44 protein-coding genes and 3 pseudogenes (1 of these 47 only partly in view) are annotated in these 48,299 nt (G+C 57.1%); 25 read left to right on the plus strand and 22 right to left on the minus strand.

Going from position 1 to position 48,299, the window contains the following annotated elements; all coding sequences use genetic code 11:
• From repC to EKM04_RS11560, 3 genes are all read left to right on the plus strand, one after another.
• Positions 1-709: the 3' portion of a plasmid replication protein RepC gene (repC, locus tag EKM04_RS11550; protein ID WP_183897570.1), read on the plus strand. The gene continues 560 nt to the left of window position 1, outside the view; the window shows 709 of its 1,269 coding nt (coding positions 561-1,269); its start codon lies beyond the left edge, outside the window; the stop codon is at positions 707-709.
• Positions 710-806: 97 nt separating this feature from the next.
• Positions 807-1,424, plus strand: coding sequence for a biliverdin-producing heme oxygenase (locus EKM04_RS11555; RefSeq protein ID WP_183897569.1), 618 nt, complete (start codon positions 807-809; stop codon positions 1,422-1,424).
• A 112-nt stretch (positions 1,425-1,536) separates the two neighbouring features.
• Complete coding sequence (locus EKM04_RS11560) at positions 1,537-2,526, plus strand: Bug family tripartite tricarboxylate transporter substrate binding protein (RefSeq protein WP_183897568.1); 990 nt, start codon at positions 1,537-1,539, stop codon at positions 2,524-2,526.
• Positions 2,527-2,557: 31 nt separating this feature from the next.
• Here the strand turns inward: EKM04_RS11560 and EKM04_RS11565 are convergent, their stop codons facing one another.
• Both EKM04_RS11565 and EKM04_RS11570 read right to left on the minus strand, forming a co-directional pair.
• Entirely contained in the window at positions 2,558-3,223 is a 666-nt protein-coding gene (locus tag EKM04_RS11565; protein WP_183897567.1) for a GntR family transcriptional regulator, read from the minus strand.
• 291 nt (positions 3,224-3,514) lie between these two features.
• Positions 3,515-4,849, minus strand: coding sequence for an SLC13 family permease (locus tag EKM04_RS11570; protein ID WP_183897566.1), 1,335 nt, complete (start codon positions 4,847-4,849; stop codon positions 3,515-3,517).
• Between the two features lie 191 nt (positions 4,850-5,040).
• Here EKM04_RS11570 and mdcA point away from each other — a divergent pair, with 191 nt between their 5' ends.
• Genes mdcA through EKM04_RS11605 form a run of 7 tightly spaced genes read left to right on the plus strand, consistent with a single transcriptional unit; the run spans position 5,041 to position 11,013 of the window.
• Positions 5,041-6,672, plus strand: coding sequence for a malonate decarboxylase subunit alpha (gene mdcA / locus EKM04_RS11575; RefSeq protein ID WP_183897565.1), 1,632 nt, complete (start codon positions 5,041-5,043; stop codon positions 6,670-6,672).
• Positions 6,673-6,681: 9 nt separating this feature from the next.
• Positions 6,682-7,011, plus strand: a complete 330-nt coding sequence (mdcC, locus tag EKM04_RS11580) for a malonate decarboxylase acyl carrier protein (protein WP_183897564.1) — start codon at positions 6,682-6,684, stop codon at positions 7,009-7,011.
• Positions 7,008-7,889, plus strand: a complete 882-nt coding sequence (locus tag EKM04_RS11585) for a biotin-independent malonate decarboxylase subunit beta (protein WP_183897563.1) — start codon at positions 7,008-7,010, stop codon at positions 7,887-7,889. The genes mdcC and EKM04_RS11585 overlap by 4 nt, the downstream gene beginning before the upstream one ends.
• Positions 7,886-8,599, plus strand: a complete 714-nt coding sequence (locus EKM04_RS11590) for a biotin-independent malonate decarboxylase subunit gamma (protein ID WP_183897562.1) — start codon at positions 7,886-7,888, stop codon at positions 8,597-8,599. The genes EKM04_RS11585 and EKM04_RS11590 overlap by 4 nt, the downstream gene beginning before the upstream one ends.
• The gene (mdcG, locus tag EKM04_RS11595; protein WP_183897561.1) at positions 8,586-9,233 is read left to right on the plus strand and encodes a malonate decarboxylase holo-[acyl-carrier-protein] synthase; all 648 of its coding nucleotides are present in this window, start codon (positions 8,586-8,588) and stop codon (positions 9,231-9,233) included. Before EKM04_RS11590 ends, mdcG begins: the two co-directional genes overlap by 14 nt.
• Positions 9,230-10,096 (plus strand): triphosphoribosyl-dephospho-CoA synthase MdcB, encoded by an 867-nt coding sequence (mdcB, locus tag EKM04_RS11600; protein ID WP_183897560.1) that lies wholly within the window; start codon positions 9,230-9,232, stop codon positions 10,094-10,096. The genes mdcG and mdcB overlap by 4 nt, the downstream gene beginning before the upstream one ends.
• Positions 10,093-11,013 (plus strand): ACP S-malonyltransferase, encoded by a 921-nt coding sequence (locus tag EKM04_RS11605; RefSeq protein WP_183897559.1) that lies wholly within the window; start codon positions 10,093-10,095, stop codon positions 11,011-11,013. Before mdcB ends, EKM04_RS11605 begins: the two co-directional genes overlap by 4 nt.
• A gap of 136 nt (positions 11,014-11,149) precedes the next feature.
• On the opposite strand, the gene EKM04_RS11610 is transcribed toward EKM04_RS11605, so the two are convergent.
• The 5 genes from EKM04_RS11610 to EKM04_RS11630 all read right to left on the minus strand — a co-directional run bounded on the left by EKM04_RS11610 (position 11,150) and on the right by EKM04_RS11630 (position 17,575).
• Positions 11,150-13,096 (minus strand): ABC transporter ATP-binding protein/permease, encoded by a 1,947-nt coding sequence (locus tag EKM04_RS11610; RefSeq protein ID WP_183897558.1) that lies wholly within the window; start codon positions 13,094-13,096, stop codon positions 11,150-11,152.
• Between the two features lie 334 nt (positions 13,097-13,430).
• The gene (locus EKM04_RS11615) at positions 13,431-13,841 is read right to left on the minus strand and encodes a cyclophilin-like fold protein (protein ID WP_183897557.1); all 411 of its coding nucleotides are present in this window, start codon (positions 13,839-13,841) and stop codon (positions 13,431-13,433) included.
• 73 nt (positions 13,842-13,914) lie between these two features.
• A complete protein-coding gene (locus EKM04_RS11620) occupies positions 13,915-15,105 on the minus strand; it encodes a (R)-mandelonitrile lyase (RefSeq protein WP_183897556.1) in 1,191 nt (396 codons plus the stop codon).
• Positions 15,106-15,219: 114 nt separating this feature from the next.
• The gene (locus EKM04_RS11625; protein WP_210290185.1) at positions 15,220-16,323 is read right to left on the minus strand and encodes an alpha/beta hydrolase; all 1,104 of its coding nucleotides are present in this window, start codon (positions 16,321-16,323) and stop codon (positions 15,220-15,222) included.
• A gap of 73 nt (positions 16,324-16,396) precedes the next feature.
• A complete protein-coding gene (locus tag EKM04_RS11630) occupies positions 16,397-17,575 on the minus strand; it encodes an MFS transporter (RefSeq protein ID WP_234911042.1) in 1,179 nt (392 codons plus the stop codon).
• A 152-nt stretch (positions 17,576-17,727) separates the two neighbouring features.
• Here EKM04_RS11630 and EKM04_RS11635 point away from each other — a divergent pair, with 152 nt between their 5' ends.
• A complete protein-coding gene (locus tag EKM04_RS11635) occupies positions 17,728-18,615 on the plus strand; it encodes a LysR family transcriptional regulator (protein ID WP_183897555.1) in 888 nt (295 codons plus the stop codon).
• A gap of 43 nt (positions 18,616-18,658) precedes the next feature.
• On the opposite strand, the gene EKM04_RS11640 is transcribed toward EKM04_RS11635, so the two are convergent.
• On the minus strand, positions 18,659-20,083 hold the full coding sequence (locus EKM04_RS11640) for an adenylate/guanylate cyclase domain-containing protein (RefSeq protein WP_234911041.1): 1,425 nt from the start codon (positions 20,081-20,083) through the stop codon (positions 18,659-18,661).
• Positions 20,084-20,296: 213 nt separating this feature from the next.
• Between EKM04_RS11640 and paoA the strand changes: the two genes are divergently transcribed.
• Genes paoA through paoC form a run of 3 tightly spaced genes read left to right on the plus strand, consistent with a single transcriptional unit; the run spans position 20,297 to position 24,077 of the window.
• Positions 20,297-20,932 (plus strand): aldehyde dehydrogenase iron-sulfur subunit PaoA, encoded by a 636-nt coding sequence (paoA, locus tag EKM04_RS11645; protein ID WP_183897554.1) that lies wholly within the window; start codon positions 20,297-20,299, stop codon positions 20,930-20,932.
• A complete protein-coding gene (locus EKM04_RS11650; RefSeq protein WP_183897553.1) occupies positions 20,929-21,879 on the plus strand; it encodes an FAD binding domain-containing protein in 951 nt (316 codons plus the stop codon). Before paoA ends, EKM04_RS11650 begins: the two co-directional genes overlap by 4 nt.
• A 2-nt stretch (positions 21,880-21,881) precedes the next feature.
• Positions 21,882-24,077 carry an aldehyde oxidoreductase molybdenum-binding subunit PaoC gene (paoC, locus tag EKM04_RS11655; RefSeq protein ID WP_183897552.1) on the plus strand — a complete coding sequence of 732 codons (2,196 nt, stop codon included), beginning with the start codon at positions 21,882-21,884 and terminating at the stop codon, positions 24,075-24,077.
• A 209-nt stretch (positions 24,078-24,286) separates the two neighbouring features.
• On the opposite strand, the pseudogene EKM04_RS11660 reads toward paoC, so the two are convergent.
• A pseudogene (locus EKM04_RS11660) lies at positions 24,287-24,592 on the minus strand (transposase); the annotation flags it as partial.
• Positions 24,593-24,678: 86 nt separating this feature from the next.
• Between EKM04_RS11660 and EKM04_RS11665 the strand changes: the two are divergent.
• From EKM04_RS11665 to EKM04_RS11675, 3 genes are all read left to right on the plus strand, one after another.
• Positions 24,679-25,572 (plus strand): AraC family transcriptional regulator, encoded by an 894-nt coding sequence (locus EKM04_RS11665; RefSeq protein WP_183897551.1) that lies wholly within the window; start codon positions 24,679-24,681, stop codon positions 25,570-25,572.
• 226 nt (positions 25,573-25,798) lie between these two features.
• Entirely contained in the window at positions 25,799-26,551 is a 753-nt protein-coding gene (locus EKM04_RS11670; protein WP_183897550.1) for an SDR family oxidoreductase, read from the plus strand.
• A 125-nt stretch (positions 26,552-26,676) separates the two neighbouring features.
• On the plus strand, positions 26,677-26,967 hold the full coding sequence (locus EKM04_RS11675; RefSeq protein ID WP_183897549.1) for an alpha/beta fold hydrolase: 291 nt from the start codon (positions 26,677-26,679) through the stop codon (positions 26,965-26,967).
• A 237-nt stretch (positions 26,968-27,204) separates the two neighbouring features.
• On the opposite strand, the gene EKM04_RS11680 is transcribed toward EKM04_RS11675, so the two are convergent.
• From EKM04_RS11680 to EKM04_RS11690, 3 genes are all read right to left on the minus strand, one after another.
• Entirely contained in the window at positions 27,205-28,704 is a 1,500-nt protein-coding gene (locus EKM04_RS11680; RefSeq protein ID WP_174155687.1) for a tripartite tricarboxylate transporter permease, read from the minus strand.
• A gap of 39 nt (positions 28,705-28,743) precedes the next feature.
• Entirely contained in the window at positions 28,744-29,223 is a 480-nt protein-coding gene (locus EKM04_RS11685; RefSeq protein WP_174155688.1) for a tripartite tricarboxylate transporter TctB family protein, read from the minus strand.
• 63 nt (positions 29,224-29,286) lie between these two features.
• Positions 29,287-30,267, minus strand: coding sequence for a Bug family tripartite tricarboxylate transporter substrate binding protein (locus tag EKM04_RS11690; RefSeq protein ID WP_174155689.1), 981 nt, complete (start codon positions 30,265-30,267; stop codon positions 29,287-29,289).
• Between the two features lie 239 nt (positions 30,268-30,506).
• Here EKM04_RS11690 and EKM04_RS11695 point away from each other — a divergent pair, with 239 nt between their 5' ends.
• Positions 30,507-31,532, plus strand: coding sequence for a LacI family DNA-binding transcriptional regulator (locus EKM04_RS11695; protein WP_183897548.1), 1,026 nt, complete (start codon positions 30,507-30,509; stop codon positions 31,530-31,532).
• A 12-nt stretch (positions 31,533-31,544) separates the two neighbouring features.
• Here the strand turns inward: EKM04_RS11695 and EKM04_RS11700 are convergent, their stop codons facing one another.
• Positions 31,545-32,717 carry an L-talarate/galactarate dehydratase gene (locus tag EKM04_RS11700; RefSeq protein WP_286089341.1) on the minus strand — a complete coding sequence of 391 codons (1,173 nt, stop codon included), beginning with the start codon at positions 32,715-32,717 and terminating at the stop codon, positions 31,545-31,547.
• 46 nt (positions 32,718-32,763) lie between these two features.
• Between EKM04_RS11700 and EKM04_RS11705 the strand changes: the two genes are divergently transcribed.
• On the plus strand, positions 32,764-33,735 hold the full coding sequence (locus tag EKM04_RS11705) for a LysR family transcriptional regulator (protein WP_234911040.1): 972 nt from the start codon (positions 32,764-32,766) through the stop codon (positions 33,733-33,735).
• Between the two features lie 243 nt (positions 33,736-33,978).
• Here EKM04_RS11705 and EKM04_RS11710 read toward each other — a convergent pair.
• The 7 genes and pseudogenes from EKM04_RS11710 to EKM04_RS11740 form a co-directional block, all read right to left on the minus strand.
• Positions 33,979-34,661 (minus strand): annotated as a pseudogene (locus tag EKM04_RS11710) (IS6 family transposase).
• 429 nt (positions 34,662-35,090) lie between these two features.
• Entirely contained in the window at positions 35,091-35,231 is a 141-nt protein-coding gene (locus EKM04_RS11715; protein WP_183897547.1) for a hypothetical protein, read from the minus strand.
• 19 nt (positions 35,232-35,250) lie between these two features.
• Positions 35,251-36,303, minus strand: coding sequence for a cupin domain-containing protein (locus EKM04_RS11720; protein WP_234911039.1), 1,053 nt, complete (start codon positions 36,301-36,303; stop codon positions 35,251-35,253).
• Between the two features lie 23 nt (positions 36,304-36,326).
• On the minus strand, positions 36,327-37,316 hold the full coding sequence (locus tag EKM04_RS11725) for a PDR/VanB family oxidoreductase (protein WP_183897545.1): 990 nt from the start codon (positions 37,314-37,316) through the stop codon (positions 36,327-36,329).
• 61 nt (positions 37,317-37,377) lie between these two features.
• Positions 37,378-38,427, minus strand: coding sequence for an aromatic ring-hydroxylating dioxygenase subunit alpha (locus EKM04_RS11730; protein WP_183897544.1), 1,050 nt, complete (start codon positions 38,425-38,427; stop codon positions 37,378-37,380).
• Between the two features lie 169 nt (positions 38,428-38,596).
• Positions 38,597-39,829 (minus strand): 3-hydroxybenzoate 6-monooxygenase, encoded by a 1,233-nt coding sequence (locus EKM04_RS11735; protein ID WP_183897543.1) that lies wholly within the window; start codon positions 39,827-39,829, stop codon positions 38,597-38,599.
• A gap of 13 nt (positions 39,830-39,842) precedes the next feature.
• Positions 39,843-40,484, minus strand: coding sequence for a fumarylacetoacetate hydrolase family protein (locus EKM04_RS11740; RefSeq protein WP_183897614.1), 642 nt, complete (start codon positions 40,482-40,484; stop codon positions 39,843-39,845).
• Between EKM04_RS11740 and EKM04_RS11745 the strand changes: the two are divergent.
• Together EKM04_RS11745 and EKM04_RS11750 are read left to right on the plus strand one after the other, a co-directional pair.
• Positions 40,479-41,379, plus strand: a pseudogene (locus EKM04_RS11745) (IS5 family transposase). The gene EKM04_RS11740 and the pseudogene EKM04_RS11745 overlap by 6 nt on opposite strands.
• 135 nt (positions 41,380-41,514) lie before the next feature.
• Positions 41,515-42,195, plus strand: coding sequence for a permease (locus tag EKM04_RS11750; protein WP_234911038.1), 681 nt, complete (start codon positions 41,515-41,517; stop codon positions 42,193-42,195).
• 265 nt (positions 42,196-42,460) lie between these two features.
• Here EKM04_RS11750 and EKM04_RS11755 read toward each other — a convergent pair whose 3' ends face one another.
• Positions 42,461-42,655 (minus strand): hypothetical protein, encoded by a 195-nt coding sequence (locus tag EKM04_RS11755; protein WP_183897541.1) that lies wholly within the window; start codon positions 42,653-42,655, stop codon positions 42,461-42,463.
• Between the two features lie 55 nt (positions 42,656-42,710).
• Here EKM04_RS11755 and EKM04_RS11760 point away from each other — a divergent pair, with 55 nt between their 5' ends.
• The 4 genes from EKM04_RS11760 to EKM04_RS11775 all read left to right on the plus strand — a co-directional run bounded on the left by EKM04_RS11760 (position 42,711) and on the right by EKM04_RS11775 (position 47,940).
• Positions 42,711-42,947: a hypothetical protein gene (locus EKM04_RS11760; RefSeq protein ID WP_183897540.1), complete on the plus strand. Its 237-nt coding sequence runs from the start codon at positions 42,711-42,713 to the stop codon at positions 42,945-42,947.
• A 240-nt stretch (positions 42,948-43,187) separates the two neighbouring features.
• Entirely contained in the window at positions 43,188-44,507 is a 1,320-nt protein-coding gene (locus tag EKM04_RS11765) for a hypothetical protein (RefSeq protein WP_183897539.1), read from the plus strand.
• On the plus strand, positions 44,504-45,292 hold the full coding sequence (locus EKM04_RS11770) for a COG3904 family protein (RefSeq protein ID WP_183897538.1): 789 nt from the start codon (positions 44,504-44,506) through the stop codon (positions 45,290-45,292). Before EKM04_RS11765 ends, EKM04_RS11770 begins: the two co-directional genes overlap by 4 nt.
• Positions 45,293-45,747: 455 nt before the next feature.
• Positions 45,748-47,940 (plus strand): putative bifunctional diguanylate cyclase/phosphodiesterase, encoded by a 2,193-nt coding sequence (locus tag EKM04_RS11775; RefSeq protein WP_183897537.1) that lies wholly within the window; start codon positions 45,748-45,750, stop codon positions 47,938-47,940.
• 144 nt (positions 47,941-48,084) lie between these two features.
• Here EKM04_RS11775 and EKM04_RS11780 read toward each other — a convergent pair.
• Positions 48,085-48,299: hypothetical protein (locus EKM04_RS11780; RefSeq protein ID WP_252094063.1), on the minus strand; the 215-nt coding region annotated here is incomplete at its 5' end.

The following is a 48,299-nucleotide window of genomic DNA, read 5'->3' on the forward strand; positions in this document are numbered from 1 at the left end:
GACAGAAGGGATTGATGGGCAGTGGGACCTCTATGAACGACGCTATCTCACGATCACATCCTCGCTTGATCGCAAATCAAGAGCTCCCCATCTGGCCCTCGTGCTGGACGACATGGCCAATCTGCGCGGTGATATGGCTAAGAGATTGGAAAAACACATAGAAAATCAAAATTTGAGCGCCAATGCCTATCAAAATGAGCGGCATATACAGAGTTCAGAATCCGAATCCCTATTTGAAAAACAAGACGTGGATAACGAACCAAAAGCGGGAGATGTTGAAAGCCTGGTTAGGGTCGCAGCAGAGAATAATCTGAAAAGGAAGCCAGCGATCAGCCGTGCCAACTCACCGAAAACCGAGAATTTCGATCTCCAGACAGTGCTTCATGCCTGCCCCGATATATCGCTCTACGGCCCAAACGGCGCTGTGAGAGACTGGAGTGACCTGAAACAGGCTGCCAATGTCGTACGTTCAATGCTATCTATCAGCCAATCTGCATATGATGAAGCCGAAAGAGCAATGGGAACACGCAAAGTCAATGCAATCATAGCGTGTATCTTGGAAAAAGCTCAAGTCATCCACTCCGCCGGTGGATACCTGCGAAGCCTCACCGAAAGAGCCAACGACCACCAATTTTCGATCCAACCCATGCTCAATGCACTGCTGCGGAGACGGCTGACAAACCAACGAAGCGCTCAGAGCGAGCAATGAAGACTTCGAGATCCTGAGGCAATCAAGAGGAAATGGGTTTGACTCAGAAAGGAAAGATTTTTATCTGCCGTTCTGGGATATTAAAAGGGACTGGTACATGGCAGCAGACATCGAACCGAGCATTGCGACACCGGCGACGGAAACCAGCCGTACAAAACGCCTGAAGGCCGCGACAAGCGACGCGCACGACGCCTTAGACACGTTTATCACCGCCGCCAAACCTTTCGAAAACCTGAGCAATTTCGCAAAGTTCGTTCAAAGCCAATATCTGTTTCACCACGACGTGGATGCTTTCTACCAAAACGAAAGGCTCCATGATCTGCTACCCGATCTGAAAGGGCGCAGACGGCTGGGACTGATCGAACAAGACCTCGCAGACTTGGAAACATCGGTACCCATGTCCAGCGAAGCCCGCTTTCATCAAGAGGACGCCACCTTTGACCTCGCTCAGGCCATGGGCTGGCTCTACGTGGTAGAAGGATCCAACCTGGGTGCGGCATTTCTGCTGAAGGATGCAGCAAAGCTTGGCCTGGATGAGACCTTTGGTGCCCGCCATCTTGCAGGTGCTCCGGAAGGACGAGGGCTTCACTGGCGCACCTTCGTCGCAGCGCTCGATGCGATCGCTTTGAGTGAGGATGAAGAATACCGTGTTATCGCAGGCGCTGAAGCGGCGTTCCATGCCGTCCACAAGCACGCCGTGCAGATGATGGCTTGAAACGCACAGCCGCACTGAACCCTCCGAAACGAGGATGCGACCTTTGTTGCCCTTGCCCAAGATTAAGCTACAGTGAACCGCGTGGCGAGGAGGCCACAACACAGGAGGTTCAATGAGACATCAACTTTTCAAGCGGCGTGCCGCGATCGCACTGGCTGCATCTGTCGTATCGGCTTTCGTCTTAGGCGGCGCAGCACAGGCCCAAACCTATCCTGCAAGAGCCATCACGCTTGTTGTTCCCTTTGCGGCAGGCGGTTCCACTGATGTGGTCGCGCGTGTCATTGCTCAGAAGATGAGCGAGGATTTGGGCCAACAGGTCATCGTCGAGAACATTGCCGGTGCCGGTGGTAATCTCGGCGCGGACCGGGTGGCACGCGCTGAACCGGATGGCTACACAATTCTCATGGGTACGGTGGCAACACATGCGCTCAACCCTCTCATTCTCAAGACCAAACCCTATGATCCTGAAAAGGATTTCGCCCCTATTTCACTACTTGTAGTGGTTCCCAATGTCCTCGTGGTCAATCCGCAACTGCCGGTAAAGAACGTCGCGGAACTGATAGCGCTCTTGAAGGCGCAGCCCGATAAATACGCTTACGCTTCGTCGGGCAACGGCACGCCGCTCCATCTATCCGGGGAACTGTTCAAAAGCATGACGGGCGTAAGCATGCAGCATGTTCCCTATAAGGGTTCTGGCCCGGCCTTGAATGATCTGCTCGGAAACCAGGTTTCGATCATGTTCGACAACCTGCCGTCTTCTTCCGGTCATATCAAATCCGGCACATTGCGGGCGCTGGGCGTAACGACCGCTGAACGGGCATCATCCTTTCCCGATGTTCCGACAATTGCCGAGACGGTACCGGGTTATGAAACCTATACCTGGAATGCGTTGTTTGGACCCAAAGGCACACCAAAGGAAGCCGTAGACAGGCTGAATGCCGCTGCGAAAAAAGCTCTGGCAGACCCTGCCGTTGCTGCAAGGATGGCAGATTTCAGCGCCAAGATTGTCGGCTCTACACCGGACGAGTTGAAAACCCATGTTGCGACGGAAATCGCCAAATGGGAACCTGTCGTTAAAAATGCGAATGTGCAGATGGATTGAGGCGTTCTGTCGCCTCGATCCGTTTATCCATCTACTCTTGCTCGTTTTCGTCAGATGTCTGCATGAAGCGAGCAAGGGCGACACTCGCATTCAACATATGTTCGCGCATCGTCAAGCCGGCCTGCGTGGCGTCACCTCGCATGATCGCTTTGATGATACTTTCATGCTCCTGATTCGATGAACTTAGACGTTCGGGGTAGCGGAGTTGCGTCCGGCGAAATGGCAACAGTCGGGCGCGCAGACGCATCAGTTCTTCAAACAGAAAATCGTTGTGAGCGCTACGATAGAGCAATTCGTGGAAGGTGAGATTGAGCTCGTCATATTGATCGAAATCTGCGTTTTTTGCCGCTTCTGAGGCTTTCTGGTGGATCTGAAAAAGCTTGGCACGCTCAACACCCGTCATGCGATGCGTTGCAAGACCAACGCACATGGCCTCCATTTCGGCGGTGACCTCAAACATCTGCATGAGGCGTGGCAAGGTCAGGGGCAGAACGAAAGCACCCTTGCGAGGGCGTATTTCCACGAGGCCGCTTGCCTCCAATTGTCGTAGAGCTTCTCTGACGGGCGTGCGTGACGCGGAAAAACGCGCTCCTAGCAATCCTTCCTCGAGGACGGAACCGGGTTTGATGACGCCGGTCGAAATCTCGTCCGACAGCACAACGCGAATATGTTCACTGATCGAGCTGGCGGTTGTCATCAGCCTTTTTCTCCCTTGTCGAATGTTCGTGCATGACGGCTTTAACCGAGGTCCCTAACATTCTTCCTGGAACGACAACAGTTTTTATAAATCCTTTCCCTTACGCGGCCGCCACCTGATTTTACCTGTTTTCGATGAGGGCATCGACGCCCTCGTCTTACCATTTCAAGTAACGGGCCTTGTCGATCAGCGTCGTCGTCTTGGCGGCTTTTAAAACCGGGTCGATTTCCTGGGACACTGTGACCTCAAGCTTCAAAACAACAATGGACTGGGGATGGGGAAGGGGCCTTATCAGATCCAGCCTGGCGCCACGAAGACGAGCCATGCAAGCAGCGGACCCAGCGCCACGACCAGCGTGCTGTAAAACAGCAGAATGCGGAAGAAGGCCGTCTGATCGATGTTCTGGGCATTTGCGACGACAAGCGCACCATTTGTCGAAAAAGGTGAGACATCAACGATGGTCGCGGAAATCGCAAGTGCCGCAATCATGCCCGGCGTGCTGAGGTCACCCTGCATCAGCATGGGGACCGCAAGCGGGATCATCGCCCCCATGACACCGACAGACGAGGCGAATGCCGAGACGATGCCACCAATGTAACACAGCAGCAATGCGGCAAGTAGCGGCATGGCAAGGCTGGACACGCCGTTGCCGACAAAGGCGATGGCGCCGGACTTTTCGAGCACGCCGATATACGTGATGACGCCTGCGATCAGCAGCACGGTGGACCACGCGATCTTGTCCACAGCACCTTTTTGACCGCGCGGGCAGACCAGAGCCAAAACCACGGCCACGCACATGGCGACCAGACCGACATTGAGGCTGAAGACCAGGGAAAGCGTGGCTAGCGCGGCAAGGCCCGCCAGCGTCAACGCCTGCTCGAGGTCCAGCTTGCCCGTGGTCGTGACTTCGGTCAGTTCAGTTTCACGCTGACGTGGATCAACCGCCATGTGTCCACCGCTGCCGCGCACATCCACCGACACGCCGGGCATGAAGACATTGCCACTGCCAAGGCTACCCGCCGCCGCCTTCGATTTTCGACCGAGAACGAAGAAAGCACAAACGGCAATCAACAGGTTGAAGCCGAGACTTGCGAGGAAGAGAACGGTCTCATCCCCCGGAAGACCTGCACGCGCCACAACCTGGTTGGTGATGCCACCGTAAATGCTGATCGGCGAGAAACCCCCGCCTTGTGCGCCATGGATGACCATGATGCCCATGAGCAGCGGATTGATACCGTATTTGGCCGAGAAACGCAGGGCAATCGGCGCGATGATGGCAACGGCGGCCGGGCTGACAGCGCCGATCGCCGTCAAAAGTGCCGAAACGAAAAACATCACCCACGGAATGGCCGATATACGACCCCGTACGGCACGAACGCAGGCCTGCACCAGCCAGTCCACCGTGCCATTGTTCTGCGCGATGGCGAAGAGATAGGTGATACCGACAAGCGTGACGAAAAGATCGCCCGGAAAACCTTCGAAAATCTGCTTGACGCTCATACCGACGACGAGCGTGCCGATGATGAACGAGAGCGCGAAACCCAGCGCTCCCATATTGATTGGCAACGCGGTCGCCACGATGAACATGACGGCGAGCCCAAGTATTGTAATGACTTCTGATGACATGACAGCTCCTCCCAAAGCCAGGTGTCAGTGGAAGCGGCACCCTCCTGCCGTTTTCCATCCTGTGCGGTTTCCCGCACAACCCATGCGCTTATGTATGCGCAAAAAATCAAAATACGCAATAATGAGTTTATAAGTTGATATAATTTTGTCTTGAGAATACATATACACGTAAATGCAGTGGAGGCGCATTCATGTGGAATAGACTCGCGACGAACCGCGCAACCCGACTGGAGCGAGCCGCACAGCTTGTCAGCGGCAAGGTGGTCAAAGCAGATGCCATTACCGCGCTGTTGGAAGCGGTGATCGAGCCGGGTGACCGGCTCTGCATTGAAGGAAATAATCAGAAACAAGCTAATTTTCTGGCGAAGGCTCTGGCGAACGTGAACCCGCAGGTGGTTCATGACCTGCATATCGTGCAATCCGTACTGGCGCTGCCGGACCATCTCGATGTGTTCGAAAAGGGCGTAGCGTCCAAGCTGGACTTTTCCTTTTCAGGGCCGCAGGCGGCACGTCTCGCCCGTTTGTTGAGCGCCGGTCAGTTGCGCATTGGCGCGATCCATACATATCTTGAACTCTTCGGCCGCTACTTCACCGATCTGACGCCGCGTGTGAGCCTGATATGCGCGCAAATGGCCGACCGTGCAGGCAATCTCTATACGGGCGGCAATACCGAAGACACGCCTGTCATCGTAGAGGCAACGGCGTTTCGGCAGGGGATCGTTATCGCTCAGGTCAACGAGATCGTGGACGTCTTGCCGCGCGTCGATATTCCGACCGACTGGGTGGATTTCGTCGTTCAAAGTCCGAAGCCGCATTATATCGAGCCGCTCTTCACCCGCGATCCGGCGCAGATTTCCGAAATTCAGGTGCTGATGGCGATGATGGCCATCAAGGGTATCTATGCCGAATATGGCGTGACACGGTTGAACCATGGCATCGGCTTCGATACTGCGGCCATCGAGCTCATCCTGCCGACCTATGCCGAAAGTTTGGGGCTGAAGGGCAAGATTGCCACCCATTGGGCGCTTAACCCCCACCCGGCGTTGATCCCGGCCATCGAGGCGGGTTTTGTCGAAAGCGTGCATTCCTTTGGTTCGGAACTGGGGATGGAAGACTATATTCGTGCCCGGTCCGATGTGTTCTTCACCGGACGCGATGGTTCGATGCGCTCAAACCGGGCAATGAGCCAGACCGCGGGCCTTTATGCCTGCGACATGTTCATCGGATCGACACTTCAGATCGATCTGGAGGGCAACAGCTCCACCGCCACGCTTGGCCGTATCGCCGGTTTTGGTGGTGCACCCAATATGGGCTCGGATGCGCGGGGCCGCAGGCATGGCTCCAGAGCCTGGCTGAAGGCAGGCAAAGAGGCATCCACAGGCGGCATACCGCGTGGTCGCAAGCTCGTTGTGCAGATGGTGGAAACGTTTCGCGAGCATATGGCGCCTGCCTTCGTCGAAAAGCTGGATGCATGGCAATTGGCCGAATCCGCGGGTCTCGATCTGCCGCCAGTGATGATCTACGGCGACGATGTCACGCATGTTTTGACCGAAGAAGGAATTGCAAATCTGCTTTTGTGCCGCACGCCGGAAGAGCGCGAGCAGGCCATTCGCGGCGTAGCCGGCTATACGACGGTCGGTCTTGGTCGTGACAAGCGGATGGTGGAAAATCTGCGTGACCGCGGGATCATAAAGCGGCCAGCCGATCTCGGTGTCGATGTTTCACTGGCAAGTCGCGACCTGCTGGCCGCCAAATCGATGAAAGATCTCGTGCATGCGTCAGGTGGTCTTTATCGCCCGCCTGCGCGTTTCAGGAACTGGTGAGGTTCTAAAATGGAAAAACTGGAATATGAATTCGAGGGCGGCACCGTTCTGGCGGCACGCAACAAGCCCATCCTGTCAGGCGTTCTCGGCTCCGGAAATCTGGAGGTTCTCGTTGAGGCCTGCGACCTCTGCGGCAAATGCCGGGTAGAAGTCGAGACGGCAGCGGTCGGTTTCGGCACAATCTGGCAGGCGGTGCTGTCGGATGTGTTCGATCGGTGGAAGATCGGTGACGTGAAGGTGTCCATCAACGACGCTGGCGCGACACCTGCCGTTGTCGCGCTGCGGCTGGATCAGGCGCTTCACGCATACTTAGGCAGAAGCAGCGAGGCGATCTCATGAGCAAGAGCTGGTATGAGGCAACCGCGCGTGACCGGATCGAAGGTTTGATCGACCCGGGCAGTTTTTTCGAATTTCTTCCGCCAGAGGACCGGGTGACCAGTCCCCATCTGCGTGTCTTGGGTTCTCCTGCCGCTTTTGATGATGGTGTGGCCGTGGGCAAGGCCACGTTGGACGGCAAGGCGGTACTGCTCGCCGCCCAGGAAGGTGCCTTCATGGGTGGTGCTGTGGGTGAGGTTCATGGCGCCAAGATCACCGGCCTCTTGGAGCGCGGACTGGATGAAAAACCAAACGCCGTGCTGCTGTTGCTGGAGTCCGGCGGCGTGCGCCTGCATGAGGCCAATGCAGGACTGATCGCTGTTTCCGAAATCATGCGCGCAATCCTCAATCTGCGCGCGGCAGGCATTCCGGTGATCGTGCTGGATGGCGGGCGCTACGGCGTCTTTGGCGGCATGGGCATTGCCTCCCGGCTTTGCTCGTCCATCATCATGTCGGAAGAAGGCCGACTTGGTCTTTCCGGGCCTGAAGTGATTGAGACGACAATGGGTGTCGAGGAGTTCGATGCATCCGACAAGGCTCTGGTCTGGCGCACGGTGGGTGGCAAGCATCGCTATATCCTGGGTGAAACCGCAGAGCTGGTGCCAGATGACATGAATGCATTTCGCAACGCGGCGATTGCGCTTCTTGTCCAGGAGAAAACCCTCGATCTCGACGCCATCGAGGCGGAGCATGAAGCTCTTGCCGCGCGCCTGAGGCGTTTTGGCAAGGTGCAAGATGCGAACGACATCTGGTCGGCACTTCAGATTGCCGATTCAGAGCGAATTCCGTTGATGACGACAGAGGAATTTCACCAAGCCGTCGATGGGAGGAGAAGCGCATGATCACGCCCGAAGCACTGTTCGACAGGCTGTTTCCGCAGGGACACGATATTGCCTCCGAAGGCCTCTTTTTCGCCGGCGTGGCAAAGGCCGGTTACGACCTCGTATCGGTTATCGGCACGCGTGAAAAGGCGCACATCGGTATCGATCTTGCCATGCGCATGGCAGCGGACGTCATCCGCGTGATGAAGGAACGTCCGGGAAGCCCGATCCTGCTTTTGGTGGATACCGCCGGGCAGAAGATGGCCCGACGTGATGAGTTGCTCGGCCTCAATGGCTATATCGCCCATCTGGCCAAAACCATCGATGTGGCGCGCAGGCGTGGACACCGCATCATCGGGCTCGTCTATGGTGAAGCGGTCAGCGCCGGTTTCCTGTCCTCCAGCCTTCTGGCGGATGTGTGTTACGCCCTTCCGGAAGCAGAGGTCCGCGTCATGAACCTTCCCGCCATGTCGCGTGTCACGAAAATTCCTGTCGAGCGGTTGGAGGAACTGTCGAAAGACAGCGCGGTCTTTGCACCCGGCGTTGCCAATTATGTCGCCATGGGCGCGGTGCGCGCGATCTGGGATGGCGATCTCGCGGCAGCCCTTGTGAATGCGCTGGAAGAAAAGCAGGACCCCAACAGCGATGCCCGCCGCGACTATGGCGAACAGCGCAAAGGGCGCACACTTGCCCGCGCCGTGTCTCAACGGGTGCGGCATGACGCGGCCTGACAGGCATCGCTTCGTCACGTTAAAGCGTTCATGGCGCGACGGTGCGGATATCTCTGCCTGCGGCATGGCGGGTGGTGATAGGCTCTTCGACTGGATTGATGCGGGCCGCCCGCTGGTCGTGGCCTCCTCTGCGGCTGGCGATGAGGTAAAAACGGTGCGCCTTGGCTTGTCCACACCCCAAAAGCAACGTTTCGGACTTCGCGTGCAGACGAATGCCATCGATGACATTTTGCCTGCGGTTCGGCTCAATGATGCCGCTGCCAGTGCGCCACCGTCCTGGAAGCCAACGATCGACGCGATCTTGAAGGTGGTGGAACAGCATGAGCTGGACCTGTCCGTCTTCGGATCTCTGGCATGGTCGCATCTGTCGGGTGAAGACCATTTGCGACCGACCTCGGACCTGGATATTCTGGTTTCGACGCCTGTTCAGGTGGATGCACGTGTTGTCATTCAAGCACTTCTGGCTATTGAAAGCATGCCGCGACTTGACGGCGAGTTGGTGCTGACGAGCGGCGCGGGCGTCAATCTGCGCGAATATGCCGGGCAACCGGAGCATATTCTGGTCAAGCAGCACGGCGGCCCGCAACTCGTGCCACTCGCCGCTCTGGAGAGTGTCGCAGAGAGGGCCACATGAACACGATATCACAGCCTCTTGCAGACCAACAAAGCTTCGGTCCGCGCGATATCAGCCGCACCATCGGCAGGTTGGCCGTTCGTGCGCTTTACACGGAACTCGCGCTTTATCCCAAGCCCGGCCTGGTCAGTCCCATCGACAATGGTGCCCATGACGACATGACCATGGCAACCTTCATGCGCAGCCTGTTTTCTCTGAGATGCTATTTCCCGCAGATAGCGTCGGCTGGCGGTGCATCGAGCGAATTCTCAGAGCTTCGGAGACTTGGACGCGGTGCCGAGCATCGAATGATGGTGGCGACAAGCGGGGTCAATACGCATCGCGGAGCGATCTTCAATCTTGGCCTGCTGTCTGCGGCTGCTGGCTATCACGTTTCAAACAGGCTGCTGCTTGATGCCAATGCTGTCTGCATGAACGTAGCCAACCTGTGGGGCAGAGACATTTTAATGGATGAGCCTGTCGATTCCCATGGGTCTCGCGCGCTTGCCCGGCATGGCGGTGGTGGTGCGCGCCAGCAGGCTGCCTCAGGCTACGCGGTTCTTCGTGACGTCGCGCTGCCCGCCTTCCAGGACGCGTTGATCAAAGGAGCCACCCGCAACTGTGCGGCGCTTCAAACGTTCTTCGCGATCATGGCTGTGCTGAATGACACCAACATATTGCACAGAGCCGGTCGTGACGGCCTGGATTATGCGCAGGGGCAGGCGCGGGCTTTTCTTTCGATCGGCGGCGTGTTCGCGCCGGACCATCTGGCGAGAGCAACCGACCTGCACCGTATTTTCTGCACGCGCCGGATTTCACCCGGCGGAGCGGCCGATCTCCTCTCCTGCACTCTTTTCCTGCATGATCTGGAGGCTATGTCGTGACGCTCGGCATCCTCTGCCCCGGTCAGAGCGCCCAGGCACCCGATGTGATCGACCGCTTGCGAGCCGCACCCGAAGCGGCCGTCGTGTTTGATGCCTTTTATCAGATCATGGGGTCAACGGTCGATGCCGTCCTGAGCGAGGGCAGGCTGCATGACAACGCCATCGCGCAGCCGTTGATCTGCGCCGTGGAGCTCGCTGCCTTCAATGCGATTAAACCCTCCATACCAGAGCCCTCTTATTTCGCCGGCTACAGCATTGGTGAACTCGCGGCCTATGGCTGCGCCGGTTCGATCAGCGCGGCAGACACCATTCGACTGGCGAGCCTCAGGGCCAGGCTGATGGATGCCGTCTGTGCCGAACCGAGCGGGATGATTGCCATCCGTGGCTTGCGCGAAACGACGCTGGCACCAATCTGCGAAAGCAACGCAGTCTACATCGCCATACGCAATGGCGACGACCGCTTCGTGTTAGCGGGTCCTCTTCGAAACATGGGATCCACAACGGCGGACGCTGAACGGCGTGGTGCCCATGTCACGCCTCTTCCCGTAAAGATCGCGTCGCATACGCCACTGATGCATCCCGCTGTCGCGGCTTTTGCAAAGGCTTTGGGGAACACAGAGTTCAAGAGCCCGACCGCAGCGGTTCTGGCAGGTATCGATGGCACATCAGTTCGCTCTCGCGACATGGCGGTGCAGCGGCTTTCGGCGCAGTTGGAAACGCGTATCGACTGGCAGGGGTGCATGGAAAGTTTGAAGGAGGCCGGATGCACGACATTGCTGGAACTCCTTCCTGGCGGCGATCTCTCCTCGATGGCGAAAGACCGCCTGCTCTCGGTGTCATCACGATCAATGATCGAGTTCAAATCGGTGGATGCCGCTGCCGCCTGGGTTTCGCGCAAGGAAGCGCTCTCGCTGTGAGCTTTCAGGAGGTTCGGTGCTCCCGAGCCAGACCATGATCAGATCGGCGCCTCTATCTTGTGGGACCTGCGATCGCAATCGAGCTGATCTGGACAAACATTCCCTTGCCGGATTCGCAGGTTACCGGCGTGCGAAATTACCTCCGCTTCACCATCCGCCGAAGCATCGATCTTTTCCTCGATTTTCTTGGTATAAGCTCGATATCACTCACCAGCTTTGCGCCACCGTCCCGGCGCTCCAGTGTAATCTTGCGGCTGTGAAAGGCTTCCAGCTCGGCACGATGGGCCACGCTAATAATTGTGGCGTCGGGTAGCTCATCGATAACAGTCTGCATCATCTTGTCTTGACTTTTTTCGTCCAGCGCTGCGGTCGCCTCGTCCATCACGATGATATCGGGGGCGTTGAGCAGCAGACGTGCAAAGGTAAGCCGCTGCTTTTCACCGCCTGACAATGTCTGGTCCCAAGGTGCATCGTCCTCGATCTTGTCCTTGAGTTGGGCGAGGCCGACCTTGTCCAGAGCGGCGCCGATCTCTTCCGCCGTCCAGCTGTCCGCCGGTTGCGGATAAGACACCGCGCGGCGAAGCGTCCCGGATGGAATGTATGGTCGTTGCGGCAGCATGAACAATTGGCTGCCTGCCCGGAAATTCACGCTGCCGCCGCCCCAGGGCCAGAGGCCGGAAATGGCTCGAACCAACGTGCTTTTGCCAGAGCCGGATTCCCCTGACACCAAAACTCTCTCTCCCGCGCCGATTTCGACATCCGTCTCTTTTACCACGGCGGTTCCATCTCCCAGCGACACGGACACGTCCTTGAGGCTGAGCATGGTCTCACCTTCGGTCTCGCCGCGCACGATGCGGCCGAACGTGTCGCTTTTTTCAGCCCGTTCAAGGCCATCAAGTGACATCATCAGGGAAGCAACGCGTCTTGCGCAGGCGTTCCAATCGGCCAGGCGCGGATAGTTGTCGACCAGCCAGCCAAACGCGGACTGGACGATAGTGAATGCGGACGCTGCCTGCATGACTTCGCCGAGCGACATGCTGCCATCGAGAAACTTCGGTGCACACAGCAAAAGCGGCACGACTGGGGCGATCAGCATTGAACCGTTGGAGACGACCGTGGTGCGCATATATTGCTGCGCCATGAGGCGCCACTGCCGCCGGACATTGCCAAACCTTTTTTCGAGATCGCTGCGCTCCTCCTCTTCGCCGCCAAGCAGGGCAATGCTCTCGCCATTTTCCCTGACGCGTGTCAGCGTGTAGCGGAATTCCGCTTCAACCTGGTTCTTGACTTCGGAAACCTTGACGAAGTTTCGGGCAATAAAGGCGATGGAGGTGGACGTAATTGCCGCGTAAATGACCGCCGCTATGACCAGGAAGCCGGGAATGGTCACCCAGACACCGCCGATAGAGAGCGTTAGCGCCCCACCAATCGTCCACAGGACGACGATGAAGGTTGAGGCGGACAGGAATGCGGCGATGACACCGGACACGAAATCGACCGGCGCCTCGGTGGCGATGCGCATATCGTCCGAGAGCCTTGCCTCGGGATTTTGGTGATCGCCATCAATCAAATTGAGCTGGTAGTAGCGGCCGTTTGCAATCCATCTGCCAACCAGCACATTGGTCAGCCAGGAGCGCCAGCGCCGCTGAATGCGCATTCTGACATAGACCTGCGAGGTGACGATAAAAACACTTCCGAGAACAAGAAACGGGAATATGGAGGCGAGGGAATAAACAGTCGACGCATCGCGTTTTTCGATCGCATCGAATATGCCTCGGTTCCAGATGTTGATCCCGTATTGGAAGCCGACATTGATCCCGATCATAGCCAGCAGTCCCAGCGTAAAAAGCCATGACAGCTTATCGCCACGCCGGCTCCAGAAACCGCGGGCACTGATCCAGAACCGTTTCAGAAGGTACTTTCGACGGGCCTCCTCAGCCTCTGCTGGCGTCAAGCCCGCGGGTTCCGCTTCCTCTGGAGGAAGTTCGTCACCATTGTCATGATCTATTGGCGGGGAGGCGGCCTCGGTACCAGTTTCGTCGGCACCATGGACCGGTTTCAGTTCTACTTCATTGTTTTTCATGGGCGCTGAACGATCAACGCGCAGAAAGGTTTCACGACTTCGTGAAGGTACGTGAAATATTCGCTGGAACGGTGTCGTGGACCGAAGAAAGGTCGGTGGCGACAGTTAGCGTGCGTCCAACACCGAAAAAATTCGCTCAGGAGCAAACGCCGCAGCAAGCGTAAAGGCACCGTAAACTTAACTGACACCGATCAACAATCTTGCTTGTCGGTTTCTGCGCATGCGGCCTATAGGCGTGCGATTTCCTTCCAGATTTGAAGGACTGCGGCTCTCAGTTCGCAGTGCACGGCCCTGATCGGCAGACGCTTCGAACGAAGCCAATGCCGGAGATATCTTACTGTGCCTTTTCCAAGGTTACGGTGACAGATCCTGGGCGGTCGAAGATGGAAACGTCCCCCGTTACCTGCCCGAGGATGATAATGCCCGGAGAGGGAACGCGGCCGCTGCGATAATAGATCACGAAATGATCGGCACTCCACAGGCCAAGCGTACCGACCGAGAAATCTCGCTGCCGCGTAAGCTCCGGCAGGGCGGAGGGCAGGTTTCCCGTTTTTTCTTGGCGGAGATGGTCGGACATCTCGATCGTCAATGGCAGCATGCGCGCCAGCGATCTGGCTGCTTCGTTATCGGCGAGAGTGGCGGTGACGTCGCCCCACGCTGCGGAAATCCGGATGCTTTCTTGAGCCATGGCAGGTCCCGTCAATCCCAGTACGACGATAGCTGAGGCCAATATTGTCTTGGGCACGTGATCGTCTCCGTTTCGGTTTGCATTGAAGGCGTGGAGTGGTCACCCACCCCTGCAGCCCATAGTCTTGCTTTTACTCTGCGGCACCCTTGCCGTAGTCCTCGTCGGATACCTTCTCCATCCAGGTGACAGCGCTTCCGTCGAGCGCTTCGGCTACGGCGAAATGGCTCATCGGTTCACTCGCTGAGGCGCCATGCCAATGCCGGATCAGCGGTGGGATCCAGACGACGTCTCCAGGCCCGACCTGCTGAACTGGCTCACCTTCCTTCTGCACCCAGCCGCGCCCGCTGACGATGAACAGGGTTTGCCCGAGAGGATGTGTGTGCCAAGCAGTGCGAGCACCAGCCGAGAAGGAAACCGTGGCCCCGCCGATGCGCGCGGGAGCTTCGGCTTGATAACGGCCCGAGATACGGACGCTGCCCGTGAAATACTCAGCAGGAGCTGGCGCGGCACCGGCGCCTGCGGGAGTGATCGAGATGTTTGCCTGTGGAGCGCTCACTTGAATTCCTTTTCTGTTTTCAAAAACCTGTTTGAGGACAGGTACTGCGGACATGGCTCTCGGCCAGCCAGAGTAGAATGCAACATGTGTCAGGACTTCGGAAGCTTCCGGCCGCGTCAAGCCGTTATCCATCGCGCGATTGGCATGGAACGGTAATTGCTCCGGCTGGCCAACAGCGATCAGAGCGGCCATCGTCACGAGGCTCCGGTCTCGGGCTGAAAGATCTGGCCGCTGCCACAAGTCTCCGAACAGCACACGGTTGGTCAGGTCAGCTAGTGCCGCCGCTGTCGGCGCAACGGCGGCATCGACCGTCGCTTTTCGAGTGGCCTCGGCTGCGGCTTCCAATTCAATGCGTGTCGCTTCGCTGTTGTTCAAAGGTGCGATCTGGCGCTCGTTGAAAACCTTCTTTATTTCTGTGACGGCTGAGATTGCATTCGGCCATCCCGAGTAGAACGCGAGATGCGTGATGAGCTCACCGATCTCGCCGGGCTTCACGTCGTTATCCAGGGCGCGGCTCACATGTGCAGCGATCTGCTCGTTTTTCCCGGTAGACACAATTGCCGAGAGGGTGACGAGGCTACGGTCGCGAGGCGCGAGGTCGGTTCGTACCCAAACTTCACCGAACAGGACGTCATCCGTGAAATGGCCAAGCCCCGGTGCGACCGTATAGACGGCTGGAGGAGCAACCCTTTTGCGCTCTTCCTGGGCTTCCACTCCTGTTGTGGCAAGAGCCGAGATGGCAATGCTTGCGGCAATGTTCTTCATCTGGGTATCCTTTAATTATTGTCATGGAGTATGGGGCCGTCGTGAACGTAGCCCCTACGGCGCAGTGGCAGCGCAAACCCCGCTGCAACTAGCCACCTCACGCGATGGCTTGGCCTACGCCAGATGCTGTCCGAAGAATTGGGCAATCCGATCGAACGGGATAAGATCGACGCGGTCGTAGAGATCGACGTGACCGGCGCCCTTGACCCAAACCAGTTCCTTCGGCTCGGCGGCCCGGTTGTAGGCGTCCTGGCTGAATTCCTTCGAATGGGCCTTGTCACCCGAGATGAACAGCATCGGGCGCGCGATCGTCTCGATATCGTTGAACGGATAGAAGTTCATGAATTTGACAGCGCTGCTGAGCGTCGGCTTCGTCGTTGTTTCTCTGGCGACGCCCGCAGGCGTGAACTCACCGCGAGGCGTGCGGTAGAAGTCATAGAACTCGCGCTGGATCGGGTCGGTATCGGCGGTCAGTTCGAGTGTGGTGCCTCCGATGTACTGGATATCTGCGCCGTCAGCCTCTGCCCAGCGCTGTTCGGCCGCCGTTGCGATAAACTGCTTGCGCTGCTCGACGGTCTGGGACTTGTTCAGTGCATTGCGGAAGGCCGCGCCCATATCGTACATGCTGACGGTCGCGATGGCCTTGATCCGCGGATCGATCTTGGCGGCGCTGATGACGAAGCTGCCGCTGCCGCACACACCGATGGCGCCGATATTGGCGCGGTCGACGAAGGGATGCGAGCCGAGGAAATCGACGCCGGCGCTGAAGGCCTCGGCATAGGCTTCAGGCGAAACCAGATTGCGCGATTGTCCTTCGCTTTCGCCCCAGAAGGGCAGATCGATGGACATCGCGACAAAACCCTGTTCGGCCATCTTGGTGGCGTAGAGATTGGCGCTCTGTTCCTTGACCGCACCCATTGGGTGGCCAACGATGATCGTCGGGTTCTTCGACGCCTGGTCGAGGGTCTTGGGTAGGAAAAGATTGCCAGCGACATTTGTCTGATACTGGGTTTTGAATGTGACCTTCTGCAGTGTCACCTTGTCGCTGGTGTAGAAATTGGAGGCGCCGTTGGACATGTCTTGAGCCTTTGCAAGTGTTGCGTCGAAAATGGACATCGCCCCGAGCGCAGCGACGCCAGCGCCTGTCATCTTGAGCAGGCTGCGGCGGTGGATGGCGGTATTTTGCGTTATTGTGTCGTCTTGATCTTGGTTGATCATCTGCATGTTTCCTTGACTGGCGATGAGCTGGATTTCACTTGGGTGCATGGCATGGAAAGAACGCCGTGACGGTTCATGGGCGTGTCGAGAAACGCGATGCGGCGATGGAGAGCAGGAACGAGCCGACAAGCAGCGCTGCCGCGAAGAGGAAAGCGATCCACCATCCATAGCCATCAAACAGCACGCCTCCGATCGAAGCGCCCAGCGTAATCGCAAGCTGGATGGTTGCGACTTGTAGCCCGCCGCCTGCCTCCGCATCCTCAGGCATCGTGCGGCTGAGCCAGGTGCCCCAGCCGACGGGAGCGGCCGTGCTGAACAGGCCCCAGCCAATGAGAAGTGCGGCCGTTATGATTGGGGACGATCCGAACACGATCAGTCCCACGGCAAGGATCGCCATGATGAGAGGGATCGTGCCCAGAATGAGGAAGAGGTGTTTGTGCAGCAGGTGGCTGACGATTGTGGTTCCGGCGACGCCTGCCAGACCCATCAACAGAAGCAGGAGCGAGAGTGTCGATATCGAGACCGAGGTGACGGTCTCCAGGAATGGGCGCAGATATGTAAACAGGGCGAATTGACCCATGAAGAGCAGCATGATTGCGACCATGCCGATCGCAACCTGAGGCCGGGAGAGTAGCCTGAAGACATTTGACGAGCCCTCGTGGCGCCGGGGAGGAAGCGATGGCAGGCTGATCCACTGCCAGACAAGGGCGACAAGTGCCAGAGGGACGACGGCAAAGAATGCGCCGCGCCAGCCGATATAGCTGCCGAGCAGGCTTCCCAGCGGTGCTGAGATGGTGGCTGCAATGGCATTGCCGGCGTTGAGCATGGCAAGGCCCTTGGGAACGGACTCTTCCGGTACCAGCTGCATGACAATCGAGGTCGACATGGACCAGAAGCCGCCAATGGCGATACCGAGCATGGCGCGCCCGACCATCAACACGAGATAGTTCGGAGCGAAGGTGACGATCGTTCCCGAGAGAACCAGCATCAACGAGAACGCGGCAAGAACCAGACGCCTGTCCAAACGACGCACCAGGCCCGCGACGAAAATGCTGGTCAGGACAGCAAAAACGCCGGAGATCGAGATCGCCTGGCCGGCACGACCTTCCGTCACGCCCAGCTCGGTAGCAATCGGTGACAGGAGGCTCACCGGCATGAACTCGGAAGCAATCAAGACGGCCACGCACAAGGCCATTGAAAAGACAGCGCCCCATGCGGCCTTGTGCCCATGCGTGGTCTGCGCCACCGGCATCGCAACGTCTTGGTCAATGTCGTTGCATTCGAATGATCTGAAAGCTTGATGTGTCATGGCGGCAATATATGCCGCGACCAGTTCGAAGATTAGTCGTTGCAATTCACTTGGACTTATCGACTTATGACATTAATCAAAGGACAGAGGCGACCATGAAGCGGGAAGATCTCAATGACATGCTGTGGTTCCTGGCGGTCGCGGAGGAGCGAAGCTTCACAAAGGCGGCAGCGAAACTCGGTACGTCGCAGTCCACGATCAGCCACACGATCAAAAAACTTGAAGCGCGGATGGGCCTCCGTCTTTTGACCCGAACGACCCGCAGTGTGGTTCCAACGGAGGCAGGTGAGCGATTGATCCGATCACTGGCCCCGCGCATCGAGGAAATCGAAACCGAGATCGATGCGCTGATGGAGATCCGGGACAAACCGTCTGGTTCGGTCAGGATAACACTTTCCGACCATGCACTTGAGAGCGTCGTGTGGCCTAAACTGCGATCCGTGCTGCACGAGTTTCCCGACATCAAGGTCGAGCTGAACAGCGACAACGGTTTTCGCAATATCGTTGAAGAAAAGTTCGATGCGGGCGTTCGCCTGGGTGAGAGCCTGGACAAGGACATGATCGCCGTTCGCATCAGTCCAGACTGGCGGTTGGTCGCGGTCGCCTCTCCCCGGTATCTGGAGGCCCGGACAACGCCCTCGACGCCACAAGAACTGGTCGGTCACGATTGCATCAATCACCGACAATCGCGATCGGGCGGTCTTTATGCCTGGGAGTTCGAAAAGGACGGCAGAGAAGTCCGCGTGCGCGTCGAGGGACAACTGACGTTCAATTCGTCATACACGATGATTAATGCCGCAGTTGCCGGATATGGAATCGCCTATGTGCCGGAAAGCCTCGTTGAAAAAGAGCGAGCATCGGGGCAATTGATACAGATCCTGGATGACTGGTCTCCCATGTTTACAGGCTACTATCTGTTCTACCCCAGCAGGCGGCAAAACTCGCCCGCGTTCAGGGTGGTGGTCGATGCTTTAAGGGCTTGAACGGTCCCGCGGGCGTCGAGCACGGTTCATAGACCCGAGCGTGTCACTTCAAGGAGGCATCTGAGAACGTGAAGACTTCGACCGGTGAACGCAGATTGCGGATCGGATGAGCCCCAAGGCTCAACAGGGCGCGATGATGTCCAGCCTGGCGTGCGGTCGCTTCACAGATCAGGCAGTCTGTCTTTGTCTGTTTGTTCAACTCCTGAAGCCTCTGCGCCAGATTGACCGCGTCTCCGTATACCGTGTAAGTCTGGCGATCATCAGCACCCATCGTCCCTGCGGCGACCAGCCCGGTGGCAACTCCGATCCTTATGCTGATATAAATCCCATCGAACTGTTGATCCTGCGTTGCTTTCAAGATGTCCCGAGATGCGGCGAGGGCGCGCTCGGCATGGTCTGAAGCCGGAAGTGGCGCATTGAACGATATCAGCACGGCGTCGCCGATATAGGTCACGACGACACCGCCATGTTGGTCGGCGATATCCGTGACGGCGCTGAAGAAGGCGTTCAGAAAACGAACCAGTCTCAAGGGCGGCAATCCCGCGGAAAGGCTGGTAAATCCCTTGATGTCGACAAACAAAAGCGTCGCCAGCCTTGTCTGGGGAACCAGGTGCCCTTCATCGAGGAGCTCGCGAAGCACGGGGGCCGGAACGTAGCGGCCAAAGATCTTTTGAACGCGCCGCTCACTCGCTCTGGCCTCGGCGTGTTCGCTCACAACCAGTCTTGCTCTGTGAACCGCCAGCGCCGCAATGGCGGTAACCAGAAGGATCATCAGTGTCTCCTGAACCCTTGACGCAAGACCAAGAAAGTCAGGGTTGAGCACGGTGTTGAGATAGACATCCCGCGTTGGAGAAATGGGAAGGTTGGCGTAGGTCACAACCTGCGCCATTCCGGATATGATCCACCATGTTGCGAAGAGAAGTCCGCCCGCTGCCCACGCTCCCGTCCACAGAACGAGCGGAGGTGAAAGTGTTAGAACGGCGGCTGCAACGATCAGATAGTAATGCTGCACCGAGCTTGTCAGGAAGACGAGGTTCTGGGGTATGTCTCCGCCGCTGCTCAAGGGCACGAATGCAAGCAAGACCGTCACGGCTGAAGCATCGAAGGTGAACAGTGCAAATCTGGCAGGTTTCTCATAGCGTGTGGCGACCGCCGCAAGCGACGTCAGCCCACCGAGAGCGATAAGCGTGGTTATGCCGAAAATTCCCAGATTGATGGGGTAATAGTAACTGAGCAAGAAGCTGATCGCGAGCGCCATAACGGCCACGGTGCGGCCCAATACGGCGAACCGGAAGCCTGCACGCTCGGCCTTGCGCAGCGCAATGGCGGTCGTTTCGGCAACGTCGAATTCGGGGCGTTTTTCAACCATCTTGTTCCAGCCGTCCGTTCCTTTCGCAAACCAGCGCGGGCGAACAAGCTTTGACAGAACGGAATTGGTTTTCAGGCTTGTCGAACCATCGTGCACCATATGTCAATCGGTTATCCGGGATTAGCCCGAGTATGCTGCATGGACTTATGGATTTCCAACATCAATGGATCCCACTCTACGGCGAACATTTATGTCGGGGAGCGATAAGTCCAAGCGGATAACACCACCTAATCATTTTCGCAGGCGCCATTACTTTGTAGTATGGCGTGGTTCCTCCGCGCCCGACAAACCGAAAGCGAAGCGGAGCCGCATATGCAAAGCCCCATTCAACTTGAGATATCGCGTCGAAACCTGCTCATATCCTCAGCCGCAACAGTTGCGATGACGGGTGTGGCCGGGGACGCCATCGCGCAGTCGCCACCTGAGGGTGAAAAACTCACATCGAAGGTTTCCATGACCATCAATGGCGAGAGCAGGACCCTCGACGTCGACAACCGAACGACGTTACTCGATGCGCTGCGCGAGCACCTTCATCTTACGGGAACGAAGAAAGGATGCGACCACGGGCAATGCGGTGCCTGTACCGTGATGGTTGACGGTCGGCGTATTAACGCCTGCCTCACGCTGACGGTGATGCATGAAGGTGACAACGTGGTCACGATCGAGGGACTTGGAAAGCCGGGCGAGCTGCATCCCATGCAGGCCACCTTCGTCAAGCACGACGGTTTCCAGTGCGGGTACTGCACCCCCGGCCAAATCTGTTCCTCCGTAGCCTTGCTGGAGGAGTTCAAGGCTAATATTCCAAGCCACGTCACGAGCGATTTGACCGCACAGGTGAGCATTACGCCCGAAGAAATTCGCGAGCGCATGAGCGGCAACATCTGTCGGTGCGGCGCCTATTCCAACATTATTGATGCTATCGTCGAAGCTGCGGGGACAAAAGCATGAAGGCCTTTACATACGAGCGCGCCGCATCCGTCGACATCGCCGTCAAGGCCGCAGCTTCTAATCCACAGGCCCGGTTCATTGCTGGTGGTACGAACCTGCTCGACCTGATGAAGCTTGAAATCGAGGTCCCCACGCATCTTATCGACGTGAACAACCTCGGTCTGGACAAGATCGAATCGACCCCAGAGGGCGGCCTGCGCATCGGAGCGCTGGTGCGCAACACAGAACTGGCGGCTCACGAAACAGTCCGTCGCGACTATGGGGTTCTGTCGCGTGCTCTTCTGGCCGGGGCATCGGGACAGTTGCGCAACAAGGCAACCACTGCCGGCAACCTGCTGCAACGGACGCGCTGTCCGTATTTTTACGATACCAACCAGCCATGCAACAAGCGCCAGCCCGGCAGTGGCTGTTCAGCCATCGGCGGTTTCAGCCGCCTCCATGCGGTCGTTGGCACCAGTGATGCCTGCATCGCGACCCATCCAAGCGACATGGCAATCGCCATGCGGGTTCTCGATGCCGTCGTGGAAACCGTCAAGCCGGATGGCAGACGAAACGTCATACCTATCGCTGAACTTCACCGCCTGCCAGGCGAAACGCCACATATCGAGACCAGTCTGGAGCGTGGCGAATTTGTCACCGCTGTCGTCCTTCCCAAGCCGCTGGGTGGACAGCATATCTACCGCAAGGTCCGCGATCGGGCATCCTACGCCTTTGCCATCGTTTCGGTAGGCGCCGTTATCCAGCCAGACGGTACCGGGCGCGTCGCGGTTGGGGGCGTTGCCCACAAGCCATGGCGCATCGACGAAGCAGATGCTGAGCTGCAAAGGGGAGCTGCGCCAACATCGGCTGTGCTGTTTGCGGATGCAAAGCCGACCGAACATAATCGCTTCAAGGTCAAACTGGTCGAACGCGCCCTGAGTGCGGTCATAGCCCAAGCAAGGAGCTAACCATGCAGTTCGATAAACCAGCAGGCACCAATCCAATCGACCGGTTGAAGGTTGTCGGCCAGCCAATTCTTCGCATCGACGGCCAGCTCAAGACGACCGGCCAAGCAATGTACGCCTACGAGTGGCATGATCCCAAAACGCGCTATGCCTACGGCTACCCTGTCGGTTCGGCGATAGCGAAGGGGTCTATCAAGTCCATCGATACGAGCATGGCCAGAAAGGCGCCGGGCGTTCTGGCCGTGGTCACTGCCCTCGATGTCGGGGAGCGAGCTAAGGGTAAGTTCAACACGGTCAGGCTCTTCGGCGGGCGTCAGATTCAGCATTATCATCAGGCGATAGCAGTCGTCGTCGCCGAGACGTTCGAGCAGGCGCGCGCCGCAGCGGCTCTTGTCCAGGTTGATTATAGCGAGGAGCAGGGGAGCTTTGCGCTGGGCAAGGCCATGGATACGGCGACCAAACCCGAAACGGGCGATCCCGATTCCAGTGCCGGCGACTTCGACGCCGCCTTCAAGGCGGCCCCCGTTACCTGCGAAGAAACCTACACCACGCCCGACCAGTCCCACGCCATGATGGAGCCGCACGCATCCATCGCTGCCTGGGATGGTGACGATCTGTCCCTTTGGACATCGAGCCAGATGATCGACTGGTTGCGCTCCGACCTTGCGACAACGCTCGATATCAACAAGGAAAAAATCCATCTGATGTCGCCGTTCATCGGTGGCGGTTTCGGCGGCAAGCTGTTCCTGCGCGCTGATGCTGTTCTTGCCGCCTTTGGTGCAAAGGCTGCCAAACGGCCTGTTAAAGTCGCTCTACCGCGACCGTTTGTCATCAACAATACGACCCATCGGCCAGCGACAATCCAGCGCGTGCGCATTGGTGCACAGAGCGATGGCAGAATTACTGCCATCGGGCACGAAAGCTGGTCGGGTGACCAGGCGGGCGGGCAGTTGGAGGCGGCTGTGCTGCAAACCCGGCTGCTTTATGCCGGCGAAAACCGCATGACCGCGATGCGGTTGGCAACGCTCGATCTGCCCGAAGGCAATGCCATGCGGGCACCGGGCGAAGCGCCGGGTCTCATGGCTCTCGAAGTCGCAATGGATGAGATGGCGGAAAAGCTCGGCATCGATCCGATCGCGTTCAGGATCATCAATGATACGCAGGTCGATCCCGAAAACCCCGAGCGGCCCTTTTCCCATCGTGACCTTGTCGGTTGTCTGAAGCTTGGCGCCGAGCGCTTCGGTTGGGGCAAACGCGGCGCGCCCGGATCGCGGCGCGAAGGCAACTGGCTGATTGGCATGGGTGTCGCCGCTGCCTTCCGCAACAATATGGTACTGCCATCCGGTGCACGGGTCCGGCTTGACGATCAGGGCATCGTCACGGTCGAGACCGACATGACAGATATTGGAACAGGCAGTTACACCATCATTGCGCAGACGGCGGCGGAAATGATGGGCGTCACCATCGACAAGGTGGGTGTGCAACTGGGCGATTCCCGCTTTCCGGTCTCGGCTGGTTCTGGTGGACAGTTTGGCGCCAATTCTTCGACGTCCGGGGTCTACGCCGCCTGTGTGAAGCTGCGCGACGCCATCGCGCAGAAGCTTGGCTTCAATTCCGAGGACGTGGTCTTCGAGAACGGTCAGGTTCTGTCCGGCAACCGCTCCGTATCGCTTGCCGAGGCCGCAGGTCCCGAAGGCCTTTTGGCCGAGGACACGATGCAGTGGGGTAACCTGACAGAAACGCATCAGCAATCCACATTCGGCGCGCATTTCGTCGAAGTCGGCGTGGATGTCGCAACGGGCGAGACCAGGATCCGCCGGATGCTGGCGGTCTGTGCTGCGGGCCGTATCCTCAACCCGGTCACGGCGCGCAGCCAGGTCATCGGTGCGATGACCATGGGCGTGGGCGGTGCACTGTCGGAAGAGCTTGCTGTCGATACGCGCCGCGGCTTCTTCGTCAACCATGATCTAGCCGGTTATGAAGTCGCTGTTCACGCCGATGTGCCTCACCAGGAGGTAATCTTCATGGACGAGACCGATCCGATGTCCTCGCCGATGAAGGCAAAGGGTATCGGCGAACTCGGCTTGTGCGGTGTCTCGGCAGCGATAGCCAATGCTATCCATAACGCAAGCGGTGTTAGGGTTCGCCATTATCCTATCACGCTCGAGAAGCTGCTCGATGGCCTTCCCGATGTGGCGTAATGCATCTGACGGCAGGCCTTGAGAGTCTGCCGTCTTCACTGAAAGGGATATCTCAGGTGATCGACGTATCGGCCGGTAAAATTCTGCCAACGCCCGTAAAGGTGATGTCCAGCGACGACCCATCAGAGCTTTTTCGGTTTGCCGTCACAGCATACCGGAAGGGTCTCATTGCGCTGCCACACCCGTTGACATCCGAGGGCGATGGCTTCCGTTGCTCGATAATCCCGCATTCTTGCATTGAGGATTATGATCATCCTGCGCATGACCGCGACGAGAGCAACCTTTCCGGGTTTGCCTTTGACTTTCAGTTGGTCAAACACGGCTTTCATGTTTGGATCGAACCGTATTGCCGGTAGTGCTGCCATGTAAAGCGCATCCCTTACCGGTTTTCTCCCGCCTACGATCATCCGTTTTCCGCGCATCAGTCCGCTGTCGCGATTCATCGGTGCGACGCCGACGAGCTTTGCGATTTGCCCTTTGTCCAACAGTCCGAGTTCAGGAAGCCCGACGATCAGGACGCCCGCCCGCCCAATGCTCTCAATCTCTTGCCCGATTGTCTCAGGGACTTTTCTTACTGTGAAATCGGTGACATACAGAGGTCATGACCGAGCATCTTCAACCTCACATCGATATTGCCCTGCGGCATGCGCGACCTGGTATAACGACCACTTTGATCCCACGCCTGGAGATCGGGGTCGGACAAGTGACCTCCGGCACATCGCCATGTCTCTACCGATCCATGATCTGCTTCATCCTGCAGGGATCGAAGGATGTGGCGATCCAGGACAACTTGCTGCGCTACGACTCGGCGCAATACCTCGTCAGCGCCCTGGATCTTCCTTTAAGCGGCCAGATCCACAACGCCGATGACGGGCGTCCCTATATCTCGGCGTCACTGGTCCTGGACCCGGCGCTCTTGTCACAAATAGCTGCCGACATGCCGCCGATCCGCGATGCCGAAGCGCCGGGCATCGGGATCGCCATCAATTCGATGACACCACCACTCCGCGACACGCTGCTGCGCCTGCTTTCTTTGCTCGATACCCCGAGCGACATACCTGTCCTGGCATCAATGGCGGAGCGCGAATTGCTCTATCGTCTCCTCCAGGGACCGCAGGGACGACTCCTTCGCCATATCGCGCAGCCTGAAGGCGCGCTTGGTCGGATTCGCCGTGCCGTGGAATGGATCCGCGACCATCAGAACAAGCGGTTACGAATTGAGGCGTTGTGTGAGGTCAGCGGTATGAGCCGCGCCAGCCTGCACAGGCATTTCGTGGCACTGACGAGCCTCAGCCCGGTCCAGTACCAGAAGCAGCTCCGGCTGCAACAGGCACGCCAGCTATTGCTCGCGGGCGATCACAGCGCATCTGACGTGGCCTTCGCAGTTGGTTATGAGAGTGCCTCTCAGTTCAGCCGAGAGTATCTGAGACAATTCGGTGCGCCCCCCGTTCGCGACATGCGTCAGCTTCGGCATTCGATGAGCAGCCCAGCTTAGTTCTCGTTGCAGATTACGGGAAGCTTCGCTGAAGCAGGAGCGGGCTGCTGATAGTCCCAAGAGTTCAGCTTGACGGAATGCTGAGATAATTGGGCAATACTTTGAGCTTATTGGGCGGGGCTAAAGCCCCGCATCCCGTCTATTGAGACAGTCATCGACACGGAAGGCGACTGAGAAAATATGCCGCCGTAGGTCGAGATTGGAATCTCAAAAACGGGCATCTTTTATGACACGTCTTAATGGAAAGCGTACCTTGATCACCGGCGGCACTTCAGGCATTGGCCTCAAAACCGCAAAGCAGTTTCTCAACGAAGGCGCCCGCGTCATCGTGACCGGCAACAACCCGGAATCCATCGAAAAAGCAAAGTCAGCACTCGGCTCAGAGGTTCTTGTCCTGAGGGCCGACAGCGCAAGTGTCGAGGCGCAACGCGAACTCGCGCTTGCGGTAAAGGAACATTATGGACAGTTGGACGTCGCCTTCCTCAATGCCGGCGTCTCGGTCTGGCAGCCAATCGAATCCTGGACCGAGGAAGCCTTCAATCAGTCGTTCGCTATCAACGTTCGTGGCCCCTACTTTCTGATTCAGGCTTTGCTGCCAGTCTTCGCCCAACCCGCCTCGGTGGTACTCAATACCTCGGTCAACGCGCATATCGGCGCCGTCAACTCCTCCGTTTACGGCGCAACCAAAGCGGCCTTCCTCAACCTGTCGAAGACGCTCTCGTCCGAACTCCTGCCGCGTGGCATCCGCATCAATGCAGTCAGCCCCGGCCCAGTGGAAACGCCGCTCTACGATAAGCTTGGCATTCCAGACGCCTACAGAGAACAGGTAAACACCGAGATCGCCGCTACGATCCCTGCTGGACGCTTCGGTACCGCGTCCGAGGTCGCCAAAGCTGTCGTCTATCTGGCATCCGATGAATCCGCATGGACGATCGGAACAGAAATCGTGGTCGATGGCGGGCGCACGCTGAATCGATAAAACCGAGAGCGGACCCGGTGATGCGGGTCCGCCTTTGATATGGAACACACACATACAATATCTCCGAGGTGCTTGAAGCAGAAAGGCCTCCTCAGTGGAGAAAGTTTCGACGGAAAAGCCAAGACGTGCGCAGCAGCCACGGCGGTGCCTATGACCCCGGCTACAGTTTCGACCAAAGTCATCAGCATTGTGCTGTGCACGGCGCGCCCATGGACGGCTCTTCCTGGCGGACCGTCCATGACATCCTGAAAGCGAAGGGGTTCGATGTCGCCGTGGCGCAATTACCCCTGTCGAGCCTGGAGGCCGACATTGCGGCGGCACGTCTTGTCATCTCCCGACAGGCAGGGCGTGTTGTGCTGGTCGGCCATTCCTATGGCGGTGTCGTCGCCTCCGTTGCGGGGGTGACCCGAAGGTGAGCGCGCTGGTCTACATGCAACTCTGCAACCGGACGCAGGCGAAAGCCTTGCCAGCTTAGCGGCCCTGGCACCCTACGGAAACCACATGCTGGATCACCAACGTGGTGCTTTACATGTCCGAAGTGCCCGAGTTGCAGATTCTGCCGGGTTTTTGGCTTCAGCACCGCCAATTTCGAATTGATTCACCCCGTGTAAGCCAATGGTGTCACGGTTTTAACTTCACAGCGCCACAATCGGTCATTCTGTGAAAGCCTCCTCACGTTTGCGGCGGATACTCGGCGCCAGCACAAGGGCCAGCACAAAGACGGCGAACACCAGCAATGACAGACTGAGGGGGCTACGCAAAAAGATTGACGGATCGCCCTGGCTAATCAGCATGGCGCGGCGCAGGTTCTCTTCCAGCATAGGCCCGAGGATGAATCCAAGCAAAAGCGGCGCGGGCTCGAAGCGCATCTTGGTGAGCGCGAAACCAACGATGCTGAAGCCTGCCATGACGAAGACGTCGAAGACGCTGTTGTTGATGCTGTAGGCACCGATACAGCAGAAGGCGATGATCGCCGGAAACAGCAAGTGATAGGGTACTGTCAGCATGCGCACCCAAAGCCCAATAAGAGGGAGGTTGAGGATAACCAGCATCAGATTGCCCGACCACATCGAGACGATCATGCCCCAGAACAGTTCAGGCTCGTCGGAAATCACGTTTGGTCCGGGTGTGATACCCTGGATGATCATCGCCCCCACCATCAGTGCCATGACTGGATTGCCAGGAATACCAAGTGTCAGCATCGGAATGAAGGAGGTCTGCGCTCCAGCATTGTTCGCTGATTCCGGTGCGGCAACGCCCTCTATAGCTCCCTTGCCGAATTCGGCCCGGTTCGAGGATATCCGCTTTTCCATCGCATAGGAGGCGAACGAGGCAAGCATTGCCCCGCCTCCCGGCAGTACGCCGAGGAACGAGCCAAGGGCAGTGCCGCGCAGAACAGGCGCGATGATCCGCTTCAAATCCTCTTGCGTCAGCATCAGGCCGGTCACCTTCTTGACCCCGACCGAACGCTCCTGCTCGTTTTCCAGATTGCGAAGGATTTCGCATATCCCGAATATGCCCATACTGACTGCGACGAAGTTTAAACCATCGTAGAGTTCCGGGATATCGAACACATAACGGGGTGTCCCACTTTCGACATCCGTCCCAATCGTCCCCAGCACAAGTCCGAAAACAATCATCGCAAACGCTTTTAGCAACGATCCGCTGGCAAGCGCGACCGACGCCACAAGGCCAAGGACCATCAGCGAGAAATATTCCGCAGGCCCGAAATTAAGTGCCACCGCTGCAAGTGGCGGGGCTGCGACCGCGAGCAAGATGGTTGCTACGGTTCCGGCGAAGAAAGAGCCGAGAGCCGCTGTTGCAAGCGCTGCTCCCGCTCGGCCGTTGCGCGCCATCTGGTAACCGTCGATCGCGGTGACGACGGATGAGCTCTCACCCGGCAGGTTGATAAGAATGGCTGTGGTCGAGCCTCCGTACTGGGCCCCGTAGAAGATGCCGGCCAGCATGATCAGTGCCGATTCCGGCGGCAGGCCGAAGGTGATCGGTAAAAGCATAGCGATGGTCGCAGTCGGCCCAAGACCCGGCAGAACGCCGATCGCGGTGCCCAAAAGACAACCGACAAAGCCGTAGAACAGGTTCATCGGCATGAATGCTGTCGAGGCACCCAGCCACAGGTTAGAGAAGATATCCATAAGCATTCCAATCCGGTTTCGTCGGCTGGTTGGCGAGCTTTAAGTGAGGTCGCCGATGAAGGGCACCCAAGGGCCGAAGGCGCTAACAGGAAGCGACAGAAGTTTCGTGAACACCAGCACGGAACAGACGGCCAGAAAGAGGCCGAGCAGGATCGAATGACGCCAGTTGGCATAACGGCTCGCCGACGCCACCCCGGCTATCAGCAGCACGACGGTAGGCGCGAGACCGAGACCGGACAACAGCAGTCCGAAGCCTATCGGCGCGGCGACTACCAAGCTGTACGCCTTCCAGTTCCATACCTCCGGCTCGTCGTCTTCAGCATCAACCATAAGCGACTGAACGATGATCATCGCACCGATCACCAACAGAATGAGGCTCAGCATCGCCGGGAAGTAGCCCGGACCCATCCGAAAGGAGTCTCCGACTTCCAGTTCCCGACCGAACCATAAAAATAGCAGTCCGATGCAGATCATTGTCACACCGCCAACGAAGTCGCGGCCATTTCTAATTTTCAGCATGGCAGGATACTCGCGTGTGAAAGAGGTGCCGGCCGACGACTGGTCCCCGGCCGGCAGATTACGTTATTGCAGCGGCACGCTGGCCGCCTTGATTACGTCGGCCCACTTTGCTGTTTCCTGATCAATGAAAACTTGGAATTCGGCAGACGTATTGCCAACTGGCGTCACACCCATCGCCTTGAGCTTTTCCTGCATTGCCGGCTCGGCGATGATCGCCTGCACTTCCTTGCTGAGCTTTTCGACGATTTCCGGTGGCGTGCCGGGAGGCGCGAATAGGCCGTGCCACGAAGTCGCGTCGAAGCCGGGAATAACGCTCGCCATGGTTGGCACGTCGGGCAAGAGAGCGGCCCTTTCCAGGCTGGTGACGGCCAGCGCCTTCACCTTGCCAGCCTTCACCTGCTGGGCGGCCGTGGGGATGTTGTCGAACATCATATCAACGTGTCCCGCGACGACATCGAGGATGGCCTGGCTGCTGCCCTTGTAGGGCACATGAGTGATCTTGATGTCCGCCTTGGTCGCTAGCAACTCGCCCGCCAGGTGGATCGATGTGCCCACGCCCGAGGATGCGTATGTGTGCTTACCCGGCTCCGTTTTCAGGAACGCAATCAGTTCCTCGACACTGTTGGCCTTGATCTTGTCGGGGTTGACGACCAGAACGTTCGGCAGGCTGGCGATCAGAGAAATTGGCGCGAAGCCCTTTTCCTTGTCATAAGGCAGTTTTTTGTAAAGAGTCTGGTTGATGGCATTCGAGCTCACCGTGCCCATGCCGATGGTGTAGCCATCAGGCTTGGAACGAGCAAGATCGCCAAGACCAATGTTCCCCCCAGCGCCCGGCTTGTTTTCAACAATGAAACGCTGTCCCAGCCGCTTGTCGAGTTCTTCCGCGACGAGGCGGCCGAAAGTGTCCGTATTGCCGCCAGCCGCGAACGGAACGACAACGGTTACGGTTTTGGTTGGATAGTCCTGCGCAAGGCTCGGCTGGAGGCCGGATGCACATATTACGGCCATAGCGGCCGCGAACGTCTTCAAACGTTTGAGATTCATTGTAATTCCTCCACTTTTCCGGCGTCTGGCCGGCCCGGCTAGACCACTCCCGGCATCCTCCTACCGGTAAAATGGAAGCGCTTTCATTTTATCGGTAAATCCCTCGCCTGCAACCTTGATGTGCAAAAATATTATAATGCAAATTCAATACTTTATTATTTTTATCGACATTCCGACAATCGAATCCCTTGATTACACGAAAAATGAAAGCGTAACTCATTTTAACAGGAGCGATGATCATGTCCGACTATAACAAGCGAAAGCACATCACGACCAGTGGTCCGGTAACGCTCGCTGATATCGCCAAACTAGCCGGCGTCTCGCCCGTCACGGTATCGCGCGCCATTAATACCCCGGCACTGGTCAAACCACGAACTTTGGAAGCGATTGAGAAGGTCATCGCTCGAACAGGGTATGTGCCGAACCTTCTGGCTGGCGGCCTTGCCTCCAGAAAAACCCGACTGATCGCAGCAATCGTCCCGTCTGTCGCCAGCACTATCTTTGCCGAAACCATTGAAGGCCTTAATGCCGAACTGGTCTCCGCCGGTTACCAGCTTCTACTTGGTTTATCCGGATACGATGCGGGGCGTGAACTAGAACTTACCCGCGCCATCCTTGCCCGGCGTCCCGACGGCATTATCCTGACCGGCATCACCCATCTCAAGGAAACCCGAGCCATGCTCACAGGTGCTGGCCTCCCGATCGTCGAAATTTGGGATTCAACACCCTCGCCACTCGATACCGCGGTCGGCTTTTCACACGATGGCGTCGGGGCAATGGCCGCTGAGCATCTACTCATCCGTGGCTATGATCGCTATGCACAGATCGGCGCCAACGACCCACGCGCAGTCCAACGTCGCGATGGCTTCGTCAATCGCCTCAAGGGCATTGCAAATGTAGAGCTTCCGGAGCTGGACATGAGCTCCCCGTCAACCTTCCGTGATGGACGCCTTGCGATGGCGCAACTCCTCGCTCGCGGCGAGGATACGTTGGGCGTCTTTTGCTCGTCGGATGTGGTTGCCCACGGCGCCCTTGCGGAAGCGCACGCACGAGGATGCCGCATGCCCGATAAGCTCGCCATTATCGGCTTCGGTGACTTCGATTTCGCACCCCATACACATCCGCCGCTCACTACAATACGGATCGACCGCCGCGATATCGGCACCCAGGCGGCCCGGTCTATCCTCAGGAAAATCGAAGGTGACCCAAATGTCGAAACGATGATTACCATCGACTTTCGCATCGTCGCCCGAGGGACAGCCTGACGTATCGTTCGCTCAGGATCGCGTGCCGAACTCTGCTACTCCACGCGTCCACAGTCCGGCCTGTTGCGACAGCGTGATACCCAGACCCGGCCGGTTCGGCACCAGCATCCTGCCGTCTTTGATTTCCAAACGCTCGTTGAACAAAGGATCAAGCCAATCGAAATGCTCTACCCAGGGCTCAAGCTCATAAGCGGCGGCGAGATGCAGGTGGATTTCCATCGCAAAATGCGGGGCTAGCTGCAGCTTCTTCGCTTCTGCAAGCGCACAGATCTTCAAAAACTGCGTGATGCCGCCTACGCGCGGCGCGTCTGGCTGAATGAAATCCACGGAATTGTTTTGGATAAGGGCCACATGTTCCTGGACGCTCGCCAGCATTTCACCGGTTGCAATGGGCGTATCAAGCTGGGCTGCCAGCGCAGCGTGCCCCTCGATATCGTAGGCATCCAGCGGTTCTTCTATCCACGTCAGATGATAGCGCTCCATCAGCCGACCGAAGCGCATTGCGCTTGGACGATCCCATTGCTGGTTTGCATCGACCATCATCGCCGCGCGATCGCCAATTTGCTCATGAACCGCCGCAACACGCTTGAGGTCAACATTCATGTCTGGCTGCCCGACCTTGATCTTGATGCCGCCAATGCCTGCCGCAATTGACTGCTCAACATTGTCGAGAACTTCTTCGATTGGCGATGAAAGGAACCCGCCTGATGTATTGTAGCACCGGACGCTTTCACGATGGGCTCCAAGCAGCTTAGCAAGCGGTAGACCGGCGCGTTTGGCTTTGAGATCCCAAAGCGCGACGTCGAAGGCCGCTATTGCCTGCACTGCAAGTCCGCTACGCCCGACGGACGCACCAGCCCAGCACAACTTGGTCCATAGCTTCCCAATATCGTTCGGATCTTCGCCGATGAGAACATGGGCTATTTCCTTGGCATGTTCGTACTGCCCTGGCCCGCCCGCACGCTTGGAATAGCTGAAGCCAATGCCGCTGTGGCCATCCTTGGTCTCTATCTCCGCAAACAGGAAAGCCACCTCGGTGAGCGGTTTCTGTCGCCCGGTCAAAACCTTCGCGTCGCTGATCGGCGTCTTCAGTGGCAGGTAGATCGACGAGAGCCTGATCCAGGCAATGCTGTCCGCATTCATCGCATTTTGGGATAGGTTCGTTGGTAGCTTTTGCGCGTTCATGTCTCCACCCTATTTCAGCTGTCGCCCTCCCCAGAGTGCGTTTCTCTTGACCAGTATCCGTCCGATCAATTTAAGTCCAAATCGAATATTAATGGATATCGATACAGGGATTGAATTAATGCTTGATTTGGGACAAGTCAGATCTTTCGTTACGGTCGCATCCGAACTGAATTTCAGCCGAGCGGCACGGCGTCTGAACATGACCCAGCCGCCCCTAAGCCGTCAGATCAGACTGCTCGAGCAAGAGCTGGATGTTGTACTTTTTGAGCGCACCAGTCGACGGGTCACGCTCACGGCTGCGGGACATGCCTTTCTCGTTGAAGCTCAAAAACTTCTTGCTCAGGGTGATGCAGCGAAGACCGCTGCTCGCCGCGCTGCCCGGGGCAGTGCCGGCTCAATCCGTATCGCCTTCATCGGTGCCGCGACGTACGGCTTCCTGCCGCGCTTTATCGAAGAAACTCGGGCACTTGCGCCGCAGATCGAGCTCGAGTTGGTGCAGATGGAAACGGCCGAACAGCTGCAGTCGATCAATCGTGGGGAGATCGATATGGGTCTGTCCCGCCCGCTTTCAGGCGCACATCAACTGGAAAGTCTCAGCGTTGTGCGTGAACTCATGATGTTAGCCATACCAAGAGCCCACCCGCTTGCGGCGAGGCGCAGGCCTGGACTGGACGCCTTGAACAATATGCCGATAATTATGTTCTCACCTCAAGCGCGCTATTTGCACGATAAGGTCACCGCATTGATAGCAGAACATGGCATCACGCCGCGAATCGTCCAAAGTATCACCCATTCGCAGGCCATCCTGTCTCTGGTCAGCGCCGGTCTGGGCCTTGCAATCGTGCCTGCTGCAACCCGTAACGCTTGTTTTGACAATGTCGTATTCCGCCCTCTCGACCTCCGGCACCAGTGTATCGCAGAGCTGCATGCCATCTGGTGTGCTGAGAATAGTAATCCCGCCTTACCCGAAATTCGCGACGTTATCGCGGGCTCTTCGGTCAGCGGCCTCTCCGTCTGAACAGACGCTAGCCGCGGCAATGCACAACCGTGCGTTACAACGCAGACATCGAAACTGCCTTTCTGTGGGGAACGCAAAAACAAAGCTAAGTGAAAAGGGAACGTGCTGTTCAGGTCGTCGCAGAACGGCGTACGAGAGGCGCCGCAGATAGCGACTGACCGAAAGTCCGGCGGTAACCAGAGAGGTTATGGGTTTTGTCGCACAATTTGAAAAGGCAGCTAAGACAGCTATTTCTGGACGCAGTTATGCAGCAAGTGAAGCGAATTGCTGAAATGCCGATTGGCCGTTCGCCTGAAACTGCTGCTTTCGGATCATGTGGGCCACCTTTATGCCATCCACGGTCGCTGACTCGGACCGGAAGGATTTGAAGCTCTTCATCGGACCAGTCAGCTTCTTGATGAACCGGTGGTCCTGCTCAAGCATGTTTTTGAGATATTTGACCTGCAGGATTTCGATCAGCCAGAACCATCCCGGCAACAGTAGAAGCCAGTTGATGTTTTGCAAGCCTACGAGGTTCGCGCCGCTCTTGTCGATGACGACCTTTTCTGGCCAACCGCTCTTCTTGATCGTGCGTGGGAAGAAGGCGCTGGCCGCGGCTTCATCGCGACGCTTAGACAACATGAAATCAAGGGTTTTGCCGAATTTATCGACCGCCCGATAGAAATATGTCCACTTGCCTTTGACCAGGATATAGGTCTCGTCCGTCCAACAGCAGAAATGAGTTGCAGATTTCCGGCGATGGGCCTGGCTGGCGATCAGCGACGACTATTTCAAGACCCATCTGTTCAGCGTCGCGTGGTCGACTACGACGACGCGCTCGGCGACATCTCTTCCAGGTCTCGATAGGAGACAGCATATCTGACGTCGAAAAATACCACGTATATAATCATGTCTTTCGGGTAGTGATCGCATTTGAGATCGGCCATGTTCGGGGAACTCAGCCTGCGGGCTCATCTTCCGCTAGATTTATAACATCAGTCGTCACGTTGCAAACGATCCAAACAAATTGCGACAAAGCCACATGGAAAGGGCACAGATATACAATACGTGCTTGTATTTACCATCAATGTTCAGCGGCTCGACACTCCCGATTTAGATGACGCAGAACCTGAAGTTACAGCTTTACCGAAACTTTCCTCCACTGAATTCATGCTTTTGTCACAATTTTTGATTGCATTCTCTCCAGATTTTGACAGGTAATTGATATTTTGTCCAAGCCGATTACCGGGTTCCCGTGATCGACCAGCCTTTGTCCGCCGATTTCATCCAGGCCAGCCGTGTTTTGAAGGTGAAGTCGAACCGCGACCGCCGATCAGCTGAGAACTGCACCGCAACCTATGTGGCTCAACCGAACCTCAGATCAAAAAGACGACGTCCGCGATTTTGAGAGCCAGATCGATGAACATGTTCTCTATGAGCTTTTCGATCTCCTGGAAGACCGCCGCGCGGCCGTCTTCTGGCAATGTGATGCGGGCGCCGATGTCCTCTATCGGCATCTTCGCGGCATCAACAAAGTTACCTATCCGCCTCGGTCTTATTCCCGCGCTGCTCGCGCCAAATACCTAGCTTTTCCTGTGCGCTACGATCGGAGAAAAAGAACAGGACCGCATCCTCTTCAGCCTTTAGCGTGCGCCAGCACCAGCCGGGAAGGGCCATTACATCGTTCTTCCCCAGCTTATAGACCTCCCCACGCAGCTTAACGGTAACCAAACCTTCTGCCACGATAACGGCCTGATTGTCGGTCGCACGATAGGGCGAGGTCTCAAAACCAGTGGGCAAATAGGACAGCCACGCGGCGATCATCGGCATTACCCATCCGCCATCCAGCGGGTTCGCGTAGCGCAAGCTATAGCCCTGAAATGCATCGGCGGAGACGGAGGCTTTCAGGGCCATCAATGCAGCGCGTGCGCGATCATAGGGGTAGCTGAAAACAGGAGAGGTCTTTCCGAACGGCGAGATCGGGTCCATCGGCAGCATGCCAGACCCGAATTCCGACAGGGAGTGGCCGTTCTTACGGGTAATCTGCTGCTGGTTATCGTCCAGTTCTTCTGAGAACCCGCATTCGAAAATGTTGACCAGCGGCACATCCAGCGCATCCACCCAGATGCATGGACCCTGCCCATCATGACCGTGATCATGCCAGGTGCCGCTAGGGGTGATGACGAGATCGCCATGCTTCATGTCGGCACGCTCGCCCGCCACTGTGGTGTAACCGCCATCGCTCTCCAGAATGAAGCGAAGCGCACCGGCTGCGTGTCTGTGTGCCGGTGCCGTTTCGCCCGGGAGGATCAATTGCATTCCGGCATAAAGCGTGGAATTGATCCGCGATGTGCCGGGAAAGGCCGGGTTTTCGAACACCAGAACCCGACGTTCGGCCTCTTGGGCAGTCAAGAGTGTGCCGGCCTCGAGCAGAAGAGGTCGCACCTCCTCAAAGCGCCAGATATGGGCGAGGGTGCGGTTGTTCGGTTCACGCGGCACCAGGCCTTTCATGCGCTCCCACAGAGGAACAAGTGAGCCTGGCTCTAGGCGGCTGTAGAAGTCGTGGCGCTGCTGGGTTGTTGCCGTCATCATGTATATCCTTTCTACCTGTATCAGGCGCTTCGCCCGTGGTGGATGTCGTCGATTTTGAGATGCATGTGCCCACCTCCCAGCCGCGAAACGCACGCGCAAATGCTGTCGCGTGCGGCCCGCTCATGGTCGCTGAGAAAAACGTCACGATGATCCAGTGGCCCATCGAGAGCAATGACGTGGAGCTTGCAGAGGCCGCACTCACCGCGCCGACAGTCGCTCAAGACCTCGTGGCCGCTGGCCAGGAGGGCGTCCAGCGGGCTTTCATCCTCTCCCACCTCAACACTGCGACCGCTCTCTTCCACCGTCACTCTGAAGGGTACGCTTGTTAGGCTTCCGGAATTTGCAAATGTTTCGTAGCGGAGGTTTTCAATTGGCAGTCCGCGATCCCGCCAGGCGGACTTGACCGCGTCCATCATCCCCCGAGGTCCGCACATGAAGACCAGCGTATCTGGTGCCAGTCCAGCGATCAGCTCCGGGACGTTAAGCGTTTGTCCAAGGCTGTCGAACCGCGTTTGCAGTGCGTTCCCGAGTACCTCGCGCAGTTCCGGAACAAAGGCGGCGTCCTCGGGAGCGCGAGCGCAATAGATCATACTGAGTGGCTTGCCGGTGCGCTTAAGCGCCCGCACCATGCCGGTCATCGGTGTGACGCCGATACCTCCGGCCAGGATCAGGTAGCTTTGTCCCGAGAAGGCAGGGCGCAGGACATTGCCATTGCCGGAGATGACAATCGAGTCACCTGGTGTCAGCAAACACATGTATTTCGACCCACCCTTGCTGGCGGGTTCCAGCCGCACCGCGATGGTCAGTGCGTGCGGTGCCTTGCCGTCGTCGACTACCGAGTAGGAACGAGTGATGATGCGACCACCTTTGGGCACGTCGAAGGTCACATGAGCTCCCGCTTCCATCTCCAGGACGCCCGACGGCACTTCAAAGCGGATCAGCCGGATCGCTGCTGTGATCTGCTTGGTCTCGAAGACCTTCGCTTCGATATTCAAGCTGGCTGTTCTCATGGATATTCCTCCCGATCCTTCGCTGAGAAGCTCCCTCCTCGGAACCTCGCAAGTGTTGCGTTCAGCCGACGTTGCGAGCGTCGCCGCGTTCGTGAGCGAGCATCTCGTCCACCTTGCGTCGTGCCCATGCGCCCCCCGCATCGATGTTAAGGTCATAGAAAATCTTGTCTGGGTTGGCTTCGATTGCGCGTTGTTGGGCTTCAAGGATGTCTTCGTCCTGGGCAAAGATCCTGCCTACTCCTTCCCGCCAGATTGTCGTGAGGCTGACGCTGTCGATTCGGAAGTTGCGATTGGCAGACCAGAAATAATGCGTCGTCGTCTCCGTTTCGGGGGTGATGGCAAAGGTGATCTGACCGTTCACGCCCTGCGAGCGGTCGCCCTGCGGCGCGCCGCTCCCAGCCGGAGCGACACCAACATCCAGTGAAATAGTGGAAGGGGCGGTGAAGTTGATAATCTGCCAACGATCCACCAGGCCCGGCTTACCCAGTTGCTCGGCCCAAAAGCTGGGTGCGTCTTGGTTGAGGATCCAGCGGGTCACCCGAGCGCGACCCGCGCCATGATTCACTTGGAAAGGCGCTTCTGCCACCGCATCATTTCCGATGGAACCCGCATGAACAAATGTCTCATGTGTCAGGTCCATCAGGTTGTCGATCGCGAGCAGGTAGTTCGCCTTCAGTTGCAGAGTGCGACCGTCACCGGTCCATTCCGGGTCGTCGTTCCAATGGAGATCGGGGATCAAGTTGGTATCTGCTGCGACAGGGTTACCCATCCAGACCCAGGCCAGCCTGTGTCTCTCCACCAAGGGATAGGTCCGTACACAGGCAGCGGGATTGATTGTATCCTGCGACGGCATGTGTACGCAGCGACCGCCGGGTTCAAAGACGAGACCATGATAGGGACACACGACATTGTCGCCGACAAGGTGGCCCTTGGATAGAGGGGCGAGGCGGTGCCAACAAGCGTTGTCCATTGCCACTGCCGCACCATCACGCTTGCGATAGAAAAGCAGCGACTTCGCGCAGATGGTTCGTGCCAGCATTCTCGTCTTCGTCAACTCGTGATCCCACGAGACGGCGTACCAAGCATTGAGCGGATAACTTCTTTCGGTCATTTTCGTCCTCCCTTACATCGTTCATTTTATCGGGCCAGGGAGCCACAGCGACAGCGCCGGAAAGGCAGTCAGCACATTTCGCAAGCAGATGGAAAAGCGTGCCAATCCTTGCAGTTTCATCTGTTTCTCCTCCCGGTTGGGCCTATGACCCCAGACAATCTTCCGATTTTCAGGCTGCGTTCCCGATCCAACCCTCCCCGATCGGATTCTTGCAGCCATCATCACGCCATGTCGGCGAAATGTCGTAAAGCCAGGACAGGCCCTGATAATGCCGCTCGACGGGCCATGATCTGATTTCTGCGTTGCGCATGTCGCGTGCCGCGCCGCTTGCATGGTAGATTTCGCCGTAGAGGCGGGCCTGCATCTGCACCCGTGTCGTGCGCAGGTAGCGGGCGTCACGATAGCGCAGGAATGCGCGTTCGACATTTTCGCCCTCATTCACCAGCATATCGGCAAGACAGACGGCATCTTCTATCGCCATATTCGCACCCTGTGCCAAGTACTGAAGCATGGGGTGTGCTGCGTCTCCCAACAAAGCGATCCGCCCCTTAACCCACTCACGGATCGGATCGCGGTCGTTCAGAACCCACATCCGCCAGCTTTCGATCTTTCCGAGCAGGGTGCGTACCTGCTCGCATTTGTCGGTAAAGGCGGCATGTAGCTCGGCGGGGTCGCCGTAGTCATTCCAGCCTTCCGAGAAGCGCTGCGAATGAAACACTGCGACGAGGTTGAACAATTCGCCGCCACGCAACGGATATTGCACAAGGTGCGCCTTCTCCCCGGCCCAGAGGGTCATGGTATTGGATCGCAATTCCTCGGGGACATCCGTGCTCGGTAAAACGGCACGGTAGGCGATATGTCCAGCCGGGCGTGTCTTGCTTTCACCGGCGACAATCTGCCGGGTCAGCGACCAGATCCCGTCGGCACCGATCAGCGCTGCGCCAGAGTAAGTCTCGCCCGTCTCGGTGCGAACCTCGACGCCACCTTCGTCCTGCTTGATCGACACAGCCTTGCTGTTGACATGCATGGAGACCAAAGGCGAGACAGCGCACCGGCGCAGAAAAGCCGAATGGAGATCGGCCCGGTGAATGACCGCATAGGGAAAGCCGAAAAGCCGGCGAAAATCCTCGCCAGCCGGGATACTGGCGATAATCTCTGCGGTTACGCTGTCGCGCATCATCAGGTGATCGGGAAAGGCGGAGATGGCATTGACATCCTCAACCATTTCGAGACGCTGAAACATCTTGTAACTGTTCGGCCCCAGCTGGATGCCAGCGCCGATTTCGGCAAATTGCGGGGCCTGCTCCAGGACAGTTACCCTCTTTCCAATTCTCGACAAAGAGTAGGCAGCAGCCAGGCCACCGATGCCGCCGCCGATGATGATGAAATCTTGCTTTTGCATGGTTTGCCTCTTCTCACGCGACATCGATGGTGATGCTGCCGACGCCGTCGATCCCCGCGACAATTCGGTCTCCCCGTTCTACGGGCCCCACGCCCTCAGGCGTTCCGGTGAAGATCAGGTCTCCCGGATGAAGCGTGTAGAAGCTGGATGCGAATTCGATCAGTTCGGACACACTGAGAACGAGGTCACGGGTATTTGCCTTCTGTCGCGTCAGCCCATTGACTGTTAATTCGAAATCCAAGCAGGCAGGATCGGGGAGTTCGTCGGCGGTCACGAGCCACGGACCCAGGACCGAATAGGTATCGAGGGACTTGCGGAAACTGCGATCTTCCGGGCCACGCACTGTCATGTCGAGCGCGACCGCATAGCCGGCAACATAATCGAGAGCTTCGGCAGCGGGAACGTTCTTGGCGATGCGTCCGATCACCACGGCCAGCTCGATCTCATGATCATTGCGACGCTCGGGCTTTCCGATAACGACGCGATCCGATGGGCCGATCAAAGAAGAACTCGCCTTTAAGAAGAGGCCGATATCACGGATCTGGCGCATATGCGCCTCATTGCCGTGATGCAGATCGACCTGGTCACGCACCTCATTGAGATGCTTCTGGTAATTGACAGGAGCCGAGTGTGGGCAAAAAAGAGTTGAGTGAATTCGGTCCGTTCTAAATCCTTCGGATTTGCTTGGGACTCATGGGCGACCGACAGGGGCTGGAAGGATTTCACCCGTCACCAATACGTCCGATGGACGGAGTGTTATGCACGTGATCTGACGGGCAGAGAGTGATCGCTGATCACTCTATTGATGCCGACGCCACGCAGGCTCCAGCCGACTGCGCAAGCTAGAATTGCGCGAAGCTCTGAATGCACTGCTTTATATCGCCACGGCTAAGTGCCAATGATGAATGTCGCCGGAGGTTTTTCCACTTCTTCGACCGTACTGGGGTATTTCGATGGATGGCGGGCGAGTGGCTTGTGGCTGCGGATCAGCCCTCATCTCTTTATGGAGGCGTGACAGCTGGAAGGAAAGAAAGCCTCAACGACGGCAGGCGTGATAGACAGTTAGAGCGTTGAAATGACTGAATGCGGGGGATTGCGGGCTATAATGCGGGTGAGACCACAAACTGCGTTTGCGCTGAGATCAAAGGCCGCAAGCGCACTATCGTTATCGATACGCTTGGCCCCATGGTGGGGCTGATTGGTCACGGTGCTGAGATTCAAGACCCCGACGGTGCAACAGCAGCTCTCAAAACCGTCGTCAGACGTTGGCCGCGGCTCCGGCAAATCTTTGCCGATGGCGGTTACGTCGGGCCGAAGCTCCTGGTCACATTGTGCAGTGTCGCGGCGTTCACGTTGAAGCGCGTCAAGCGAACAGATGAGGTAAAAGGCTTTGCAGTGCGGCCGCGTCATTGGGTCGTGGAGAGCGCGCATTCGCCGGGCTTCGTTGATGCAGGCGGCTGACCAAGGATTGGGAGACACCAGTTGCCTCCGCTGAAGCGTGGGTTCTCTTCGTCCATATCCGCATGCTCACCCGAAAGCTAACAGGCTAAAACGTTTATTGATTTCTTTTCGATTCTTTCTCTGAGAAAAGATAAAGTTCGGCATGACAACGTGACGCTGCTGGCCGCGGTTGATATGAAAAGACGCGTCGCAGGCGATTTTGGAGGGGACTGGCGTTGGACTTCATGAAACTGCTGAAGTCTCTCGAAGAATTGCTGTACGAGCTGGTTTCATGGCTTTTGTTTTATCCGTTGACCATGTGGCGATCAGTTGTCAGGCCCCTCGGCATGATGCGCTACGCGGACAACGAACTGGCTGATCAAACGGAAGATCAGTACGAGGACACCCTAAGTCCGCCATTGTTCCTTTTGATTACCCTTCTCCTTTCACAAGGCCTCTCAGGGGCTCTTCCTTCAGATTACGATCCAACTACCGCTGCGGCCGAACTCGGCTCCGGTTCCAACCTGCTCATTGCCAGAGGGGTGATCTTCGGGATTTACCCGCTCTGTATGGCGGTGACGCTTTTGCGATCCAAGAAGGTGAGGATCACGCGTGACACGCTGCGCGCACCCTTCTTCAGCCAGTGTTATGTGGCCGCGCCCTTCGCATTCGTTCTCGTTCTTGGGGTTGATTTTTTCAGCATGCCGCATCGGCAAGCCTTTAGTGCGGGCCTTTTTACCGTGTCCGTTGCCACTATTTGGTATGCGCAGGCACAAGTTCGCTGGTTCATGCGAGACTTGGGTATCGGATTCGGGAAGGCAACCGGTATATTCATGATTGCGCTGTTTACCGCTACCTTTTCAGCATTAACGCTCGCGATCATGATAAGCCTCGATGCCAAGAACATCGCTTCAGGAACGGGTTGAGGTGCCATCCGATTCCATTTCAGGGCCGGGGGGCGATCGGAAAGATGCGACGATGGTTTTTTCAGGAAGTTGACAAACGTCCGCAACGCCGGGGACTGATTACGGCGGCTCGGCAACCAGGGGGTAGCGGCAAAGCGTTCGCATCAAATTAGAAAACGGAGATTTGCGTAAGGCGACGGCTGGCAGGCTACGGCGCAGCCATCGATGCTGGAATGAGGCGACCACAATCTGGCGAACCCAGAACGTAGGCTCGCCGCAGAGATGGTCATGCAATCCGCCATGTCCCTGACGACCCACTCGTGAACATAGGCGTCGATAGTGGCTGGTGCTGAAGAGCCGCAATGGCCGGAACGAAGTGGTTGGTCTGGCTGTGGAAGCTCGCCAATCCCGATAAGAATGCAAACAGAGGCTTTTGATCACCACTGCCATAGCCGAACGTATGGACATCCTGATCCAACATTTCCACGTCCTGCCGCTCGATACCCAGAACGCACCGCATCATCTGGAGCTAAGACTTGGCCGCCAACCATAACAAGGTCAATGTCGACGGCAATATCTGGTGCGGCTGGGGCAGCAACGGTGCGCCCTGTACCGAGCCCGAAGACCTCAACGGCTTCAAGATGCACAATTCGCAAGGCAAGGCCATCGGCTTCAACCGTCCAATGGAGTGGTGCACGAACCTCTTTTTCGGCGGCGCCAAGACGGACCGCCTTTATTGGCCTCGTCGCCACTCGGTTTACCCGCCTTTGTAACAATACGCGGCACCGTATGATCGTGAGCATTTCGATATCAACTGAAGGGTGAAGCAAGATTCCGGTCCGCGCGTCTTTCCTTTCGAACCCGAAAACCTGTAGCTGGGCTGTTTTCACGCAGGGATAACCAAAAGTTGACCCTGCATGGTGCACTGCGGAAGCCACCTATCTCAGCAGCCTTGAATTCGCCGAATTTTAAGTCAGTGTACAAGGAATACATTCCTTTTCCGGAGATCGGCCATGGCGCTTGGCGCATCGCATCGCTTGCAGGAAAGCCTGACGGCGGTCGAAACGATGACACGTTTCGCCCTTGCCGTTCTCGCACTCGCTTCCGGCGTCTACACCTATCTGGGCGTGCGCAGCATTCTGGATGGCTCGCCAACGGCTGTCTTTTTTGCCGCCATCATATACTCTGCTTCAGTATCCGTCGGCATCTACGCCTTCTGGTCCTACATGGCGCGGTTTTATCCGCACGTCACCAGTCGTTCCAGCCGCACTGCCTTGCTGGCGGTGATGGCTGCTGGCTGCGTGATGATCCTGGCCATGTCGAGCTGGCTGAATGCTGCCGCGCTCGCAGGATCGGCGGCACTAGAGCAGCATCTGGCGGAAACGGTCGAGGATTACACGGAAGATCTGGATCAGGCGCACCAGAATGCGCTGGCAGCACAGAGCCTGTTGCCGGACATTCAACGCGCCAAGGAGCGCTTCACCCAGCTTGCGGCATCCGAACGACAGTCCGGCGCGCTGACCGGCACCACCGGTTCCGGCAGCGTCGTTTCGCTGCTATCGCAGATGTCGTCGCAACTGAACGAGCTGGAAAACGGCATCAATGCCTCGCGTGAGCAGGTTACCAGCCTGTTCAACGAAGGTCAGAAACGACTCGAGACCATGCGTGGTCTGGTCTCGGCACCTGGCGTCGTCGAACCACGCGCAGACAAATTCTCGTCTGAAGTCGTGGCCCTGACCGGCGTCATTACCTCGCTGGGGCAAACCTCGATCGCCCCCTCCATCCGCCGTGCGGCTGACGATCTTTCGCTCGGCTTCATCGCTCCGATCCCCGATGGCGGCGAACAGGATCTGATCACCCGTCAGGACCGCGTGATGGAAACCATCCGCGCTTCAGTTGCTGCGCAGTCCAAGGTGCTGTCCGACGCCGCCGATGAAATTCTCTCGCGCGCTCCCGTCGCCGAGCGGCGTTTCGTGCCGCTATCGTCAGCGGAAGCCGTCTTGCGTTATGCTTCCGACTTCATTCCCGCATGGGCAGGGGCTATTTCCATCGACCTGTTGCCAGGTGTCATGGTGTTCATTCTGGCGATTGTAAATGGTGCCATCCGCAGGCAGGAGGAGACCATGCCATTTGCTGAACGGATTACCGTGGCGGAACTGATGCAGGCACTGGCGATGCAGAAGGCTGTAGCGGCCGAAACCCTCTCTGCCAGCGAAGTGCAGGCTACAGAAGAGACCATTGCGGAAGCTGAAAACAGCATGGACGAGACGGAGGCCAATAACATCACCAGTCTCGGTCTCAACAAAACGCCGCGCAAAGGCCCGGCGACATGAAACCGACATCCGCGCTCAAGGCTTTGATCAGCGTAGACGACGGCGTGTTGATGCGCGGCGCCTTCTACGTGCTGCTCGTGGCAGCGGCTGCCTTTCTGGTGGTCGATATCCGTGAGATCAGTACGGCTGAAGCGGCGAGACCGGGTCTTGAAACATTGCCGGATGTGCCGACCTTTCTCCCGCCGACGACCGCTCCAGGAGCGCCTGGCGCACCGCCAGTCCAACCCTCGAGCCCGGAGGAAGTCTTGCGCAAGCCGATGACATTCAATCTCGTCTCCGGGGGCGTGCTCGTTGCCGAAGGCACCATCGACCCCGGCGCAGCTGGCCGTTTTGCCAGCGAGGTCGAGGCCCGGGGAGAGTATATCAAATTGGTCTCTTTGGACTCACCGGGAGGTTCGGTCGACGACGCCATCGCGATGTCAAAGCTGATCCGGGAGAGAAAGATCGCCACGAAGGTTGCGAAAAAGGCACTCTGCGCCTCCTCCTGCCCGATCGTCTTTGCCGGTGGCGTGACACGATCGGCGGAAAAAGATGCCGTGGTGGGCGTCCATCAGGTGTTCAATGGCGGCATCGATCGTCCGTCACCGGACCAAGCGATGTCCAGTGCTCAGGCAATCACCGCGCGCGTCTCGCGACATCTCGATGAAATGGGTATCGGCGCCGGTTTGTGGATCCATGCGCTGGAGACCCCGCCCAACCAGCTCTATTATCTGACGCCCGCAGAAATGGTGAAATATCGGCTGACGACAGACGCAATCCCTGTAGTTGGAACAAGCGCTGGCTGATGAAGCAAGGTGCAGCCGCCCGGCATTCAGCCTTTCTCCTCTTAAAAGCCATTGTCACGTCCGACTTCCGCAAAAGGGGTAGGATCGGCAGACCATCCATTTTGAGGGTTTCGTCGATCTCGCTGCTGCCATGATCTGGCTACGCTCCATGTCGATCCGACCTAGTCAAGGTCTCAGATAGAATGTCCTCTCAAAAGTCTTTGAAAATATCATCGGACACTGCGACGGTTACGATGAACGAATAGCTTAGATTTTGGGTGACCGAGGAGGGTCGCCCATCTCTATTTCCACTGCTATCACTTCTTACTTCAGCAGGACCCAACTTAAATTTTTAAGATTTATAAAGGCTAATTGCATGGTTTGACGTGTTGGCCGGAATTCCCGTCATAGAATCATTATGCTTTAAGCTTTTTCGCGTTTGCTCATTCGTAATATAAATGCAGCGAGCGATTGTCATGAGCCTTTACCCGATTCCCAACGATGACGAAAAACGAATCGAGGTACTGGATAGCTTCGCGCTGATGGATACGGCACCTGAACGGGAATACGACCACATTATACAAATGGCGTCTCGGATTTTTGATGTCCCAACCGTTCTGATTTCTTTGGTACATCGTGATCGGCAATTTTTTAAAGCTCGTATCGGCCTGGATGTGTGCGAAACTGGACGAGATGTTTCGTTTTGCACCTACGCAATGATGGAATCCAGAGTCTTTGTTATCCCGGATGCATCTAAAGACGTGCGCTTCCGATCAAATGCGCTGGTCACCGGATATCCGAATATTCGCTTCTATGCTGGTGCGCCGCTTATAAGCTCTGGTGGGCATGCACTTGGAAGCTTATGCTTGATCGATCCGAAACCGAGGAAGACATTTTCGGAGCGTGACCAGCGTACACTTCAGGATCTTGCAGCGATGGTCCTCGAAAGAATGGAGGTGCGGCGGTTAGAACGGGATATCGAGAATAGCCGTAACAAATTCATCAACGTTACATCTACATCTCCAGACGCTATCATCTGCGCGAACGGCAAAAACCAGATCACGTCATGGAATGCATCGGCCGAAGGAATTTTCGGTTATTCTAAAGAAGAAGCGCTAGGTAAGCCCCTCGACATTATTGTGCCGGACGCAATGCGCGCCAGACATTGCGCTGGTCTCGACAGGGTGGTGACCGGCGCCCATCCGAGGATCATAGGGACATCCGTTAATTTGACGGCTAAACGTCGTGACGGCTCCGACGTTCCCATCCAGCTTTCCCTATCGCAGTGGAATGAAGCGGGTGAACCCCAGTTCGGTGCAATTATTCGCGATATGACGAGCCGCATGGAAGCAATGGAGCAATTAAAACATGCTGCTGAATTCGATCATCTTACCGGCCTCGCAAATAGATCAAGTTTGAAGCAACGAATTCGAGAGGCCTGTGACAACCAAGCGCATTTCGCGATTCTCCTCATAGATCTGGACGGTTTCAAGGACGTAAACGACACACTAGGACACTCTGCAGGCGACTCTGTTCTCAAGATCATAGCTCACCGTCTTCGTGAAAGCGTTCCTTCCCACCACATGGCAGCCCGGCTGGGCGGGGACGAGTTTGTCATCGTGATGTCTGAAACGGCGGATCCTATAAAAACCAGTGAGTTTGCTTCGAAACTCATCTCTGTTATCGAGGAACCTATCGAATTCGACAACGAGTCCATTCACATCGGGGCCAGTATCGGTATTGCGCTTAAATCGGGCCCGGAAGATGACAGTGAGCGGATGCTCGGGAACGCAGATTTGGCGCTGTATCAGGCGAAGGCAGACGGTCGCCACCTCGTGCGCATATTTACTCCTGAGCTTCGCCAAACGGCCTTGAAGAAGGGAGCCATGAGCTCCTCGATCCGTCAAGCCTGGGAAAATCGCGAATTTGAGCTGTATTACCAGCCTCAGATCAAACTCAGCGATGGCAGCCTATCCGGGGCAGAGGCGCTGATAAGGTGGAACCATCCACAGCTTGGCGTCGTCTCGCCTGCCGCTTTTTTGCCTGCACTAGAGGCAAGCCTTCTTGCTGTTCCCGTGGGCGAGTGGATAGTACGCACGGCGTGTGCGCAGGCAGCGCAATGGCGACAGGCCGGTTACGAAAATTTCAGGATCGGCGTCAATTTGTTCGCTGCCCAGTTCAGGGCGCGGGATTTTGCGAAATCCGTCGAGACAGCACTTGCGGAAAGCTATTTACCGCCGACGGCGCTGGAATTAGAGATAACGGAAAATATCATCCTGAAAAACGAACAACGCATCATGCAGCCCCTTCATCATCTTCGCTCACGCGGCGTGGGCATTGCTTTCGATGACTTTGGAACCGGTTTCGCGTCGCTCAGCCTTTTGAAGGACTATCCTGTCAGCCGCCTGAAGATCGATCGATCCTTTGTCAGTGGCGGTGAGCGTAATAAGAAAGATGAGGCGATCATTGAAGCAGTTACCCGACTGGCGGCAGGATTTGACCTTGAAGTCATTGCTGAAGGCATTGAGACTGTCGAACAGGAACACCTGATGCAGCACTATGCGTGCGATGAAGGGCAGGGCTATCTCTACGGTCGCCCTGTGAAAGCGAGTGACTTCGCACGTCTTCATTTGACAACTGCTACAAACCTTATTTCGACAGGAGTTTGAAGTTAACGTGGTCAAACCACTGATGGGCTTGTGGTGCTCAGAAATTCAGAAGGGTTGAGGGAACGATCGCAGCGCTTGAGGCGAAATTAACCCTTGGCACCCATTAGTCTGCGCCGTTGATTAGGCCTTAGGCCCAATCGACATTTAGGGTTCCCAAATCATTCGATCGCTGATTCGTAGAGCGTGGTGTTTGTCACGGAGCATGTTGATGGCAACGAAGCGATATGAGTTGAAGGGCGAGCGTCCGGCGAAAGCATCTTTCGGGTGTCGAGAGATGGAATCTAGTTGTTCAGTCCCGGCATTTGATGGATCGGATTTAGGATGAAACGATTTGGCTCGATTGTCCATCGTTTGCAGAT

The organism is Rhizobium skierniewicense Ch11 (assembly GCF_023757665.1).
Lineage (GTDB): Bacteria > Pseudomonadota > Alphaproteobacteria > Rhizobiales > Rhizobiaceae > Agrobacterium > Agrobacterium skierniewicense.

What these genes read in the sequence shown, in the direction of transcription:
- EKM04_RS11555 (WP_183897569.1), top strand. Translation starts at nt 807, where the DNA reads ATGGCAGCAGACATCGAACCGAGCATTGCGACACCGGCGACGGAAACC.
- EKM04_RS11560 (WP_183897568.1), top strand. Translation starts at nt 1,537, where the DNA reads ATGAGACATCAACTTTTCAAGCGGCGTGCCGCGATCGCACTGGCTGCA.
- EKM04_RS11565 (WP_183897567.1), bottom strand. Translation starts at nt 3,223, where the DNA reads ATGACAACCGCCAGCTCGATCAGTGAACATATTCGCGTTGTGCTGTCG.
- EKM04_RS11570 (WP_183897566.1), bottom strand. Translation starts at nt 4,849, where the DNA reads ATGTCATCAGAAGTCATTACAATACTTGGGCTCGCCGTCATGTTCATC.
- mdcA (WP_183897565.1), top strand. Translation starts at nt 5,041, where the DNA reads ATGTGGAATAGACTCGCGACGAACCGCGCAACCCGACTGGAGCGAGCC.
- mdcC (WP_183897564.1), top strand. Translation starts at nt 6,682, where the DNA reads ATGGAAAAACTGGAATATGAATTCGAGGGCGGCACCGTTCTGGCGGCA.
- EKM04_RS11585 (WP_183897563.1), top strand. Translation starts at nt 7,008, where the DNA reads ATGAGCAAGAGCTGGTATGAGGCAACCGCGCGTGACCGGATCGAAGGT.
- EKM04_RS11590 (WP_183897562.1), top strand. Translation starts at nt 7,886, where the DNA reads ATGATCACGCCCGAAGCACTGTTCGACAGGCTGTTTCCGCAGGGACAC.
- mdcG (WP_183897561.1), top strand. Translation starts at nt 8,586, where the DNA reads ATGACGCGGCCTGACAGGCATCGCTTCGTCACGTTAAAGCGTTCATGG.
- mdcB (WP_183897560.1), top strand. Translation starts at nt 9,230, where the DNA reads ATGAACACGATATCACAGCCTCTTGCAGACCAACAAAGCTTCGGTCCG.
- EKM04_RS11610 (WP_183897558.1), bottom strand. Translation starts at nt 13,096, where the DNA reads ATGAAAAACAATGAAGTAGAACTGAAACCGGTCCATGGTGCCGACGAA.
- EKM04_RS11620 (WP_183897556.1), bottom strand. Translation starts at nt 15,105, where the DNA reads ATGAAGAACATTGCCGCAAGCATTGCCATCTCGGCTCTTGCCACAACA.
- EKM04_RS11625 (WP_210290185.1), bottom strand. Translation starts at nt 16,323, where the DNA reads ATGATCAACCAAGATCAAGACGACACAATAACGCAAAATACCGCCATC.
- EKM04_RS11630 (WP_234911042.1), bottom strand. Translation starts at nt 17,575, where the DNA reads ATGCCGGTGGCGCAGACCACGCATGGGCACAAGGCCGCATGGGGCGCT.
- EKM04_RS11635 (WP_183897555.1), top strand. Translation starts at nt 17,728, where the DNA reads ATGAAGCGGGAAGATCTCAATGACATGCTGTGGTTCCTGGCGGTCGCG.
- EKM04_RS11640 (WP_234911041.1), bottom strand. Translation starts at nt 20,083, where the DNA reads ATGGTGCACGATGGTTCGACAAGCCTGAAAACCAATTCCGTTCTGTCA.
- paoA (WP_183897554.1), top strand. Translation starts at nt 20,297, where the DNA reads ATGCAAAGCCCCATTCAACTTGAGATATCGCGTCGAAACCTGCTCATA.
- EKM04_RS11650 (WP_183897553.1), top strand. Translation starts at nt 20,929, where the DNA reads ATGAAGGCCTTTACATACGAGCGCGCCGCATCCGTCGACATCGCCGTC.
- paoC (WP_183897552.1), top strand. Translation starts at nt 21,882, where the DNA reads ATGCAGTTCGATAAACCAGCAGGCACCAATCCAATCGACCGGTTGAAG.
- EKM04_RS11665 (WP_183897551.1), top strand. Translation starts at nt 24,679, where the DNA reads ATGACCGAGCATCTTCAACCTCACATCGATATTGCCCTGCGGCATGCG.
- EKM04_RS11670 (WP_183897550.1), top strand. Translation starts at nt 25,799, where the DNA reads ATGACACGTCTTAATGGAAAGCGTACCTTGATCACCGGCGGCACTTCA.
- EKM04_RS11680 (WP_174155687.1), bottom strand. Translation starts at nt 28,704, where the DNA reads ATGGATATCTTCTCTAACCTGTGGCTGGGTGCCTCGACAGCATTCATG.
- EKM04_RS11685 (WP_174155688.1), bottom strand. Translation starts at nt 29,223, where the DNA reads ATGCTGAAAATTAGAAATGGCCGCGACTTCGTTGGCGGTGTGACAATG.
- EKM04_RS11690 (WP_174155689.1), bottom strand. Translation starts at nt 30,267, where the DNA reads ATGAATCTCAAACGTTTGAAGACGTTCGCGGCCGCTATGGCCGTAATA.
- EKM04_RS11695 (WP_183897548.1), top strand. Translation starts at nt 30,507, where the DNA reads ATGTCCGACTATAACAAGCGAAAGCACATCACGACCAGTGGTCCGGTA.
- EKM04_RS11700 (WP_286089341.1), bottom strand. Translation starts at nt 32,717, where the DNA reads ATGAACGCGCAAAAGCTACCAACGAACCTATCCCAAAATGCGATGAAT.
- EKM04_RS11715 (WP_183897547.1), bottom strand. Translation starts at nt 35,231, where the DNA reads ATGCCGATAGAGGACATCGGCGCCCGCATCACATTGCCAGAAGACGGC.
- EKM04_RS11720 (WP_234911039.1), bottom strand. Translation starts at nt 36,303, where the DNA reads ATGACGGCAACAACCCAGCAGCGCCACGACTTCTACAGCCGCCTAGAG.
- EKM04_RS11725 (WP_183897545.1), bottom strand. Translation starts at nt 37,316, where the DNA reads ATGAGAACAGCCAGCTTGAATATCGAAGCGAAGGTCTTCGAGACCAAG.
- EKM04_RS11730 (WP_183897544.1), bottom strand. Translation starts at nt 38,427, where the DNA reads ATGACCGAAAGAAGTTATCCGCTCAATGCTTGGTACGCCGTCTCGTGG.
- EKM04_RS11735 (WP_183897543.1), bottom strand. Translation starts at nt 39,829, where the DNA reads ATGCAAAAGCAAGATTTCATCATCATCGGCGGCGGCATCGGTGGCCTG.
- EKM04_RS11750 (WP_234911038.1), top strand. Translation starts at nt 41,515, where the DNA reads ATGAAACTGCTGAAGTCTCTCGAAGAATTGCTGTACGAGCTGGTTTCA.
- EKM04_RS11755 (WP_183897541.1), bottom strand. Translation starts at nt 42,655, where the DNA reads ATGTTGGATCAGGATGTCCATACGTTCGGCTATGGCAGTGGTGATCAA.
- EKM04_RS11765 (WP_183897539.1), top strand. Translation starts at nt 43,188, where the DNA reads ATGGCGCTTGGCGCATCGCATCGCTTGCAGGAAAGCCTGACGGCGGTC.
- EKM04_RS11770 (WP_183897538.1), top strand. Translation starts at nt 44,504, where the DNA reads ATGAAACCGACATCCGCGCTCAAGGCTTTGATCAGCGTAGACGACGGC.
- EKM04_RS11775 (WP_183897537.1), top strand. Translation starts at nt 45,748, where the DNA reads ATGAGCCTTTACCCGATTCCCAACGATGACGAAAAACGAATCGAGGTA.